Consider the following 56,663-nt stretch of genomic DNA (forward strand, 5'->3'; position numbering starts at 1 on the left):
CTGGTTTACCAGTCCGTTGAAGCAGCAACTCCGAGAAGTGATTCTCGGAAGCTCCCGTCTACAGCCCGTCAGGGCTTAGCGGGAGAGGATGTCACGTTTCGGCGTGATTTGGAGTAGCTATATCAAGCTGGGGCTGAAGATGGCGGCGGGATCAAACTGCTGCTTCAGCTTGCGCATTAGGGTCGCCGTCGGGCCGAAATCGTGGGCCAGAGCTGTCTTCAGGGCTGCCGGTGCCTCCAGCAGCAGGAGAAACCCGCCCACCGACTTGAGGTGGCGCTGTAACTGTAGCAGGGATCCCACCTCAGGCTGGGAGATCCAGGCTCGCCCCAATCCACAGCCGCGATGCAGTTGCACCTGAGCGTCGGGAAATAGAGACTGAAACTGCTCTAGAGTAGCCAGGCTCTGGCTAGGCAAGCAGCCGAACTTGGCCAACACCATCCCCGCACGGCGGGAGGGCAGAGGCGGGGCTTCAGGTCTTGCCTCTTGCCAGCTCAATCCTGCAGGAGCTAGCTGTTGCACCTGGGTCATCTGTTGGGCAATTACCCGCTCGGAGCCGTGGAAATGGAGGCAGAGCTGGGGCCCTTCTGCCTTCAGCCAGAGATCCACCCCCACCGGGCTGACCGGCGCCCTCAGCACCTGCCGAGCCAAGGCTTCCAAATCGGGCAGGGATCCTGTAGCCACCAAAGTTGCTTGGGCTGCCGGCAGGGGATAGAGCCGTAGGGTCGCCTGCGTCAGGATCCCCAAACTGCCCAGGGATCCGGCGAACAGTCTCGTCAAGTTATAGCCGGCCACATTCTTAACCACCCGCCCACCCGCTTTGGCCACCTCCCCATCGGCCCGTACCCAGGTGATGCCCAGCAGCAAATCGCCGATCCCACCGTAACGCCAGCGCAGCGAGCCCGTATCGGCCGTGGCGACGATGCCCCCCACTGTGGCCCAGTCAGGGTAAAGGGAATCCACCGGCCACCATTGCCCCCGCTCTGCCAAGATGGCTTGTAGCTCCGCTAGGGTCATACCGGCCTCCACTGTCGCCGTTAGGTCGGCAGCCGCATGGTCGATCAAGCGGCGCAGCCCACGGGTACTGAGGATGAGATCCACAGCCTCCAAGCGAGGAGCCCATCCCCACTTGCTCCCCTGCCCGAGCGGCAGCACCTTCCGCTCGCGGCACTCTTTTAGGAGCTGCGCCAATTCTGGAACCGTCGAGGGAGTTTGGATGGGAATAGGAGCGGCCTGGCCGGAGAGAAAATCTGTCAGCGGCGGAGAAAAAGCCATCGAGAAGAGCTAAGCCCAAAACGCCGGCAACATCTGATCCCCTAGCTATCGGGATCAACTTGCCCAATTTCAGTGTAGGGGGCAAACTCCTCACCTGGGCAGCACAGCCACAGATGGGTACTTGATGAGGCTTAGAATGCAGCCAGCTTCCCAAGTTCCCTCGCCGGGAGCGGAGGGCTGAGAGGGGTCGCGGCAGCACGGGCTGAACTCAAGTAATCTGGCAGCCGCTCAAAATCTGTCAAATCTGTCTCCAATGAAACCAACCCAAGCTCAACTCGATGACGCGAAGATACTTGAAAAAAACAGAGCAACAGGATGGCGATTGCCCCTTTTTAGATGAAGGAAAAACCTCGATAAACCGGAAGAGCCGCAACTTAGATCGACAATTCCTGTTAACAGCGAGCTAAGAGCTTAACTTGCTCCCCAAGTCTCGGCACCAGCAAATTAAACAGCAGATAGATGTAAAGATTTATATCAAAATTCGAAACTTCTTTGCGCGACGTGGTACTCTAACTTGTAAGTAAAGTTAAGCTTGGGTTAAAGCTATCAAATGCCTAAAGCTAAAACTGCCTGCAAGTAAGTCCGTAAGTAAGTATTTTGTCTGGTCTTGGCTAAAGTTTCCCTCTGCCATACTGTTTGCAAATTTTTCTGACTGCAATTTAAGGTTCGGTTATCCCCTGACACCGACATGGTGCAAGACTTGCGCTCTTCATCGGGATCCCTGGAACAGTGCTTTGGCCAGATGCCACTCTTGGTCGGGTTCGACAGCCCCCTTGCCGAGGTTCTCTCCCTGTTGGCGCAAAAGAATGGCTCCCGGCCCTACGCCTTGGTGGTGGATGCAGGCCGAGTGGTGGACATTTTGACGGCTGTGGATTTGACACTCCCACCCAGGGGATTCTTACGCAGCCCAAAATGGACTCGCAAAGGCGCTGTCAAGACGCCCCTAGACAGTCCTTTGAGGCATAACCTCAAAGTTCTGCTTACTTCGGACTTAAGTTCCTCCAGGTTAGTTATTGCCGCGCGGGTTTTGCACCGCAGTAGGTTGTTTTCCTGGAGAAGCTCTGTACTAACTATAACAAAGAAGCAACTAAAGTGGCTCAAGGGCTTTTCCGCCCCGTCCTCAAGTACGGGGCTACCAAGCTATCCTTTTGTGTTGCGGTGGGTGGCCAGCGACCGATCTTGGCAGGGATCCACCCTGGCTGAGGCGATGACCGCCCCTGTTGTAACCTTGGCCGCCGGCGACTACCGGGATCCGCTGGCGTTAAGGATCCCCCTTTTGTCTATTGGCCCCCGGAGGAGATGGAGAAGATCGCCACCGCCTTCGCCCAGGGGCTGGCTCAGGGTCGGCCCCCGCAGGGTTGGGAGCTGACCTTTATGCGTCGCAACGGCGAGCGGTTTCCGGTGCGGATTTTGGATGCCCCCTGGCAGGATGCCCAGGGGAAGGTAATCGGCATTGCCAGCGTACAGGATTTGACCCAGGAAAAAGAGTTGCAGAACCCACAACAAAAACGGCAGCACTCGCTGCACGATCAGCCAGATCTGTTTCAAAACCTCTTTGAGCAAGCCCCGGTGGGCATGGCAGTTACGGATGCGGCGGGGCAGATCGTCAAGGTGAACGAGAGCTTTTGCCAGCTCACCGGCTACACCGAGGCCGAGCTCTTGAGCATGAATTACGCCGACCTCACCCACCCTGAGGATCTGCGGCAGGAGGCAATCTATGTCGAAGAAATACGAGCGGGCCGCCGCCGGGGCTACCGCATGGAAAAACGCTACATCCGCAAAAGCGGCGAGATCCTCTGGGTTGACCTCTCGTCTTTTGTGGCGGAGACTCCCGACAAACAAATCTACGGCATTGCCTCCATTGTCGATATTACCGAGCGCAAGCGAGCCCAGGAGCAGGCTCAACTGCAACTCCACCAAGCCCGGCTGCTCAACCGCATCGCCCAAGGGATCCGGCAATCGTTGCAGGTGGAGTCCATCCTGGGTTTTGCCGTAGAAGAAGTCCGCCGTTTGTTGGATGTGGAGCGGGTGGTGATCTACCGCTTTTTCCCCAATTGGGTGGGCGAGATCGCCATGCAATCGGTCAGCCGGCCAGAGTTGAGCCTGCTGGGCCTGGTTATCGAAGATCAATGCTTTGTTAGCCAGTGGCACCAGGCCTATCAGCAGGGCCGCATTTCGGCCATTGAAGATATCGACACCGCCCCCATCCAGCCCTGCCACCGCGAGCTGCTGGCCGGTTTGGGGGTGCGGGCCAACTTGGTGGTGCCCATTTTGCAGGCGGCTGGCCCTGACGGCAAAGACAGCGAGCCGGCCCGCCTCTGGGGGCTGTTGATCGCCCACCAGTGCAGCGCCCCCAAACAATGGGATCCCTGGATGCCGGATTTTTTGCGACAAATTGCCGATCAACTGGGGCTGGCGCTGCAACAGGCGGAGCTGTTTGAGCAACTCCAAGCTGCCAACGCCGAGCTGCGCTACCAGGTGGAGGTGCGCAATGCCGAGCTGGCCCAGCGGGTGAGATACGAGCAACTGCTGCGGCTGATTGGCGACAAGGTGCGCTCCAGCCTGGACGAACAGGAGATCTTGGCCACCGTGGTGCGGGAGCTCACCCAGGCTTTCCAACTGGGCGCCTGCGGTGTGGCCCTCATCCATCCGGAGACCCAGACCTACACGCTGGCCTACGAAGCGGCGGGATCCCTGCCCCCCCTGGGCAAGGTCACTCTGCCCTTGGATCCCGTGCTTTTGCGCCAGCTCCGCCAAGGCCAGACCCTCTACCTCAGCACGGATCACCCGCTGCGGGGGCGCTGTACCCTGCTTGCCTGCCCCCTGGTTGTAGAAGAGCAAGAAAGGCAGCTTGTCTCAGGCACCGGCTCGTTGCTGGGCTTTCTCAAGTTAGTTCGCCTGCCCCAGGAGGGCTTTACCGAGGCCGAGATCCACTTTGCCGAGCAGGTGGCCACCCAGTGCAGCATCGCCATTCGCCAGGCCCGCCTCTACCAGGAAACCCAGGCTCAGCTCCAGCAACTGCAGCAGCTCAACGAGCTCAAAGAAGAGTTTCTCAGCATGGTCTCCCACGAGCTGCGCACGCCTCTGACCAGCATGAAAATGGCCCTGAAAATGCTGGAGGTGCGCGGCCTTTCCGAGGCGCAGATCCCCTATTTCAACATCCTCAAACAGGAGTGGCAAAAAGAGCTGGACTTGGTCAACGACCTGCTGGACTTGCAGCGGCTAGAGGCCGGCAGCCGCAGTCTGGAGATCGCCCGCTTCGAGGTGCGCGAGTGGCTGGAAAAGCTGTTGCCGCCCTTTGCCCTGCGCTTTCAAGAGCGCCAGCTCACCTTTATCTCCTACCCCCCCTCTGAACCCATCTTGTTCAACACCGATGTGGGGCTGCTCACCCGCATCTTGAGCGAGTTGCTGGCCAACGCCGCCAAGTACACCCCTGCCGGCCAGCAGGTTCATCTGGAAGTGGCGGTCGATTCGTCGGGTCTCCATTTGCAGGTCACCAACACCGGTGTCGAGATCCCAGCGGAGCACCTGCCGCGCATCTTCGAGAAGTTCCACCGCATCCCGCACCTGGACTACGCCCACCAGGGGGGCACCGGCTTGGGCCTGCCGCTGGTGAAAAAGGCGGTGGAGCTGTTGCAAGGGATCCTGCAAGTGGAAAGCGGCGAGAACCGCACCCTGTTCGCGGTCAGCCTGCCGGATTTGGGCAGTTCCGCCCTCACCCCCAGCCCCTCTCCCTCAGGGAGAGGGGAGCTAGATGACCCTGGGCAGCGTTGCCGGTCAAACAGCCGCCATGGCTAGCCGTTGGCTAAGGACTCCGTCCCGCCGACGCGAGCGGCAGGAGGGGGTTCTTTTGCCGGCGAAGGGGGAGAGGAGAGCAGTTGCTGCTCCACCAGGCGGGCAAACTCCCGCTCGAAGCTCACCAGGGCGCGGTTGGTTTTGCCTCCCAGGTAGAGCCCTGCTTCCGTCTCCAGGGCCCAAACTTGGCTGTAGCTGAAATAGCTCATCGCCACCCCCAGCATCAGCAGCCCAAAGCCGAGATAGACCAGCGGGATCCCTGGGTCGGATTTAATCTGCAGACCGGTGGCGCCGATAACCTCGTCTAGGTGCAGGGTAAGACGGTTGGGGAAGCGCTGGGGGGCAACTTCGTCCAGGGCCAGGCTCATGCCCTGGCGCAGGGATCCTATCCACTGGCCTTGGGTGTCGTAGAGCAGGGCCGTCCCCTGCAAATCGGGCAACAACAGCGTCAGGCCCTCGCTTAGGTCTGGCCGGGTGGGGACAAAAGCGCCCCAGAGCTTGCTGCCCGCTTGGGTGGGCACCGGCACCACCGGGATTTGAAAGGGAGGGCTGTTGTTGAGGCGGATGCGGATGCTGTCGATGCTCCAATCAGCCTGGTAGAGGGTCACCCCCCGGTAGGAGAGGGGATGGTTGACGGAAATGGTCTGGCGTTTGACCTCCTGGCCCCCATCCAAAATCGAGAGATCTGAGTAAAACTGCTTCACCCGGCCATCAGGAGCATAGTCAATCCAGAAGCGGTTGACCCGAATTTGCCAGGTGGGTAGATGAGCCAGATCCCCTGCCCCGGTTACCTGTTCAATGGCGGCGACGCTGCCGCTGGGGATCAGCGCTTGGGCCTTGAAGCCGGCAAGGCTGCCCCAGATGGCCCCCAGCAGGATCAGCAGCAGGCTGACGTGCACCAGGATAGGCCCAAACCGCCCAATCAGACCCTTGCGGGCGTAAAGTCGGGATCCGTCCTGAAACACCGCATAGCCCCGCTGGCGCAGCCGCTGCGGCAGCCCCTGCAGGGAGCGTTGGGGCAGATAGGTCCAAAAGGGCAGCCGCTGGAAGGAGTGGGGACGGGTGAGGTAGCTCCAGCGACGGGCCACCTTGAGCATCGGCCACTGGCGCGTCAAAGAACAGGCGGCCAGGCTGCTGCCAAAGAGGATCAACAGGGCCAGAAACCAAGAGGTGCGATAGACGTGATCCAGCCCCAGCTTGAGGATCAGCCGCCAGGTGAGAAAGCCAAACAGGGCCGGATGCTCGGGGTAGTGGGCCTGATAGAAGGCCACGGTTTCCTCTTGCTCGATGACCGTGCCAACCGCGCTCAAAAGGGCAATTGCCAAGAAAAGGCCGATGGCCAGACGCAGATCCGCCAGCAGCGGCAGCAGCTCATGGCGAAAGTACCGACGCAAGGGGGAAAGCCACCGCGACAGCGGCAGAGAGGGGATAACCATGGGAAGTTGTCAGCTCAAGATCTGAACTGCCCCCCAACTGGAGGGCAGCCCCATCTTAGCTTGCAGCAGGGATCCCTTAGGCCCAAGCGGAGAGGATCGTCACGGTGCCAAAGCCCACCAACACCACGCCACTGGCATAGGTAAACCAGATCGACCAGCGCCGCAGGGCCAACAGTTGCTTCATCGAGCCGGCGAACACCCCCGCCAACAGCAGCGGCGAGACCAGCCCCAGCGCATAGGCCAGCAGCAGCCCGCCCCCCACCCAGGGCTGCCCTGTGGTGGAGACCCAGCCGAGCAGGGCCACCAAAACCGGCGTGCTGCAGGGAGAAGCTACCAGGCCAAAGGTGGATCCCAGCAACACCGACCGGCCTAGCCCAGGCCACTGGCCAGGGATCTCCAACCGGTTAAACCAATCGGGGAAGCGCAAGGGGACAACTTCCAGCAGGTTCAGGCCCATGAGGATGGCGATCCCTCCCGCCACTAGGGATCCAAAGGCAGCGGTTTGTCCATAAACCCGGCCTAGCAAAGCTGCTCCCAAGCCCAGCCCGCTGAGCGTCAAAGCCACGCCAGCCGCAAAGCCTAGCGATTGCACCCAAACCTGCCAGCGCACTTCTCCGGCAGCGGCGGGGGTAGTGGGAGCGTAGCCGCCGATGTAGCCGATGGTTACCGGCAACAGGGAGAGCATACAGGGAGAAAGGCTGGTGACCAGACCTGCCAGACCCACCAGCAGCAGGCTCAGCGGAGAAAGGTGCTGCAGTTGGCCTTGGACAAGTTGCGTTGCCCATTGTTCCAGGTGGTAAAGCCAAAGCTGAAGGGTATCGGCCATAGCAGAAGCCATCGAGTCCAACCCTAAGCTAGCTCGAGGAATCCAAGCCAGAACAGATTGGCGCCAACTGGGAGCTTCAGTCCAGAAAAGTTGGGGAGCTACTTGGACTGTTGGTAGGTGGCAATGCTGCTGGCGATCACTGCCTCGGTTTCGGCTAGGCCTTTCCAGCCCAAGATCTGGGTTTCTTTCTTCTCCAGGCGCTTGTAGGTGGCGAAAAACTCGGCAATCTCGTCCAGGCGGTGCTGGGCAATATCTTCCAGCCTGGTTACGGAAGCATAGCGAGGGTCCTTAGCGGGCACGCACAACAACTTCTCATCCGGCTCCCCCGCATCGATCATCTGCAGCATGCCCAGCGGGCGCACCGCAATCACACACCCTGGAAAGGTGGGCTGATCCATGATCACCAGGCCATCCAAAGGATCCCCGTCCCCTGCCAGCGTATTGGGCACAAAGCCGTAGTCGTAGGGGTACTGCACCGAAGAGTAGAGCACCCGGTCTAGGGCCATTACGCCCATGTCTTTGTCAAACTCGTACTTGTTCTTGCTCCCGCCCGGAATCTCAATCAGGAGGTTAAGTAGGCCTGGCTTTGGTTGGGCAGGGATCCGCGACAGGTCGATCACAGCAATTACCCTCGGAATAGGTGAAACGGCCAGAGGGCATTATAAATCGAAGCGTTCCTTCAGCAGCGGCATCCCAACCCCAACTAGGGGTGACCAGCAAGTCGGGAGGCACAAGCCCCGGACTTTAGTCCTGGAGATAAGTCTCCCCATCTCGACATCCTGCAGGCTGGAGTCGACTGCCCACGCTTTCGATGTCCCTGCCGTCGCCCAGGAGTCGGGGTGATGGCGCCCCCGGCCTCCCTTTCATCCCCCCGTATAGGGTGGGAAAAAGGGGGCGCGGTGGCAGCGGCGCCAGCCCGTCCGCGTAGCTTGCGACAAGCGAGAAAGAATCCTCGTCCTCTCGGGCTGAGGAGAACATCAAGCTTGCATCCCCCCGCCCAACTCCTCGGGCAAGATTCGAACTTGCGACCAATCGGTTAACAGCCGACCGCTCTACCGCTGAGCTACCGAGGATCGAAGTATTTTCCATCGTAGGAAAAAAAAGGCCATCAAGCAACTCCCGCGGAGGAAGAAATTCTTGGCTCTGTCCAGGCCATGGTTCAAGCGGCTGTAAAGCTGCTGCCCACCGGCGCGCCAAGGCAAGCTGGGGAATGGCGTCAACCTCAGTTGTGAAAGGGGATGGCCAACAGAGGCAGGAGAGCCAGCCCCAGCCAGGCCCAACCCTGCAGGGAAAGGTGGGAGGCGACCGGGCCTGACTCCTCTTGCTGCAATAGGGCATCGATGCGCTCTTGCAGCCGTCCCCCCGCACCGGATCCCATTTCTAGGGCAAAGCCAACCCAAGCCGCTGCCGGTTGCTGCGCCATGCCATAGCCCACCACCTGCACCAGAGCCTCTCCCAGCACCAAGGGATCCACCCGTTGGGCCGCCCAGCGATCTGCCCGCAGCTCCCGCAGGGTGAGCAATTCCTGCCAGAGGACCTCTGTATTCGGCAGCCAGCCGCTGAGATGGCGCAGCCAGCCCACCGCAAACATCCACAAGGTATCGCCGTAGTGGCGGTGGGCCTCTTCGTGGGCCAGCACCGCCCGCAGGTGTTCTTCATCCAGCTGCTCCAGCAGGCCGCGACTGACCACCAATTGCGGCTTCCATACCCCCACTTGGGCAGCAAAAGGGATCTCCAAATTCAAGACATAGGCCGAAGAGCCATACAAATTGACTTGGGCCAGAGCCCGCAGGCGGGCGCGTCGGCAGACGCGCCAGTACTCCCAAGCCCAGCGCAGGGCCACGCCTGCAGCCAGCGCCAGCAACAGCAGCGCACAGCCGTAGCAGAACCAGCCTCCTGCCCCGGCCATTTGTCCCCACGGCCCCATCCAAGCCAAAGCAAGGGCAGTCATTAGCAAAAACAGCGGCGGCAGCAAGAAGTGGATCCAGGCCCACTGCCAGCGCTGGGCCCAGGAACCAGCTCGATCCAGCCGCACCTGGGCCCGCCACAGCCAACTCAGGGCCAAACCCAACAGCAACATGCCCAAGTGGCTCATTGGGGATCCCTCCTGGCCTCGCGGGCCGCCCGCAACCGCTCGGCAATCGCCTGCAACTGGGACACGCTGGCCTGATCCAGGCTATCGGCAAAGGCTGCCACGGTGTCTGGGTCGCCCACCGCCAAAAACTGCTGCAACTGGGCAAAGGCCCTGAGGCTGGCAGCTTCCTGGCGAGAAAGACGGGGCCGCCACAACATCGGCAGACTCCGCCCTTCTGCATCGGTGCGACGTTCACAGCTCACCCAGCCCTTCTGGCTTAGGCGCCGCAAAACGGTAGTTACAGAGGCATAGGCCAACTCTCGGTCGGGATCGGCCAAGATGCGCTCGTGGATTTGGCGGGTGCTGGCACTGCCCAGCTCCCAAAGGATATCGAGGATCTCGGATTCCAGAGGGCCTAGTGAGAGTTGCTTGGGACGATGCTTGGGCAACATAAACCCTGGCAGGGTAGGGATCCCTATCTAGATTGACATACTCTCATACTCTCCACAGCTATGGCTTGCTGGAGCACCGCGGCAGAATGGCTCAGGGAGCAGTCCGGAGAGCGCCGTCTTCCGAGAGGAAGCGGGAGCTGAGGAAAGGACGCAGCGCCTGGGGGATGCGAATCGAGCCGTCCGGCTGCTGGTGATTTTCCAACAGGGCGGCCAGAGCCCGTCCCACCGCTAAGCCGGAGCCGTTCAAGGTGTGGACGAAGTGGGTGCCCTTTTGCCCTGCTTCTTTGTAGCGCAGGTTAGCGCGGCGGGCCTGGAAATCCCAGCAGTTGGAGCAACTGGAGATCTCGCGGTAGCGGTTTTGGGAGGGGAACCACACCTCCAGATCGAAGCAGCGGGCTGCTGAAAAACCTAGATCGCCGGTACACAGCTCCACTACCCGGTAGGGCAGCTCCAGCATCTGCAAAATGGCCTCGGCATCTTGCACCAGCTTTTCGTGTTCTGCCTCCGACTGGGTGGGGTGGGTAACTTTGACCAGTTCCACCTTTTGAAACTGGTGCAGCCGGATCAGGCCCTTGGTGTCCCGGCCATAGCTGCCGGCCTCGCGGCGAAAGCAAGGTGTGTAGGCACAGAAATAGAGCGGCAGGCGCTCGGCTGGGATCACCTCCTCCCGGTACAGGTTGGTGAGGGGCACTTCCGCCGTCGGGATCAGCCAGAGGTCGTCGTCGGCACAGCGGAAGCTCTCAGCGGCAAACTTGGGCAGTTGCCCTGTCCCCTCCAGAGCAGCGCTGTTGACCAAAAAGGGAGGGATCACCTCGGTGTAGCCAGCGGCAATGTGGCGCTCCAGCATCATGGCGATCAAGGCCCGCTCCAGAGCCGCCCCTGCCCCTACCATAGCCACAAAACGGCTCTGGGCTACCTTGACGGCACGGCCAACCTCCAGGAGGCCCAGCTTTTCGGCAACCTCGTCGTGGGGAAGGACGGGGTGGGTGGGTTTTAGCTCATCGCCCCAGCGGCGCACCTCCACATTGTCGGCCTCATCCTGGCCAACCGGCACGCTGGGCAAGGGCAAGTTGGGCAAGGTGAGCAACCGGGCGCGCACCTCCTCCTCCAGCTCCCGCTCCCGCTGTTCCAGTTGGGCGATCTCGGCCTTGAGATCTGCCCCCTGCTGCCGCAGGGCCGCCACCTCCGCTCCCTGGGGATCCGCTCCCTGGCGGATGAGCTCGCCGACCTTCTTGCCGAGGCTGTTGCTTTCTGCCTGCAGAGAGCCGCGTCGGGCCTCCAAGCGGCGGCGCTCCCGATCCAACTGGAGAATGCCGTCCAGGTCGACACTGGCCCCGCGCTTGTCCAGGGCTTGGCGTACCTCTTCTGGGCGATCCCGCAGCAGCTTCAGATCCAGCACGAGACTTGCCTGTGAGACGACCTCTGGCTATTGCTTCAGCCAGCTAAACATGGCCCTTAGCTCTTTGCCCACCTTCTCGATGGGGTGCTCCGCCTCGCGGCGGCGCATTGCCGTAAAGCCGGGCTTGCCGGCCTGGTTTTCCAAGACAAACTCGCGGGCAAACTGGCCGCTTTGGATTTCTGACAGGATCCGCTTCATTTCAGCGCGGGTTTGCTCGGTAATAATGCGGGGGCCACGGGTGTAGTCGCCGTATTCTGCTGTGTTGGAGATGCTGTGGCGCATCTTTTCCAGGCCCCCCTCGACGATGAGATCCACGATTAGCTTAACCTCGTGCAGACACTCGAAGTAGGCCAGCTCCGGCTGGTAGCCTGCTTCCACCAGGGTCTCAAACCCCGCCTTGATCAAAGCCGTGAGGCCGCCGCAGAGCACCACCTGCTCGCCGAAGAGATCTGTTTCAGTTTCCTCGCGGAAACTGGTCTCCAAAATGCCGGCCCGCGTGCCGCCGATGGCCTTGGCATAGGCCATGGCCCGCTCCCGCGCCATCCCGGAGGCATCTTGATGGACGGCAAACAGACACGGCACCCCCTGGCCTTCCTGGTAGGTGCGCCGCACCAGGTGACCGGGGCCCTTGGGAGCGACCATGATGACATCCACGTCTGCGGGCGGCTGGATCTGCCCGAAGTGGATGTTGAAGCCGTGGGCAAATAGGAGCACCTTCCCCGGCTTTAGATGCGGGCGGATCTCGCTCTGGAAGACGGTCTTTTGCACTTCGTCCGGTAGCAGGATCATCACCCAGTCGGCGGCAGCCGCAGCATCTGCTACAGTCTTGACCGTCAACCCGTCCCGCTCCGCTTTGGGCCAAGAGGGGCTGCCGGGGTAGAGGCCGACGAGGACGTTGACACCGCTGTCGCGCAGGTTGAGGGCGTGGGCATGGCCCTGGCTGCCGTAGCCGATGATGGCGACGGTCTTGCCGTCCAGCAGATCCAGGTTGGCGTCAGTGTCGTAGTAGAGGCGGGCCATAGTCGGGCTGGGTAGTTTGGTGAGCTGGCGTTTGATTAGGATAGCAGGATCTGGGGGATCCCCAACAGCAGAACTAGAGGCCATGGTGCACCGTTTTTACCCACCGCAACCGCTTGGGCTGCACACACATACGAGCCGTGGTCACGATCATGACCGGCAGCCAGTGGAGCATGTACACCAAGCCCAGAGCCGTACGCCACCAGAGTTTTCGCCCGCGCAGCCCCTCCACCTGGCGCAGGCCGCGGTAGAAGGCCACCGTCACAGATCCCATGACCAGGGCGTTCAAGGGGAGCAGCACCGAGGAGTGGCCCGTCAACAGCACCCAGAGGGTATCGGGAACTAAGGCCATCGGCAGCAGGTACTGAGAGATGAAAAAGGCCCAGAGATCGACTGTCTTGGCCATGCCCAGGCGGCGGCTGAGGATCCCTGGCCAGTAGTCGAGGTAGCGCTGGTAGCCCCCCTCCGCCCAGCGGCAACGCTGGTGCCAAAGGCTTTTCCAAGAGGTGACTCCCTCTTCGACGATGGCCGGCTCCGTCAAAAAGGCAATATCCACCCCCGCCAGGTGCAACTTAAAAGTAAGATCCAGGTCGTCGGTGAGGCTGTTCTCGTTCCAGCCGCCGCACTTTTCCAGGACATCCCGTCGCACCAGTTGGCCGTTGCCTCGCAGCTCCCCAATCCCGCGGATGGCCACCCGCTGCTGCTGCAAGTAGGCATCGGAGGCCATCTCCGCCACCTGGCCCAGGGTCCAGAAGTTGACGTTGGGGTTGCTCAAGGCTTTGCGCACCTGAACGGCGCCGATTGTCCGTCTGCCGGGGCGGGGGGTCTGGCCGAACAGCGGCAGGGTGCGAGTCAGCAAATCCGGGGGCACAATGGCGTCGGCGTCGCAGACCAAGATAATCTCCCCCCGCGTCAGGGGCAGCACCTCGTTGAGGGCGCCAGACTTGCCGCCTCCTCGCCCTGGTGGCCGTCGGTAAACTCGCAGGTGAGGGATCCGCTTTTGGGCTTCCTGCAAGATGTCGGGGGTAGCATCGCTGCTGGCATCGTCAATGGCCCACAGCTCCAGGTGGCTGCTGGGGTAATCCAACTGGGTGAGGCTGTGCAGCAGCCGCGGCAGCACTGCGCTTTCGTTTTTGGCCGGGATCAACACCGCCACTCGCGGCAGAGGAGAACCCGCCAGCGCTAAGGGCTGAGCCCCGCCCACCTCAGGCAAAGGCAGGGAGGCCGTTTCGGCGGCGGCGGGATCCCAGGCCATTGTTCCAGGAGGGTAAAGCCTCAAGGGGGGCGGCAGAGCCGCCGGTTGCAGCCGGAACAGGCGGTTGATGTGGATGACCATGAAGGTGGCCAGGCCAACGGTAAACCAGCGGGCTACCGCTACCTGGTGCATCAGGCTGACCAGCCCCCACACCGTCGCCAGAACCAGGAAAGCTTTGAGACGGCGGCGCTGAGCCGAGGTGAGCAACCAATCGGGAAGATGTAGGTCCTCGAGGGGGGCAGGCTCTGACCAGACAAACTCAGACATGGCGAGCATCTCGTAGGTAACAACTTTGCCCGTACGCACCAGCCGTCCCAAGCTTGAGCCCAGCGGCTGTTAAGAGGCCGTTAATTATTGTCACCTATTGTGTTGCCACCGACTTGGGTTAAGACCAAAGGTCTTGATCTGCTACCCCACAGCAAGGGATCCCTGTCCTCCCAAAGGATATGAAGAGCTTATGGGTTGCCGCGAATTTCCTTGATCACCCCATCTTCCAGCAGGATCTCCACCTGCATTTTCTGGATCAGGTTGTCTCCCTTTTGCACGCGGAAGAAGCTCTCCACGCTGCCCTGGAGCACCTCTTGGTTCAGCTCCAGGTTGTTCAGTTGGTTGATCTGCTGAAGCAACTGGTTTTTTTGATCCAAGAGCTTGATCTTTTGCTCGTTCACGCGGCTTTTCACCGCTTCCACCTGTTGGAGCACCTGGGGGCTGTTGGGGTTAGGGCTTTGCTTCTCCAGCTCGGCAATGGCCCGCTTGCCCTGAAACTCCAGTTGCTGCATCTGAGCATCGGTGGCTTCGATCTGCCGCTCCAATTGCTCCTGCATTTCTTTCTTCCAAAGGGGGGTGACCACCACCTTGACAGGGATGGTGCGCTTGAGCAGTAACTGAGTGCCGTTGCCGACGTTGTTTTCTTCCATAAGACCTATCCAGGCAGACTACCAAGCAAATCAGGGGGCCCTGTGCTTACAGAGAATTGTCCTCTAGCAACCTTGGAGAAGGAGGCTTGACAGACCACAACTCTCCCCGCCGCGGCGGAGAATCCGTCTACTTATCCTACCGGCTGGGATCCCCGTAGTAAAGTCTGGATCGGGGGGAAATGGCAGTTTTGGTTAAGGATCTTGAAGGCCGCTGCCGTGCGGCGCCGCAAAGTCAGTTAGCGTGAAAGACGGTGTTCTCGGATTTTGCAGCAGCCATGAGCGAACTGGCCTCAACTCCCTGGCAACCCTCGGCAGGGGCTGCCCAGCCGGTGCGGATCGCCTCCCGCAAAAGTGAGCTGGCCTTGGCCCAGACCCACTGGGTGATGGAGCAGTTGCAGGCCCACCATCCGGGATTGCCGCTAGAGCTGCACACCCTTTCCACCCAGGGAGACATCATCCTGGATGTGGCGCTGGCCAAAATTGGCGATAAGGGCCTGTTTACCAAGGAGCTGGAGGTCAGCCTGCTCAACGGCAGCAGCGATCTAGCGGTGCACAGCCTTAAGGATCTGCCCACCCGTTTGCCGGAAGGCCTGGTCCTGGGGGCGATTACGCAGAGGGAGGATCCTTTGGACGCGCTGGTGCTGCGGGAAGAGCTGCGCGGCTACCAACTGGCCACCCTGCCAGCAGGAACGGTGATCGGCACTTCATCTTTGCGGCGATTGGCCCAACTGCGCCACGCCTTTCCCCACCTGCACTTCAAGGATGTGCGGGGCAACCTCAACACTCGCCTGGCCAAGCTGGATCGGGGGGAGTACGACGGCCTAATTTTGGCGGTGGCGGGGCTGAAGCGCCTGGGCCAAGAACAGCGGATCCACGAGGTGCTGGATCCCAGTGTGTCTCTGTACGCGGTTGGCCAGGGATCCCTGGGGCTCGAGTGCCGGCAGGGGGATGAGCGGATCCTGGAGCTCATCCGACCCTTAGCCGATGCGGAGGCGACAGCGCGCTGTTTGGCCGAGCGAGCTTTCCTGCGGGCCTTGGAGGGGGGGTGTCAGGTGCCCATCGGCGTCCACAGCCAAGTTCAGGGTGAAGAGCTGCACCTGACCGGCATGGTGGCCGACCTAGAGGGGCGACGGCTCATCCGCGATACCCAGACGGGATCCACCGCCGATCCGGAAGCGGTTGGGGTGGCCCTGGCGGAGAAGCTGAAGCAGCAGGGAGCCGACGAGATTTTGCAAGCCATTTTTGCCCAGGCCCGCCGTTAGGCTTTCCTACTTTTTCTGAGTAGGCTTTGAGAACTTCAGCTAGGGTCAGCTGAAGAAAAGGGGGAACAATGAAGTCCCCCCTACGTGAATTGCACTCAAATGGGAAATTCGCATTCGCAGCAGCAGTATCTAAGCTCTAGCTTAGCTCCCAAAACCGCCGTATCATCTTGAACTACTAAGGTCACTTGGTTGTTGGCAATCTCTGCCGGCGAGAGGGTTAGAGTTTTGGTGAAGGTTTGGCCAGGCGGAATTGGGGAAGTAGGCGGACTTGGGAAAGTATACAAAAACCCTGATTGGGTTGCTTGAGTTGGAGGTGGAGTCCCGCCGGTTGGAATCGCGCTGTTGAATAGGTAGTACTTGTCGTTCCCGGCATCAGGAGTTGTGTTACTTGTTGCCTGCAAGTTATTGCTATAGGTAAACGTAAGGGTGCCTCCCATCCGGCAGCCCGTTTTACAAGGGGGGCTCCATTGGAAGGTATGAGCAAAGACTTTATCGGGTCGGCGATCTCCCCAGTTGACTGTCCCGAAAGGGCCCTGGAGAGTTTCCCAAACTTTGGGTGGAACCTCCGATTGAAGGGGGGAAGCAGGGTTTGGCGGAGGAGCGCTGAGGGTTACTGAGCGCAACACCATGGGTCTCGAGCACGGAAGGCCAGGCAGAGGTTTTGGCGAAGGGGGGAAAGGAACCTGGCGGAATAGCTCATCTAGAGTTTCTGAGGATCCTACCGGAGCTATGGGAACTGGGGAGGGTATCGATCTAGGCACAGAAGGCATAGGCCGCCTAGCTGGCTCCGGGGCCTGAGCCACTAAAAGATGATCTTCAGCCAAGGCAACACCCGAAAGAGAACCACTCTCCCAAAGGGGCGTAAGTAGCAAAGCCAAAATGCCCAAACGCAGTCCTACTTTCATTTGTATTCTCCAAATCTTGATAGAGATGCCCAATTCCTTCTCAGCTCAAGCCAAAGCTGAGAATCTACTAGCAAAGACGTTGGGGAATACAAGCAGGTTCCTTAAACTTTGTAAATTCTTGTGAATTCCAGCTCAATTCCAGCTTTTTCCTTTGCTTGATCATGTAGCGGGGCTTGGCTTCCTAGAAGGGCAAGAATTAGAGACGGGAGAAAATCCGCCGCTCAAACTTCAGCCCCAGCCAGATCACGCCGATCCCACAGACCACCAGCACCGCCGATTTGGTCATCAGGTTGGTCTGGTACTCGAAAAAGCGGGTCAGCACCACCAAGGTCAGGCCCAATAGCCCCTGCCAGAAGCGGCTCCGCCGCCTCCGCTGCAGCCCTTCCCAGCAGAGCACCACCGACAATCCCACGAGCAAAAGGGTCACGATCCAGGGAGCAAAGAAGGCCAAGGCTACCTTTGCGGTTAGGTTCAAAGGCAGGGCGCTGCGGATCCCCAGCAAAAGCGCCAAGGCAACCAGAGAAATCAGAACAGCAGCATCCTTCAGCCAAGCAGAAACGGGCTGGGATCGCTTTGCCTGCCAGCCCTGCCACCAGCTCCAACCGGCCAGCAACAGCAATCCCACTGCCGACAAGCCCGCCCAGGGATCCCCAGCTTGGAACAAGGGCAGGGGTTTGGGATCCCAGTCCCAGGCGTCACGAAAGCTCCAAATGTAGAGCAAGAAGCCCAACCCCAGCAAAGCCAGCCCCTCCGCCGTCGGGATCAGATCCAAGCCCTGCTCCTGCTCGCCACCCTGGCCCTCTTCTCCGGTCCAGATCCGGCTTAGCCAGTGCCCATGGCGTTGGTGCCCGACTCCCAGCCCCCAGACGACGGCAAGGCCAAGCAGCAGCCAGAGGGTCCAGCTGTCCCAGCGCTCTGCCAACCTTTGTAGCGCCAGGCCGAAGTTCACCAGCGCCAAAGCCAAGATCCAGCGGGAGCGGCACCCATAGGCAAGAGGCAGCAACAGGCCCAGGGCCAGCCAGGGGTAGAGGGGATCCAGAGCCGAGCCGATCCCTCCTTCCCAGACGGCAGTCATTCCAGCCAGGGCAAACAAAAGACAGGCCAAGACGCCACTGGGGGTGTGGACCAAGCTGTAGGCCACGGCCAAGCTGCCCAGCCCCCAGCCCAAAAACAAGCCCGCCAGGGATCCCCCGATTTGAACCCACTGGGCCATCAGGCCAATGGCGGCCCCCAAAGACAGCTCGCCGGCCATCAACAAAGCGCTGCCTAAGCGCGGGGATCCCTGCTGCCAGAGCCGCAAGCCGGCCACCTGCAGCCCCACCATGAGGGCCAGGGATCCCAAGGCTCGGGCCGAGCGGGGAATGGCGTCCCAGTTGGCGGCCACGAAGGAGATCACCCCCAAGCCCACCAGCACGGCGCCCAACAGCAGCAGCAACAGGGCAAAGCGGCTGCCAGCTGTTCGCGGCAAGCTGTCCAGTTGGTAGTGCTCGCGCAGGCGATCCCGCTGCGCCGGCTGGATGAGCCCCTGCTCCACCCAGGTGTCCAACAGGTCGGCCAGTTGGCGGCGGAAGCGCTCGTCAGGGCCGGGGGGGCGGGGAGAAGTCATGGCACCCTCACCCCCTGCCCCTCTCCCGCGCTGCAGGAGAGGGGAGATTGGGATCAGTAGCCTGGAGCACTCGCTGCAGCACCTCTTGGTAGCCGGCTGCCGGATCGCCGAGATCAAAGCGAAAAAGGTCTTTATCCAGCACCCGCGGCTCGGTCCCTTGGAGATCCCACAGGCGGCAGGTGTCGGGGCTGATCTCGTCCGCCAGCCAAATCTGCCCTTCCTCGTCCAGGCCAAACTCCAGCTTAAAGTCCACCAGCTCCAGCCGGCAGCGCCGCCAGAAGTCGCCAAGGTGAGTGTTGACTGCCAAAGCCAGGGATCCCAGTTTCTCCACCTGCTCCGGCGTGGCCAGGTGCAACAGGCGGATGTGGTCGGGAGTGACCAGGGGATCTCCCAAGGCGTCGTTTTTGTAGTAGAACTCCACCAGGGGTGGCTCGATGGGCAGGCCTCGCTCCAGGCCCAGGCGCTTGCAGAGGCTGCCGGCAGCACGGTTGCGCACCACCACTTCTAAGGGCAGGATCCGCAGGGCGCGCACCTGCATCTCACGGGGGCCGGTCTGGCTCAAAAAGTGGTTGCGAATACCCTGCTGCGCCAGGTAGGCAAACACCCGGCTAGAGACGGTGCAGTTGACCTCCCCCTTGCCGGCGATAGATCCCCGCTTTTGGGCATTAAAAGCCGTGGCGTCGTCTTTGTACTGGCAGAGGTAAACCTGGGGATCGGCGGTGCGGTAGACCCGTTTGGCTTTGCCCTCGTAAAGGAGTTCTTGGGGCGTGGGCGAGGATGGCATAAGCAACCCCTAATATCCGGTCAGCCGTCCGCGGATCCCTTGCCAAAGGGTAATGGCCAGGATGCGCAGATCCAGCCACAGGGACCAGTTTTGCACATAGTAGAGATCATACTGGGTGCGGCGGGCGATGCTGGTGTCTCCCCGCAGGCCGTGGATCTGAGCCCAGCCGGTGAGGCCACTTTTGACCAAATGCCGATCCAGATACTTGGGGATCTCCTGGCTAAATTGCTCGACAAAGTAGGGCCGCTCCGGGCGGGGGCCCACCAAGCTCATTTCCCCCTTCAAAACGTTCCAAAGCTGGGGCAGCTCATCCAGGTTGGTGCGGCGCAAAAAGGCTCCTATCTTGGTTCGGCGCGGATCCCCGGGGCGCGTCCAGCGCGGCTGGCCGGGTGCTTCAGCATCCACCCGCATGGTGCGGAACTTGGCAATCCAAAAGCGACGCCCATCCAAGCTCACCCGCTCCTGCCAATACAGGATGGGGCCGGGGCTGCTGCAGGCCACCAGCACGGCGATGACCACAAACAGGGGGCTGAGCAACAGTAAGCCCAGGGAAGCTCCCAAGATGTCCATAGCTCGCTTGAGGAAACGGTTGTGGGCGTAGCGCAAAGGGGGGTGGCGCAGCGTCAGCAGCGGGATCCCGTCCAGAGAGTGGAACTGCAGGTTAACCGTTAAGAAGCCAAGAATATCTGGCACCAGGCGCACCTGCACCGACAGAGCCTGCAAAGTAAGAAGCAGGGGCGCGTTGGCCAGCTCCGGCTGCCCAAACCACACCTCTTGGATCTCAGGGTGAGCTTGCACATAGGCCACCAGATGAGCGGGATCCAGGCGCTCCAGCTTTTGCAGAGGCCCCGCTTCTGGCGCCGAGGGATCCCCGGCCACGGCCCAAGCCTTGATCTCAAACCCCAAAGCCGGGCAGCGCTCTAGCCGCTCCAGCACCTCGGCCAACAGCAAGCCGGATCCCACCCAGATCACCCGTCGCCGCCCCTGGCCGCGGGCATACAGCCAGCCCATGCCCAGCCGCAGCGCTAACCGCATCCCCGTCAGGCCGAGCAGGGCCAGCAGGCCGGCATAGCCCACTACCAAGCGCGACAGCGAGACAGAGCGCACGAAGAAGGCCCCTGCCAACACCAGGCCAAAGGTCACCCCCAGCCCCAGCAGCAAACTGGCCCATTCCTCAAAGCGGGATAGGCGCTTCGATTCGCCATATCCGCCCAAACCGGCCTGAACGCCCCAGTAGCTGAGAACGGTCAGCAATCCCAGGCCGGCATAAACATCCCACGGCAAAAGCTGGTGAGGGCGCAAGCTGCGCAGCCAGTAACCTGCCCCAAAGGCCAACCAAATACAAAGGCCATCCCCGAAGCAAGCTAGGGGCACCCACAGACGATGCGGATCCAAGCGAAGGGCGTAGCTGCGCAAAGGTTTCGTCTCCCTGGTGCGAAAGGACTCCGTCTCGCTAGCGCGATCGGCCAAGAGCTATCTCCTCCAAAAACGAAGACTGGGAACAATCTTATGAAAAGATTATCCCCTTGAGGCTGCAAGGACTCCGTCTCGCTAGCGCGATCGGCCAAGTTGACTCAAAAAACTGGTAATAACGGCGAGAAGTTGAGGATTAAGAGGCTCAGTTTCCCAGAGGAGCAATTTTCAAAGGGCTCCGTCCCGCTGCCGCAATAGGGCTGGCTACCGCCAACAACGACAGGCCAAAGGGCAACGAAAACTTGGGGATCAAATAGGCTTCCGCGGCAAAAATCTCTGCTAGAAGTTGATTGAGCCAAAGGGGCGGCATTTTCAAGTCTGGACTTTCCCGCAGGCGAAGTATTTTCTGGGCTAGGCGGATCCCTGCTGCCAGAGGGAAGAGAAAGCTGTTGAAAAAGGTAAAGGTATGAATTTGCAAGCCGGCGCTCTTGAGTAAGGAGAGAAGTTGTGCCGCTGTGTAGCGTCTCTTGTGGTGATTGAGCTCGTCATGGGCGCTCCACAGCCAGGGATAAGCCGGCACCGTGATCACCATGTAGCCAGATGGCTTTAACCTCTGGATGAGGGCTTCCAGAGCTGCTGTGTCTTCGTCTAAATGTTCCAGAACGTCCAGCAGAGCAATTAAATCAAATTGTTGAGAGCCAAAAGGGATCCGATGCGGCAATTCGCCTTCTTCCACAATCGCAATGCCACGAGCCCGGGCCAAAGGCAATGCTATTTCGCTTCTTTCCATGGCCCAGACTTGGCCAAACTGAGACAACATTTCCAGGTTGCCACCGCTGCCACATCCCGCTTCCAAGATACAAGCTGAGGGAGGAAGAGGGATCCCTGCAATAACCCGGCTGAGAATCTGTCGGCGGCCCACAAACCACCAATGTCGATCCTCTAGGCCTGCCATTTGTTCATAAGCTTTGGGATCCATAGTCGTCCCCAATGGTTGGGAACTTGTTAGGGAGAAAGCCTGGCCTTGCCCCAGCGGTTTTGGCGGTACCAGGCGGCCACATGGGGGCACCAAGCCTCGAAGTGGGGCCACATCAACTCGCACAGCTCGCGGATCTCCCGCTGGGCATCCTCCTTAGCCCGCAAATCCAGAAAGTGCATCAAGCTGCGGCAATTAAAAGACACTACAAAATGTTGGCGGATCCCGTAGCCGATGATGTTACGAGCATCCTCATAGGGCACCCCACACTCTTCGACCAGGCGATAATAGGCAATGGCCTGGCTGCGATACTGCTCAAGAATGATGTTTAGGGCCTCGGGAGAGATGGGCTTGAAGCCTTGGCGGGTTTTGGCTTTGCCTTCCTTGACGCTGGCGGGAACGTAAAATAGAGTTTCCAACTCTTGCAAAGCTAACTCTGCCCCGGTTTTGTCGGCAAAAGCAGAAGTTTCGTCCCAGCCCCCCGTATACGGGGGGCTGGGGGGCTGGTTGGGGGGGCCGGGCGGGGGGTTGGGGGGCGTTCTCCGGGGCCCAGACAAGAGTCTTTTGCCCAAATCGGCAATTTGCTGGCCTGTATATCGAAAAGATTGAACGTCGAAAGAAATTCCCACCCGATGAGTACGGGCCTGTTGCATGACAGCATGGGGAAAATAGCCTACCCCAAACGTGATCTGAGGGTGCTCCAGCGGCCCATAGTGGCCACGGTTGCCCTCCAGCAGATGCCGCACCACGGCCTCGCCATATTTTTCCGGGATCCGGCTCTCTGGGGTAACAAAATCAGGGCTGTGATCTTGGTGCATCGCCTGGTAGATCACCCGTTCGGGATCTGGGGTTTGGCTGAGCACCACCACTTGAAATAAGGCATCCACGGGCTGTGTCCCCAAAGCTAGAGACGACTGGCTAGTCTCACAGTATAGAGAGGATCAAGCCGCAAGCAGCCTTGCTATAGGAGCCTACGAGCCCGCGTTTCCTCTGCCAGCACCAAGTTTAGGCCCGGATTGCTGCGCATCAGCCCCGCCACGTAAAGGGTATAGACTTTCCCTGCCTCTAACTGGAGGTCAAACCGTTGCAAGGGAATGCTCCGGCCAGGAGACGACTGCCCACCTGGCGCGGGGGCTGAAGGAGCTATGGCCACCTGAATTTGGGTAAAGCCGGGTCGCATGGCTTGAAAGGTGGAAACTTGCCCGAAGGCCAACTGAGGTATCAGCACCCGCCCTTGCTCCCCCTGCCATTGCAGGGCCGGCGCATCAGGGGCAGCGTGAACAAACCGAACCAGGGCTTGGTCAAACAGCGAGTTGATGTTGTCTTCCAAAACTAAGGCCGTCACGCGATTGGGCTCGTCAGCAGCCACCACCGAGAACACTCCCCCGCCTCTGAGGTTGGCCACAGTTCTGGCCGCAACCGTTCGCGCTAGCGGAACGGAGTCCTTAAAACTCGCGGGCTGGCCAGGGCTGGTCGTCTCAGGGGTTGAAAACAAAACAATGTCGTACTCGCCCGCCGGCATACGCACGTACTCGCTCACCGAGCCATAGGCTACACCTTGAGCAGCCCTTACCCCCCCCACTTCCAAGTCGATCCGAGGGGCATTGGGGGCCACATGCACCAAGCGCACCTGGATCTCAGAAACTCCCGCGGATGCCGAAGGCATCGGGATGGCACAGCCGGACAAAAGCCCCGGCATTAAAGCCCCGCCCACCACGCAGAGGACTGCGCTCACCCACTGTCGCACCATGTTTACACTCACCCCTACTCCTCACACCCAGGGTTCATAAGGGAGATCGAGCGGAAGAGCCCTCTCGCTCCCCAAAAGTTCGGGTTAGCGCAAGGGATCCCATCCCCTGCCGCCAAGGAACCTGCTCTTGTCTTACCCCAGTTTTGCGCCTGATGCCATAGAGCCGGGCAGGATTTGCGGCCCCCCTAAATCAAAGGGATCCCGGCGGCCGGACCCAGAAGAGCTGGGCGAGAAGAGCGGCGGCTGAACAAGCGGAAATAGGTGCTGACGGCCAACTCTTTCAGCGGGAAAAGCAGGTAGGTGAGGGGGTTGATGGTAACGATGATGTTGCGGCAATCGCGCTTGGCCTGGGCCAGGATCTGGGCGGCCACCCAATCGCCTGACATGACTCCAATCGGGTTGAGCTGGCTCTTGAAGGGCCCGAGGATGAGCTTGCGCACCACACAGGGGGCATCGAGACGGCGTAGGGTAACCAGATCGCCCAGGGCCCGTTTGGAGAGCTCGTAGAGAGGGCTAAAAGCAGGGCTGACCTCGGCTTCGGAGGTGTTCACCCAAACCTCTTTGGTGGCCATTTCCCGATTGCCGCGCACCGTTTGGAAAAACAGCTCCATCAGGCGCCAAGCGGAGAAGGTGTTGACAGCATAGGACTGGTGGACCGACTCGGGATCCCGCTCCCCATGCACGTTGAGGCCGTGGTTGATCACCAAGATATCGACTCGTTCCAGGAGCCCGGCCAGGGATCCCTCCTGACCCACCTGCCAGTGGATGGTCTCCACCGGCTGGGGCTGGCCGTCCACTTCGATGGCGACCGAATCCGCATGGGAGCTGAGGGCGATGACTTTGGCCCCATGGCGGGAAAAGTGCTTCAAGAGGGCCCGGCCCAGAGTGCCAGAGGCACCGGTGACGGCCACGCGCTTGCCTTTAAAGGAGAGACTGGTGCCCATGATCCGATCCACTAAGGTCAGGGTGCCGCAAAAGTAGGCGTTGGTATCGTCGAAGTGGTGCCGCCAGTGGTAGGCGCGGTTGACATGCCACTGGGCAGGAGGAGCAGGGAAAGGCCCGGGTTGGTGGGTAATGTCCGTCTGCAGGGCCAGCCCCCAGCCGCGCAACATGCCGGCAACCAGAAAACTGGCCGAGTAGAGTACCCCCACCGCCGCCGCTAGGCCATACAGCCAGGATCCCTGTCCCAACAGCACCACCCAAGGGATCCCGGCCAGGATCATCGTCGCCGCTTCGGGGACATCGTGGTGCCACTGGGATTCTCGGTACAGCTTCGGGTCTACCACGCTGAGATCGGGGCGAAACAGGCGGTGGTGCAGAGTGTGCTTGGGCATCAGCCAGGGCCACTGGTGGGCCAGCCAATGGCGCCCATCCCGCACAACCTCGGCCCAAAGGACGGAAGCCAGGGCAACGACCCCAACCCCCAGCCACTGAGTTACGCTGCTAACATCCATAGGGCTTTGCCGGCAGTAGCCAAACCATCCTGGGCTCGCGGTCGCCTCTTGGCATCAATCTCAAAGCAGTTGGCGACCCTCAAAAATCATCGCAAAGATCCCTGAAAAGATCATCCCAGGCCGCAAGCAAGACGGCCAACGGCAGCTTTTGGGATCCCAGGAGCATGGTCTCAACCTCTTCTGCAAGCTTGTCTTCCCTCACCCCCAGCCCCTTTCCCAGCCCTCACCCCCAGCCCCTCTCCCAAAGGGAGAGGGGAGATAGAGATCAAGGGGCGGAGCTGGGAAGCTCGCGGATCTCAACCGTATCTCCCACTTGCAAACCTAAGGCCGCCGCCGTCCCGCCGCGGAACTCCAGCACGCCATCTACCAACTGGTCAGAGGGTGGCCCATAGACGGGGCAGGGTTGGGCGGGGCAACCGGGCACATCGGCAGCGATGTACACCACCTGGCCTTGGCGGAGAAAGATAATGTCCAGGTTGAGCAGGGTGTTAAACATCCAGAAGGCAGCCGGCTGGGGCGGGTCGAAGGGAAACCACATGCCGCGATCAGGCGGCAAATCGGTGCGAAACATCAGGCCCAGCCGCTGTTGCTCAGGGGTGCGGGCCACTTCCAGCTCAAAGCGCCGGCCAGCGATGGTGACTTCTGCTGCCACCGGCAGGTGCTGGGGCTCTCCTTTGGCCGAGGTCGCGTTGGCAACGGCTGCCGTCTCCTGGGCTTCTAAAGATGAGGATCCCCCAGCAGTACATCCCAGCAGCAGAGCCAGGCCTAAGGCAATCCCGCCCGCTGTGGCAACCCGGCGAGAGCGCCGCCCCTCCCTTGCCCGCAAACTCATCCCTTGTCTCCTGCCGAGCTAGCTGTGCAGGCTTGATCCTACCCTGCTCTTTAGGTTGAAGAGGGAGGGGATCCGTAGCCAGTTTGGCCGGGATCTCCTGCGGGCTTTGGCCTGTCGATCTCTCCTCAAGCGCAAAGAGCCATCCACCCCCAACCCGATACCATAGCCATAGAGTCTATCTATCGTTCCCCACCCGGCCAGGAGAGACCCCATGAAAGACCTTTTGAGCAGATCCTCGCTGAGCCGGAGCTCGCTTCTGGCTCTGTTTGGCCTATTGCTTTTGGGTCTCTGGCCCGCACAGGGGATGGGATCCCAGGAGGCCCCGGTGCGGATCCCGTTTGAGCCGACCGTGACCTATGGGGAAGGCTATGGAGAAGAGGCTGTGGCCCAACAAGCCCAAAGTCGCTTTGCGCTAAAGCTGTTTGATCGCCTGCTCCAGCAGCAGCCGCAAGAGAACCTCTTTTTCTCTCCTTTGAGCATTCACTTGGCTCTGAGCATGCTGTACAACGGCGCCGCTGGGGAAACGCAGGCGGCCATGGCCGAGGTGCTGGAGGCCCAAGACCTCTCCCTCCATGAGTTGAACTGGACCAATGCCCAGATGGCGCGCTGGCTGGTGGAGCGATCCCAAGCAGAAGGGCCGATCCAGGTGCAAATTGCCAACGGCCTTTGGGTCGATCAAACCCTCACCCTGCGGCCTCCCTTTTTGCAGGCGCTGGCCACCTATTACCAAGCAGTGGCCAATCGGGTGGAGCTGGGATCCCGCCAGACGGTGCAGGCGATTAACCGTTGGGTAGCCGAGCGCACCCAGGGCCAGATCGACCGCATCGTGGATCGCCTCAGCCGGGAAGACAGGCTGGTTTTGCTCAACGCCATTTACTTCAAGGGAGAGTGGACCCAACCCTTCGATCCGGCCCTGACAGAGCCCCAGCCCTTTACCCGCCCAGATGGCCGCCGTGTCCAAGTGCCGCTGATGGCCCAATCCGGTCGCTACGGCTACCGGGAGACCGAGCAGCTCCAGGTGGTGCGCCTGCCCTATGGGGAAGGGGAACTGGCTATGGTGATCCTGCTGCCCAAGCCAGGGGTGAGCCTGGAAGCCCTGCGACAGGAGCTCAGCCCAGAAACTTGGCAAGAATGGACGGGATCCCTGCCCACCCGCCCCGGCTCGCTGCGGCTCCCCAAGTTTAAGCTGGCCTACGAAACCGATCTGGTGCCGGCTTTGCAACAGTTGGGCCTGGGGATCGCCTTTTCCCCTCAGGCCGATTTCAGCCAGATGACCCCAGAGCCGACGCAGGTCAGTAGAGTCTTGCACAAGGCGGCCATCGAAGTAGATGAAAAGGGATCCGGGGCGGCAGCCGCCACCGGGGTCATCGTCTCCCGCACCGCCAGCGACCGGCAAGAGCCCTTCCAGTTCGTAGCAGATCGCCCCTTCTGGTTTGCCATTGTGGCCTCCGGAGCCAACCGGGAGGCGCAAACTGTGCTGTTTATGGGATCCGTAGTCAACCCCAAGTAGAGGGCTGTAGCTCTGCTGGAACCTCCGGCTTGGGCGCCCCCTCCTTTTCCACAAGCAACTGGGCACGGCTGGGACGGCCCCACAGCACCTGCTCCTGCTGGTAAACCACCATGCCGGGTGGGGATCCCTTGGGTTTGAAGACGCACTTAGGGCGGGTATACACCACCGGTACCTGGTCGCTGAAGCGACCGCGGCTAAAATACGCCGCCAGATCGGCAGCCGCCTGCAGATCTTCACTTTCGGCCACCGCGCCCGGAGGCAGGCGCAACAGCACGTGGCTACCGGGGATCTCTTGGGCGTGAAACCACCAATCTTGGTCTTGGGCCACGCGGAAGGTCAGCCGATCATTTTGCCAGTTGTTGCGCCCCACCCAGATGGAGAAGCCGCTGGGGCTAGTGAAGCGATAGGGGTTGAAGCTGGCTGGGGAGGCCCGCCTAGATCCCTCTAGCCGGCTGGGGCTCTCTAGGTAGCCTTGTTGAATCAGCTCGGTCTCAACTTCTCGAAGGGCGGCCAAGTCCTGGGGATCCCGATAGGTTCCCAGATGCTGCAGGGTCGCTTCCACCTGCTCCAGGTAGCGGATCTCTTGCGCTACAGCTTCTAGCAAGGGCTGGACGGCCTCCTGGGCTCGTTTTTGTTTGCGGTGCTTGCGGTAGTAGGCCTGGGCGTTGAGAACAGCGTTTTTCTCCGGATCCAGCGGGATCTTGACCATCTGGCCGCTAAAAAAGTCTGGCAGCTCCATCAAGCTCAGCCCTGGCCGCCAGAGGTGGAGATGGGCCATGAGCAGATCGGCAGCCTGCTTGGAGGCTTCCGCTTGGGCCGAGTCGGCCAGCATCCTCTCGAAGTGCTCTTGCCGCTGGCGGAGTTTTTTCAGCAGGGCAGCCAGCTTTTGCCCCAGGCGCTGCCGCTCTCGCTCAAAGCGTTCGCGGTTGAGCTGGGCTTGGTAGTAGGCTTCCAGGAGCTGATGCAAGTTGGGTGTAGAGGGATCCCCGCCAGAGCCCCTCCAGCCGAGAACAGTGTACCCCTGGGGGGTAAGGGCCGGCTTAAACTGAGCCGTTTCCAGGCGGGCCAGCCAGTCCTGCCACCAAAAAAACAGGGCCTGCCACTCCTGGGGCGAGAGTTGGTTGCTGGGGGTTTGGGGTGGGATCCCGGCCTGCAGGCACATGGCCTCTGCCAAATGCCGGCTCAGGCCGCGGTAGCAGCGCAGCAGCCGCTGAGCAATGGGGCCAGGGATTAGGGCAAGACGCTCTTGCCACTGGGAGAAGGGCTCGGCTCGCTGGGGGATGGGATCGCTTAGGGCAGGGGGAGCTTCGTAAAGTAGACCCGGCTGCACCGGCCGTACCCGCGACTGTCGCTCGCTGACCCCGTGGCCGCAGGCCAAGATCATGCCCCCCTCGTCCACCAAGATGGCGTTGCTGTACTTGCCCATCACTTCCAGATAAAGGTGGCGTTGAGGGGGATCCGCGGGGCGCGGGGCAAAGCGAAAGTCAATCACCCGCTCCCACTCGTCCAGCAGCGCCAGCTCCGTCAGCGCCAAACCCCGCAGGTGCCGTTGCAGGTGTTGGCTAAAGGGCAAGTCCTCTGCTTCCTTGGGGGGAGCCTGACAGAGGTGAACTCGGGCCGCCTGAGGATGCCAAGACAGTAGCAAGCAAGGACGCGCCTTGAGGGTGCGTAGGCCAATCACCACTGTCCAGAGATCCGTCTGCTGGATCCACTCCACGCGGGCAGGCAGCAAGGGATCCCCCCCGGCCTCAGCCCCTTTTAGATCTGCCAGCACAGCACGGAGGGTGGTCAGGTCAACCGGTTGCATCCCTGCTGCTCCTTGGGATCGGGCAACGCCTGGGGAACTGAACGAGGGCCTCCTTCCATTATCTGCCGCTCCCCTAGCTGGCGCTGGCAACAAAAAGACTCCGCCCAATCGACTTGAGCGGCAACCAAGGGGCTGCATTGGGGCAAGAGGCTTGGTACTTCCACCTTTGGGCTTTTTGGCCCAGGTGCCTTCAATTCTCAGGCAGAAACCCCGAGCTGCCTAGTCCTCGTCTCCATCGTCATATTCTTCATCATCGTACTCCTCCTCTTCCACTACCTCGTCCAGATCGAGCAGCACAGCATTGAGTTGGTCGAACAGGGCTGGCGAGTCCTCTGGGTTCAGTAGGTAGGGATCCCCCTCGTCAGGCAGGGCCACGTAGACCAGAACTGGGTCGAGGGGCGTAAAGATGCCGTATTTCTTGTCTTTGTAGAAGAAGGTAGCCAGCAGTTGGAATTCCTGGGCATCTTCCTCGCTTTCGCCCAGCTCGAACACATCTTCCTCTTCAACAGGGGGCAACTCTCCCTGCACCGTCAGGATGTCGAAGCCGTTTTGCTGCAGAGTCAAGTTCAACTCCTCCAAGACGGCCTGGATGGTGGGGATAGCAGCCTGGAGCTCCTCTGGATCCGGCTCATCCAGGATCCCTTCCATGTCCGCATCTCCGTTCACCGCTTGGCCGGGCTCTTCTTCCCCCTCCCAAACCAGAACTTTGATCACGGCGTCCACGGGCGTGGCCAGTGCATAGGCTTGTTCCTCAATGACCACCTGCCTCAGGATCTCGCATTTCAGAGGCTGGTTCTGCTCGTCGCGGAGCACTAAGGTTTCGCGGGATTCGGCCATGGAAAGCAACCCAGGGTAGGAAAATGAGGTCAACCAAAGCTTATTCTCCCATGTTCTGATCCCCCGCAGAACTCAGGGATCCTCGTCGGCACTGCCGGCTTCGGCCTGGGCCAGGGCTTCCAGAGCCAGCAGGATCTCCTCTTCTCGCTGGCTATAGGTCTCTTCATCGATCTCCCCCAGATCGAGCTGAATCTGGAGAGCGGTGAGTTCTTTCTGGAGGTTTTCTTTGCTGTCGAGTTGTGCCTCGGCCCGCTCGCGAATCTGCTCCGCCAACCACAGCAAGCTCTGGGCCGGCCACGTCAGCAATTGCCAAACCATCCCCGCGCCTCTCCCGTGATTTAGGTCAATCCTAACAAGCGGATCCCACCTCCGCCTAAAGCCCGATAACCGATGCTCAGACCCTCCCAAAGGTGGCGCCATAGACCCGAAACAGAGGGATCCCTGCCGCTGGACTCTGCTGCTGGTTGCCGTTGCTGATACATTTACGCTGAACACTGCTGAACATCACTGTTCAACTATGCAGCGATAGCATTCTGCTTGTTTCCATTCGCGTTAGCGGGACGGAGTCCAAACAGAATGGCGGTATCCCGCAAAGCTTTGAGTAGAATACCCAAAGCGCAGTTTCCGTGTCGTCTTACTACCAATTTTCTGCTTTGCTTTGGCTACCATGTTGGCAGACTCGAAAGTAAACAGAAAGATCAACTGGTAGTAATCCGTACTGAACATATTATACATTATTTTCAGTATAGTTGAGCTTATTATTGACTAGAGTCATGCTCCTGTTCCAGCAACTCCAGCAGGTGGGTGTTGTTGGCTGCCCTGGCTGCTTCTAGACGATGGGCCAGAGAGACAGCGATGTTCCGCCGATGGCGGGCCAGAAAGCTAGCTCCACTCGCTTCAGCAGTTGCGCTCATAGAAAATAGAAAAAGGCCGAGGCAGTTGAACGGGCTATGGAGGTGTTGAGACGAGTGGGGATCGCCGAGCAAGCCGAGAAGTATCCTGGTCAACTTTCGGGGAGGCAGCAGCAGCGGGTGGCGATTGCCCGCGCTTTGGCCATAAATCCGGCGGTGATGCTCTTCGATGAGCCCACCTCGGCCTTGGATCCGGAGATGGTCAAAGAGGTGCTGGACGTGATGCGGGAGCTGGCCCGCTCGGGCATGACCATGGTGTGTGTAACCCACGAGATGGGCTTTGCCCGCGAGGTGGCGGATCGGATTGTCTTCTTCGACCGCGGCAAGATCGTGGAAGAAAACACCCCCCAAGAGTTTTTCAGCAACCCCAAGGAAGAGCGTTCTCGCCTTTTCTTGTCGCAGATCCTTTCCCACTAAGGGGCTGCGCTTAGAGAGGCGCAAGCCGTGCCAGAAAGGCCCCCTCCGGCTCTTGGTAGAGAATTTGTCCCTGCCAGCCGTTGGCGTGGGCACAGCGCAGCAGGGTTTCCGGATCCACAAACAGCCAGGGAAAGGGATCCCCGCGCTGCCCGCCGTACTCGGCCACAAAGTTCACCACCCTGGCTTTTGCCTCGCCCGCTGTTCTGCAGTCTCTCCCCTTCTCCCGATCCTCGGCTTCAGAATTAGCTGAACTTTCTACCTGCGGCAGATCCGCCGCGTCGCCCTCTTCACTGAGATCGGCTAGATCGGTGGAATCCACAAGCAACTGGCCGGTGGGCTGAACCCAGTGGCGGGCCAAGCTTAAAAAGCGCTCCAACCCCGCCAGGGATCCCACCAGGCCGGCGCCGTTCATCAGCAGCAGCAGCGTATCGAAGGGCTCTTCCGGCCCCTCCCAGTGGAACAGGTCGGCGGCGATGCGGCAATGCACCCCCCGTTCGGCCATGATCTGCAACGCCACCGGCGAGCGATCCAGGGCGGCTACGGCAAACCCCTCCTCCTGCAACAGCAGGCTGTGGCGGCCCGTGCCGGCGCCAATGTCCAGCACCCGACCGCGGCAGAGCTCTAAGGCCAGGGCCTCCACCTCCGGCAGCTCTTGGGTGAAGAACACCTCCGGCGAGACCACCTGGGGCTCCTCTGCCAGCGGGATCCCCTCGGCGCTGTAGGCGTGCAAGAGCAGGGATCCCCTCGCCTGGCCCCGGTGCCAGTCCCACAGGGCTTGCTCGAGCGGATCCTGAGGCAAAGGGTTTTCGACAACCTCTATCATGGGAAGGGAAAGCTAGAGTCTTGCCCCAATGGCCATTGCCGCATTTCTTTACGCTGCCGCTTTGGTTCTTTTGCTGATCGCAGGAGTCGTTTGGGCCACCTCTCAGCCGGCTAACTTGGAGACCGAGCCACAGGCCGGCGCACCTCCAGAAGAGCCCCCGGCAACCCCATCTGTTCCTGTTTCCATTGTGGAGCAACTGGAGCGCCAATACCGCAACAGCCCTTCCTACCGTCCCGATCCTTAGCGTATGCTTCAAGAAAGTTCTTGAAGATCCTTGAAGAGGGGGGGTCCAAGAGCTTCCTGAAGGCGTGAGCGGTACCCCTGCTGTCCGGATTCTGCTGTTCTCTTCCTTGGGGCCCATGGCTGCGAAGTCTCCACCCCCTATCGTCTACATTGCCCTAGGGCTATTGCTCCTCTGGGGTGGTCATCGCGCCTGGCAGGCGGGCTACATCTGCTGGCCAGAAGGGATCCCTCTGCCAGGGTTGGGCGGTAGGGCCCAAGATCTGCTCTTAACCAGCGGCGAGCGCACCCTGTTTGCCGATAGCAGTCCCGCCGCCGTGGCTGCAGCAGAGCTGTTGCGCCAGGGCAATTTCGGCGCGGCGATCCCGCTCCTAGAGATGGGGCTACAGAACAACCGCAACGACCCGGAAGCTCGCATTTTCCTCAACAACGCCCGCGCCCAGCAGCAGGGCAACCCCTTGAGCATAGCCGTGGTGGTGCCCATCTCCAGCAACCCCAACCGCGCCAAGGAGACCCTGCGCGGCGTGGCCCAGGCCCAAGAGGAGCTATTTCAGCAAGGGGGTATTGCAGGGCGGCTGCTGCGGGTGGTGATTGCCGACGACGGGGATAACCCAGAGCGAGCGGCGGCAGTGGCCAAAGCCCTGGTGGGCCAGCCCGAGATCCTGGGGGTGATCGGCCACAACGCCAGCGATGCCACCCTGGCGGCGGCTGAGATCTATCAGTCTGCCGGCCTGGCCATGATCTCCTCCACCTCCACCAGCACCCGCATCAGCCTGCTGGGGAACGCCATCTTTCGCACCGTCCCCTCCGACCAGATTGCTGGCACGCAACTGGCCCGCTATGTCCTTAACAAACTGCGCCTGCAGAGGGTGGCCATCTTCTACAACCCCAACAGCGCCTACAGCACCAGCCTGCGCGACGCCTTTGCCGCTACCCTGACCAGCGAAGGGGGCGTTGTGCTGGCGACCTTCGACCTGTCGGCAGCCGATTTCAACCCCCAGGCCAGCCTGCAGACAGCTCTGGGGCAGGGATCTCAGGCGGCTTTCTTGGCGCCCACGGCTTCCGTGGCCGAAAAAGCGCTGGCCGTTGCCCGCGAGAACGCTGCCCTTGGCCAGCCCCTCGCCCTGGTGGGGGGGGATGTGCTGTTTAGTCTCACCACCCTCAAGGAAGGGGGGGCAGCAGTAGAGGGGCTGGTGGTGGCGGTGCCCTGGCATCCCGACGTGCCCCGCAACCGCGGCTTTGCCCAGAAGGCAGCCCAGATGTGGGGAGGGCAGGTGAGTTGGCGCACGGCACTGGCCTACGACGCCACCCGTGTTTTTCTCCAGGCTATTCGGCAGGGATCCCCCAGCCGCAGCGGCATTCTCACTGCCCTGGGCGACCCCAACTTCCGCTTGCCAGACGGCGCTTCCGGGGAGGTGCGCTTTTTGCCCTCCGGCGACCGCGATGCTCCCCATGTGCTGGTGCGCATTGAACGGGGCAACCGCTCCGGCACCGGCTACGATTTTGTGCCCCTCCCCTAGGGCAGGCGCTACAGTAGGGGGTGCTCTCCATCTCCTCAGCTTGGACAGATCCCATGCCCAGCCGGATCACCGCGTGTTTTCAGGCGCTGCGCAGCCGCGGCGAAGCCGCCCTCATCCCCTACCTCACCGCCGGGGATCCCAACTTGGAAACCACCTTTGCGGCCCTGCAAGTTTTGGAGGAGAACGGCGCCGACCTCATCGAGTTGGGGGTACCCTATTCGGATCCCCTGGCCGATGGGCCGGTGATCCAGGCAGCAGCCACCCGCGCCCTCAGCCGGGGCGTCACCTTGGGCGACATCTTGCAGGGCTTGCGGGGCCTCTCGCTGCGGGCTCCCCTCGTCCTGTTCACCTACTACAACCCCATCCACCAGCTCGGCATCCCCACCTTTGTGCGGCAACTGCGCCAGGCCGGCTGTGCCGGCTTGGTCGTCCCCGACCTGCCCCTGGAAGAGGCCGGATCCCTGCGGGAAGCAACGCAGGCGGAGGGGATCGACCTCATCCTGCTGGTGGCCCCCACCAGCCCCGCCGAGCGAATGCGCCGTATTGCCCAACAGTCCAGCGGCTTTATCTACCTGGTCAGCACCACCGGCGTCACCGGCGAACGGGCCACCCTGGAGCAGCGGATCCCGGCCTTGCTGCAGCAACTGCGCCAATACACCTCCCTGCCGATTGGGGTAGGCTTCGGCATCTCCACCCCCGACCAGGCCCGCCAGATTGCTCTCTGGGGAGCGGATGCGGCGATCGTGGGCAGTGCCTTTGTGCAACGGCTGGCCAAGGCCCCCACCCCCGCCCAAGGGCTGCAACAAATTGCCCACTTCTGCCGGGATCTCAAAGCTGCCCTGCAAGGCATAGGTACCCCGCAACATTGACTGCTGCAGTGTGTGGGCAAGAGGCTTGCCTTTATCTCAAAACAAGTGAAACGAATGTTTACATTTTTTTACTGCCCTCGCCGACCAGTTTCTGGCCTGCTGACCCAACAGAGCCAGAGGATTGGCGGCCAAGCAGACACTCTGGTGCCTGTTTATTTGTAAATCTTCACAAAACACTCATCCCTCCCACGCTATAAAATTGACCTGGATGCTCGGCTGTCTGAAAGTCGCAGAGGTTCTTGACCTGTCTCAAAATCTGGGGCTTCGGTGGGGGTAGTTTTGAGCAACCCGCTCCACAGGATCCCCGGTTTTTGGGCAAGGAGGATCCCGCAAACAACAGAGTTTGGGATCCCACTTTTGAGAGGTTCAGCCAGTCGCCCATCGCTTTTTGGAAAGACCAGAAGGAGATCCATCATGCAAGACGCCTTTACCCGGGTGATCGCTCAGGCAGATGCACGCGGTGCCTTTTTAAGTGATCAAGACTTCGACCGTCTGGCGGCTTTGGTGGCAGAAGGCAACAAACGCCTGGATGCTGTCAACCGCATGACCAGCAACGCCGCCCAAATCGTAACCAACGCGGCTCGTTCCCTGTTTGCCCAGGAGCCGGATCTGATCGCCCCTGGCGGTAATGCCTACACCAACCGTCGCATGGCCGCCTGCCTGCGGGACATGGAGATCATCTTGCGCTACATCACCTACGCCACCTTGGCGGGGGATAGCTCGGTGCTGGAAGATCGCTGCCTCAACGGCCTGCGGGAGACCTACATTGCGCTGGGGGTGCCCACCAGCTCCATGGCCAACGCCATTGCGGCCATGAAGAAGGAAGCCCTGGCCAAGATCATGGATCCGAACGGCATCACCCCTGGCGACTGCTCGGCGCTGCAAAGCGAGGTGGCCAGCTACTTCGACAAGGCGGCTGCCGCCATTGTTTAAGTTAAAAGCGGTCGTCCCTCTTTAAAGCTCCGTGAGATCGCCTAGATCCCTTTTTTCCGACAGGCAGACAGGCATTCCCAACTTGGAGGAGTGCCGGCTGCTCAACTAAGACTTTTGCTAACAGTCAACGCATTTAGGAGTTGCAAGGTGAAAACTGTCATTACCGAAGCGATTGCCGCTGCTGACAATCAAGGGCGTTTTCTCAATGCCAGCGAGCTGCAGGCCGTTAATGGTCGTTACCAGCGCGCTGCTGCCTCTCTGGAAGCGGCCCGTGTCTTGACCCAAAACCAACAAACGCTGGTGCGCGAAGCGGTGCAGGAAGTGTTCAAGCGCTTCCCCTACCTGACCCAGCCGGGCGAAATGGGTCACGGCGATGTGTTTCAGGCCAAGTGTGCCCGCGACATTGGCTACTACCTGCGCTTTATCACCTACTCGCTGGTTGCAGGCGGCACGGGCCCCCTCGATGAATACCTGGTGGCGGGCCTGCGGGAGGTGAACCGCTCCTTTAACCTCTCCCCGAGCTGGTACATTGTAGCTCTGCAGCACATGAAGAGCCGTGCTCTGGGCATGCTGAAGGGCCAAGCGGCGAACGAAGCAGCCATTTACTTCGACTACGCCATCAACGCCCTTAGCTAAGGGATGCCAGAGTAGAGATCCCGTTTTTGGGGGAGCGATCTCTTTCTTCGTCTTCCAATTGAGTGCCCCTACAGAGCAGGCAGCAGCCCAAGTGGAGCTGAGCTGGTCGTTTCCAGGTTTTCGGCGCCGCGGCTCTCTTCGAGCCAGCTAGGTTGTCTGCCTGCTTCCCAAGCTTTTGTGCCTGGGTACAGTTCTGCCTCTAGAGGTGGCTTTTGCGGCCTCTCTGGCGGTCAGGAGGTCTTCGTGCCCAGGTGCCGCACAAAGTTGAACTCGACTCGGGGGAAAACGATGTTTGGTCAAAGCACCAGCGGCCCTGAAACTTTGACGGAAGCCGGCAGCCGGGTTTACAAGGTTGAGTACACTGGCCTGCTCAACCCACCCGATGCTCTGGCCACCTCGGCTAAGGTGCGTCGCAGTACCATGAGCATCACAGTTCCTTACAGCCGGCTGTCCACGGAGATGCAGCGCATTCTGCGGATGGGCGGCAAAATCGTGCAGGTCACTGCTCTATCGGCGGCCCCTGCCCAGAGCAACGGCGCTGCTGAGTAAGGGATCCCTCTGCTCAACGGCAGTCATCGGCAAGGTGGCCTCGATTCCATGGACGGCTCTGCAAGGGTTCCCATGACATCCAACACGGCGGTGCTGCCCCAGCCGCTCACCTGGGAGCAGGCGATAGCGCGGCTGCAGGGGGATGACCCGCAAGATCGGTACTATGCCGCTTGGTACTTGGGCACGGTTCGGGATCCGCGGGGGGTAGAGCCACTGCTGTTGGCGTTGCGAGATGAGCGGGATCGCACCGCCTTGGGGGGCTACCCGCTACGGCGCAATGCGGCCAAAGCCCTTGGGCAAATTGGCGACGTGCGGGCCGTGCCCGGCCTGATCGAGGCCCTTGGCTGTAGCGATCTGCATGTGCGGGAAGAGGCTGCCTATGCCCTGGCCCAGTTGGGAGACCGGCGGGCGGTGGCTCCCTTGCTGGCCTTGCTGCAGTCGCGGGAGCAGGAGCAGCCCTGGGAAGCCTTCATCGAGGCGCTGGGCCAGCTCAACGCCACCGAGGCCGAGGCGGCGATTCGGCCTTTCTTAAGCCACCCCTCGGAGCGGGTGCGTTCGGCAGCCGCTTGGGTGCTCTATCGCTTTACACAAGCCGAGGAGCTGACCCAAGTTCTGGTGGCGCTGCTGGCCCACCCCAATTTCAGCCTGCGCCAGGCGGCCCTTTTCGATCTGGCAGAATCCGGCTGGGTGGCAGGGGCGCCGCTGTTGGCGACAGCCGATGTGGCGCTTAACCTGCGCATCAATGCTCTGAAGCGACTGTTCGACGTGGCGCTGCAGTTAGGGCGAGTGCCGCCGGATCGGGTGGCAGCAGCGATCATCCCGCAACTGGACAGGCTGTTCTAGACGTGAAAGGGCTTGGGGCTCTCCCCCCCTATTGGCTCGCTTGGATGTTTCGTTAGTTTTTTACTTACCTTGGCCTCTGGGTTGTCTATGTCCTCTTCCTCGGCTGCGCAAGTGCTTCCCGCTGCTGTGGCTCAACTGGCCGCTGAACTGGAACAGGCCACCTCAGCGGAAGAACTGTTGCGGGTGGTGAGAGCGCTGGGATCCTTGGGCCACGTGGAAGGGATCCCCCTGCTCATTCGCGCCTTTGGCTTCAACCGCCCTGCCGTGGGGGAGGCCGCGCTGGAAGAGGTGTTGCGCTTTGGGGAGGCGGCGGTAGGGCCTTTGCTGGCCAACATCGATGGCTTCGACTATGGGGCGCGCGCCTATTCGGTGCGGGCGTTGGCCCGTATCGGCCACGGCGATGCCTACCCCTTTTTGGCGGAAGCCATTGTGGCGGACTTCGCCCCCAGCGTGCGGCGAGCGGCGGCCCGTGGGCTGGGACAGGTAGCGGCACGGCGGCCCCTCTCCGATCAAGAGCGAGCCTTGCACCTGTTGCGGCAATGCCTGGGCGACGCCGACTGGGGAGTTCGCTATGCCGCCGTCGGATCCCTGACGGATTTGGCTCGGCTGGGAGAGGCGTCCCTGCGATCTGCCGTCGAGGCAGCCCTGCAAATGGCCTTGCAGGATGCGGATCCCTTGATTCCCCTACGCGCCCGCCTAAGCCAGCAGGAGCTGGCTGCTGATCCATAACCCCTGCCATTTTGTTGTTTCGTTTCCTCAGGAGCATAACCTATGACTCTTCCGCTGCTTGCCGATCGCCCCACCACGCAAAGCGTGCGGGTGGAGCGCTACTTTGTACCCAGCGACGAAACCCCGCCCGCCTATCGCCCCGACGACCCGACGGGCATCGAAAATGTCATCCGCGCCGCCTACCGGCAGATCTTCAGCGAACACCTGATGCTGGAGAGCTACCGGCAAAAAGCGCTGGAGTCCCAGCTGCGCAACGGGGCGATCTCGGTGAAGGAGTTTATCCGTGGCCTGGGCAAGTCGGAGGTGTACCGGGATCTGGTCATGGTTCCTAACGACAACTACCGCTTCGTCGAGATCACCTTCCAGCGCTTCCTGGGCCGGCCCACCTACAGCCAGCAGGAGCGCATCAAGTACTCCATCATCCTGGCCACCCGCGGTCTGAACGGCTTTATCGACGCCGTTGTCGACAGTGAGGAGTACAACGCCGCCTTCGGGGACGATGTGGTGCCTTACCAGCGCCGCCGCCTTTCCGAGAAGCCGACCAACTTGCTCAACCCCCGCTACGGGGCGCGGTGGCGGGATGTTTCCGGCGTGAAGCGCTCGACGCGGGAAGTGGTGCGCACCTACCGGATTACTCGGCCTCCCAAGCCCGGGGATCCGGAAAACTTCCTCAACATGGCCCGCATGCTCAATCCCAAGCCGGCAGCGCGGCAAAACATCAGCGTCTTCGATCTGAAGATCCCCGACATGACCACCAACCGCCGCTGAGGGTTGGGCCTCCTACCCACTGCGCCCTTGCCAAGCTCTCAAGCCGATCATCCGACGCCGTTCGGGTGGATCGGCTCTTCGGCTTGGTTGGGGCAAGATTCGTTATAATCTGGGTGATGCTTCTTAACACTTGGGTTACATGAACAATCCAGTTGTGCGGGCTTTTTTTGTCGGCAAGGCGGTGGCCGACGTGCTGCGAGAGCGCCTGGAGAGCACCCTTGCCGACCTTGCCGGGGAAGTGGGCAAGGTGTGGGCGGAGCTCCAAGAGGGCTGGCAGACCTTTGCCCAGGATGTCATGGCCCGGGCTGAGGCGGAAGCATCGCTAGCTGCCCAGGAAATGGCGGCACCCCCCTTCAAGGCAGAAGACCTGCAGGCAACCCTAGACGACCTGCGGGCAGAGGTGGCGCAGTTGCGCTCCGAATTGCAGAAGTATCGGAGTCGAAACGCTTGAACGCCAGCACACTCCCATCCCGAGCCGTTTTGGGATCCGAACCCGCCAAGCCCTATACCGCCTACCGTTGGGCCCGAGAAAACTACACCCGCTGGGGCCGCCTCATTGATATTTGGCGATTTGTGCTCACCTGGCTGTTTTACCTCTGGCTGGATCAGCAGGCGTGGAGCTACGGGGGGCAGCCCACAGCGGAGCGCAAAGCCAAACGCCGCCGCGCCAGGGCCATCTGGATCCGCGAGACGCTGCTCCACCTCGGTCCTACTTTTATCAAGGTGGGGCAGTTTTTCTCCACCCGGGCCGATCTCTTCCCCTCCGAGTACGTCGAGGAGCTGTCCAAGCTGCAGGATCGGGTGCCTGCTTTTGGCTACGAACAGGTGGCAGCCATCGTGCAGCAAGAGTTGGGCAAGCCCATTGAGCAGATCTACAGCTATTTCGATCCCACCCCCTTGGCGGCGGCCAGCTTGGGGCAGGTGCATCGGGCCAAGCTCAAGACCGGCGAAGAAGTGGTGGTCAAGGTGCAGCGTCCGGGCCTGACCCGCCTGTTCACGATCGATCTGGAGATCTGCCGCGGTATTGCCGAGTTCTTTCAGTACCACACCCGTTGGGGCGGGCCGGGCCGCGACTGGATCGGCATCTACGAAGAGTGTCGGCGCACCCTCTGGGAGGAAGTGGACTACCTCAACGAGGGCCGCAACGCCGACACCTTTCGCCGCAACTTTCGGGACATGCCACAAATTGCCGTCCCCAAAGTGTACTGGCGCTACACTTCCCCCCGCCTGCTGACGCTGGAATACCTGCCAGGGATCAAGATCAGCGACTACGAAGCCCTGAGCGCGGCGGGGCTGGATCGCAAGCTCTTGGCCCGCTTGGGGGCAGAGGCCTATTTGCGGCAACTGCTCAAAGACGGCTTTTTTCACGCCGATCCCCACCCTGGCAACATTGCCGTCAAGCCGGATGGCACGCTGATCTTCTACGACTTCGGCATGATGGGGCGCATTCGCCCTGGCATCAAGGAAAAGTTGGTGGCCATGCTGGCGGCTGTGGTGGCCAAAAATGCCGACCTGGTGGTGGCCTCGCTGGTGGAGCTGGGCGTGTTGGTGCCCACTGCCGATCTGGCGCCAGTACGCCGCTCGGTGCAGTACATGTTGGATCACTTCATGGACAAGCCCTTTTCCGACAGCTCCGACGAGATCTCGGTGATGGCCATCAGCGAAGACCTCTACGAGCTGGCCTACGATCAGCCGTTTCGCTTTCCCGCCACCTTTACCTTTGTGATGCGGGCCCTGACCACGTTGGAGGGGCTGGGGAAAAGCTTGGATCCGGAGTTCAATTTCCTGGAAGTGGCCAAGCCTTTCGCGGAGGAGCTGATGAACGGCAGCAAACCGGAGACGGAGACTCTGCTAGCCCAGGTCAGCCGCCAGGCGGCAGAGTTCACCAGCAGCAGCCTCAGCTTGCCCCGCCGTCTTGAAGCGACCTTGAGCAAGCTGGAACAGGGGGAGCTACGCCTGCGGGTGCGATCCAGCGAGGCAGAGCGTTTGCTGCGCAAGCTGAACAGCACCGGACGGGGAGTTATCTACGCGGTGTTGTTTGCAACTTTTTTTCTCAGCGCAACCCAGCTATTTTCGGCTGGGCATGCTACTTTAGCAATCGTCACCCTGGCTTTGGCCGTTCTCGCCGCTTTGGCGCTGGTCAGGGTACTCTTAAAGGCAAATGGATCAGAGCCACTGATGTGATGCGACGATATGCCTGCGCTACGGATCCAGGCAAGGTCCGCAGCAGCAATCAGGATGCCTACTACTGTGATCCAGAAGGACGTTACTTCATCGTTGCCGATGGCATGGGAGGGCACGCTGCCGGAGCAACAGCCAGCCTGTTGGCGGTCGAGGTCATTCGCGAGTGCCTTGAGCGGGGTTGGCAGACCGTGCCAGCGCCCAAGCTGCTCAGCGAGGCGATAGAAGCGGCCAACGAGGCCATTCTTAAAGACCAGCGAGAAAACCCGGAGCGGGCCGACATGGGCACCACCGTGGTGGTGGCTCTGGTGGATCCCAACAACAATTGCTGGAGCGCTCACATCGGCGACTCTCGCCTTTACCGCCTCCGCGGATCTGAGATGCAGCAGATGACGGAGGATCACACCTTGGTAGCTCGCTCGGTTCGCCAAGGGGAGTTGACCCAGGCGCAAGCCCGCATGCACCCCTGGCGCCACATTCTCGAGCGCTGCCTGGGCCGCCCCGATGCAGGGCCGCCTGCTGTTCAGCCGATTACAATGCGCCCTGGGGATCGCCTGCTGTTGTGTAGTGACGGGCTCACCGAAGAGCTAGATGACGAGGTCATCGCCGAGTACTGCCTGAAGGTGGAGGATTTGGATCAACTGGCCTGCCAGTTGGTCGAGGCGGCCAAAGAGCGGGGCGGTCGGGACAACATCACGGTGGTGATCGCCGAATACGCCTAGTTCGCGGCCAGCTAGAGACGGTATTGCCGGTACACTTCGCCGGCAGCCCGGTGCAGGAGCGAGTGGCGGTAGACAAGCTGAGCGAGGTCGTTGCCGTAGCCGCCGCCGATAACGCAGGCAACGGGGTAGCCTCGCTTTAAGCAGGTGTCCAGCACCTGCATATCGCGGCGGAAGAGCCCCTCGTCGCTGAGGGCCAGCTTGCCCAAGAGATCTTCGCGGTGGGGATCCACCCCCGCATCATAGAGCACCAGATCCGGGCGCACCTGAGCCAACAGATCGGGCAGGTAGTCGGCCAGGGTTTGCAGATAAGCTTCGTCTTCCAGGCCCACCGGCAGGGGCACGTCCAGGTCGCTGGCCTGCTTGGTGGCGGGGAAGTTGGCGGCGCAGTGCATGGAAAAGGTAAACACCCGCGGCTCGGAGCGGAAGATCCAGGCGGTGCCGTCGCCCTGGTGCACATCCAGGTCTACAATCAGAACCTTTTGCACCAGCCCCTGCTGCAGCAGGACTTGGGCGGCGATGGCCAGGTCGTTGAAAATACAGAAGCCGGAGCCGTAGGCGGGAAAGGCGTGGTGGGTGCCGCCGGCGGTGTTGCAGGCCAGGCCGTGGCGCAGGGCCAATTGGGCGGTCAGGACGGTGCCGCCCACCGCGCGACAGGTGCGCTGCACCAGCTCGGGACTCCAGGGCAGGCCGATGCGCCGCTGCAGTTTGGCCTCCAGGGATCCCTCGCAGTAGGCCCGCACGTACTCTGGCGTGTGCACCGATTCGATCCAAGCCAGGGGGGGGAGTTCCGGCTGATGCACTTGCTGAGGGCGGATCACCCCTTCCCGCAGCAGCAGCTCGTGCAGGAGGCGGAATTTGGGCATGGGAAAGCGATGGCCCGGCGGCAGGGGGGCGCTGTAGTCGGGGTGGTAAACGACGGGCAAAGACATTCCAAGCAACCGGATCGACGGGGGTGAGCATAGCCTATTGGGGCCCCAGTGCTTATGGTAGAGGTAGCCCACTCTGGCCGGATCCCTGCGGGGGCTCTGCGCTGTTCTCTCTACCGCCGCGATTCCCTATGTTTACTGCGTCGGATCCCTTTTTGGGTCGCCTCTTGGCCCAGCGCTATCGCCTGACCCATCTGCTGGGGCAAGGAGGCATGGGGCGGGTCTACTTGGCCCAGGATCTGCTTTTTGGCGGGGTGGAAGTGGCCGTTAAGCTGCTCTCCCAGCCGGCGATGGACGAGCAGGCCCGCCTGCGCTTTGAGCGGGAAGCCAAAGCCTGCGCCGCTTTGGGCCAGAAAAGCCTGCACATTGTCAAGGTAAGCGACTACGGCATCACTGCCGATGGGGTGCCTTTCTATGTGATGGAATACCTCAACGGCCAAACCCTCAAGGACATTCTGGCGACGGGATCTCTGCCGCTGGAGCGCTTTTTTCGGCTGGCCCGCCAAATTGGCCTGGGGCTCAAAGCAGCCCACGAAGGGATCCTCCTGGAAGGACAGCGGATCCAGGTGATCCACCGCGACCTCAAGCCGGCCAACGTGATCGTGCTGGCCGACGAAAGCTTGGGGGAGCTGGCGAAGCTGGTGGACTTTGGCATTGCCAAGCTGCTCAACACCCGCGAGTCGCTCAGCCTTACCCACGCCTACCTGGGGACGCTGGCCTACTCCTCCCCGGAGCAACTGGAAGGGTTGCCGCTGGATGCCCGCTCCGACATCTACAGCTTCGGGATCATGCTCTACCAGATGGTGTCCGGCCAGATGCCCCTCCAGCCTACCACCGAATCTTTCCCGGGCTGGTACCAGGCCCACCACAAGCAGCGTCCCCTGCCTTTGGAAGAGCTGGGACTGCCGTTGGCGCTGCCCGCCGGTTTGTCGGATCTGATCCTCAGTTGTTTGGCCAAAGATCCGGCCGCCCGTCCGCCCACGGTGGCCAATGTGTTGGCGGAGCTGGAGCGCATCCAAGCCAGAGCGCAGGGATCCCCCAGAGGAGCTTCCCAGGCTGTTGCCCTTCAATTTCCAGCGATCCCCTCTGGCCCGCTTTTTCCCTCGGCGCCCCCCCTGGCCACGGCCGGCACGCTGCGGCTTGCGCCCCCGACAATGGCCAGCGAGAACAGGGGATCCCTGCTCTGGGCCCGCCTGATCCCCTTCTTGGGGGGCAGTTTGCTGGGCTTGGCCTTGGTGAGTTGGGGGTTGGGACGGTTGCTGCAGCGCCCTGCGGCTCCGGTGCTCTCCGGCTCTCGCCCCTCGCCAGCTGCCACGGAGTTAGAGGATGAGCGCCCAGGAGCGGAGGCGCAGCCCGATACGGCCCCTGAAGTTCTCGTTCCGGATATCCTTGGCAGCAGTGCTGGGCAGGACGAGGGCGCAACCCGTCGGGATCCGGCACCGGAGCTAGAACCCTACAGCGGGCCGGTGTTGCGCGCCTTCCCTCTCCAGACTTCCCGCGAGGTGGTGCGGGCCGCCCTGGGATCCCCCAGCCAGCAGGGGCGAGGCGCTCGGCCCAACACCGTCTACGACCTGTACCGCTTGGGCAGCATGAACTTGAGCCTCACCTACGACGAATCCAGCCTGGCGCTGCAACAAATCGAGGCCACCGTCGCCGACGACGTGCCCGCCCCGCAGGCGGAAGGGCTGCTGGAAGACATGCTGCAGGCCCCCTTGCCCCCCCAGTTGCAGCGAGAACTGCAGGCGGTGCGGGAAAACCGTTCTGAGCGCGTCCAGTTCCGCGTCGGCCCCTGGTCTGGCGTGGTCGAGCGCACCCCCCAGGGCCACCTCTACATGGCCGTTTGGGATCCCCCGCCCACCGTCCCCGTTGCCCAGCCCCGCCCAGCCCCCAGAGCCACTCCAGCCGCCGCCGGCCCTCGTCCCGGCCAGACCCTGCAGGAGCTGCTGCGCCGCGCGCGCGAATTGCGGGGAGATTGAGCCATGTCTGCTTCTGAAGACAAGAATTCCCTACGGGGCACCGTCGCTCGCTTCTTCAAGACCCTGGCGAGGCCCTTTCCGGTCGGGCCTACGGCCCTCCTCAAGCCTGCCGAGCCCCCTCCCCCCAAACGCCCGGTGCGCCTGCAGATCACCTGCCCAGGAGAGCCTCCCCAGGTGTTTGTCCTGCAGGGATCCGACATTCTTGGTCGCAGCCAGACGGTGGCCACCATCCGCATCCCCGCCCCTGCGGTGAGCCATCTGCACGCCCGCATTCGCCCGCGTCCGGGCTGGCGTCTGCCTGGCTTGGGGTGGCGGATCCCTCTGCATCCCCTCCTCTACTGGCTGGGGTGGAACGCTGGTCGCTACCAACTGGAAGATCAAGACTCCACCAACGGCGTCTTTCGCCTCAAGCCCTTTGGCGGCGCCGAGCGGGTGCGGCGGGTGATCCTGCGCCACGGCCAGCGACTCAGCCTTGGCCCGCCCCGGGATCCGGAGAGCGTGGTTATTCAGGTGTTGGATCCACCGCCGCCGCAGGTGTACGGGGTGCGCGGCTGCCTGATCCTGATGGCGCTCTTGGGGCTGGGGGCGAGGCTTTGGATCGGCCATGAGTGGAGCAAGTTCTCAGTAGAACCGCCGCTGGCCGCCGATCGCAACCCCCTGATCGTCCTGGCCGGGGATCGGCAAACCGAGCTGCGCCGCCACCAGGGGGATCTCTACCGGGAGCTGCCCAACCTGGAAGCCTTTGGCCCGATTCTGCCCAAAGTGGTGGTGGCCGCCGAAGATCACCGCTTCTACTCCCACTTCGGGGTCGATCTGCTGGGCATTGCCCGCGCCTTTTGGGTCAACCTGCGCTCCGGGGAGGTGCAGCAGGGGGGCAGCTCCATCAGCCAACAACTGGCTCGCACCGTCTTGCGCGACTACACCGGCTCAGGCAACACCTTTGGCCGCAAGCTGCGGGAGGCCGTCGCCGCCCTCAAGCTGGAACGGCGCTACAGCAAAGACGAAATCCTCACCCTCTACCTCAACAACGTCTACCTGGGCAACGGCCTCTACGGCTTTGAGACCGCCGCCCAGTTCTACTTCGGGATCCCCAGCCGCCAGCTCAGCCTTTCCGAAGCCGCCACCCTGGCCGCCATTCTGCCCGCCCCCAACGCCTTCAACCCCGTCGCCAACTACGAGGCCGCCGTGCGGGGCCGGGATCGGGTGTTGGATCGCCTCAGCGAGCTCAAAGTTTTCCCGGAAGAGGAGATTCGGCGGGCCCGGCGCAGCCGCCTCACCCTCAACCCCAACCTGCGCTCCCAGACCTCGACAGTTGCCCCCTACTTCTACAGCACCGTCTTCCAGGAGCTGCGGCAGCTTTTGGGGCAAGATCTCTCGGCAGAGGGCAACTTCGTCATCGAGACGACGCTGCATTTGCCCTACCAGCGGCTGGCGGAGCAGGCCCTGGCCCAAACGGTGCGCGAGGTGGGATCCCGCCTGGGCTTCAACCAAGGCGCCTTGGTCAGCCTCGACAGCCGCAACGGCGAGATCCTAGCTCTCGTGGGCGGGATCGACTACACCGCCAGCCCCTTTAACCGTGCCACCCAAGCCCAACGGCAGCCCGGATCCACCTTCAAAGTCTTCGCCTATGCCGCTGCCCTCAGCCAGGGGATCCCGCTGTCGCAGGTGCTCTCCTGTGAGCCGCTTACTTGGGGCAACCTCACCTTTCAGGGCTGCCGCTCGGGAAGTGCCCCCATGGACTTGGCCCGCGGCCTGATCCTCTCCGAAAACGTGATCGCCCTGCGGCTGGCCCAACAGGTAGGGCTGGAGCGGGTGGTGGCCATGGCGCGGCAAATGGGCATCCAATCCCCCTTACAGCCCTATCCTTCCCTGGTTCTCGGCACGATGGAGGTGAACCTGCTGGAGCTGACCGCGGCCTTTGCCCCTTTGGCCAATCGCGGCCTTTGGTCTAGGCCCCACACCATCCGCCGCATCCTGGATAGCAGCGATTGCGCCAACCCCGACGACTTTCGCACCTGCCGCGAGATCTACCCCGGTCGCGAGGATCCCCGCTCGCAGCGGCTGGTTTTGTCGGAGAGCGTCGCCCAGCAGATGACCGCCGTATTGCAAGGGGTGATCCGCTCCGGCACCGGCACCGCCGCCCGCCTTGGGATCGGGGAGGCCGGCAAAACGGGCACCACCACCGCCAACAGGGATCTGCTCTTTGTCGGCTACACGCCCAATCCGCCTCTGGTAACCGGCATTTGGCTGGGCAACGACGACGCCAGCCCCACCCGCGGCAGCAGCAGCATCGCCGCCCAAACTTGGAGAAACTACATGAGCCAAGTCATTCAATAGGCGACCTTGGCAAACAAGTTCTAACAACTTGACAGAAAACCTCTCCCCCTTCTCCAGGGGGAAGTGCCCGGTGGGAGCGTTGCAAGCTGTCGCGAAACCGTCTGTCACATCTCCTCCCCCGAAGGAAACGGGCTTAGGGGCGGCAGGGCTGCGGCCCGGCAGCGTTGCGAAACGCTTGGGAGGTTTTTCAGTCGAGTGATAGCTACACTTAGCCGGCCAGAAAATGAACTGCAGCCAACTGGGCGATGGGATGATTTTAAGATGGGAGTGACTTGGTCATCACTGAATGAAAGCCTTGGGATCCCTGGCTTTGCCTGTTGGAGCGAAGCTGTATGACTGTCCCTCTGATTCAAAACCCTGAGGTTCTAGAAAGCCGCCTTAAGGAGATTCCTGCCGAACCTGGTGTCTATTTGATGCGGGATGCCACCGACCAGATTCTCTATGTGGGCAAATCCAAAAAGTTGCGATCTCGCGTGCGATCCTATTTTCGCTTTACCGGCGACCTGTCTCCTCGTATTCAGCGCATGGTAGTTCAGGTTTGCGAGATCGAGTTTATCGTCACTGATAACGAAAGCGAAGCTCTAGCCCTGGAAGACAATCTCATTAAAACCTATCAGCCGCCCTACAATGTTCTCCTCAAAGAGGATAAAAAATACCCCTATTTGTGCATTACGTGGTCAGAGCCTTACCCGCAGATTTACATTACCCGCCACCGCCGTCTCAACCAAAATCAAGATAAGTACTACGGGCCCTATACCGATGTGGGCCTGCTGCGTTACACCCTCGGTCTGGTAAAGCGCATTTTTCCCTTGCGCCAGCGCCCCAAGCCGCTTTACAAGGACCGCCCCTGTTTGAACTATGACATCGGGCGTTGCCCTGGTGTCTGTCAGGGCTTGATTAGCCCGGAAGCGTATCGCAAGACCGTTGCTCAAGTGGCGATGATCTTCCAAGGCCAGACGGACGAGCTTATCCGTGAGTTGAAGGAGAAAATGGCCCAGGCAGCGCAGCAAGAAAACTATGAGGCGGCGGCGCGCTATCGGGATCAAATCCGCGGCCTAGAGCAACTGGGCCAATCCCAGAAGGTCTCTTTGCCCAACTCTACCGCCAGCCGCGATGCCATAGCTTTGGCCATGAACGACTCGCGGGCTTGCATCCAGTTGTTTCAGGTGCGGGCGGGCAAGTTGGTGGGACGGCTAGGGTTTGTGGCCGAAAACCGCGGCGACGACCCGGCTCTTATTTTGCAGCGGGTTTTGCAGGAACATTACCAATATTGCGACCCGGTGGAAATTCCCTCCGAGATTTTGACCCAGTATGAGTTGCCGGATCGCGATTTTTTGGAATCTTGGCTGAGCCAGAAAAAGGGGCGCAAGGTCAGCCTCCTTGCCCCGCAGCGGCAGAGCAAAGCCGAGCTAATTGAACTGGTGGAGCGGAACGCCCAGCTAGAGCTAGCCCGCAGCCAGCGCCTGGCGGAGCGGGAGGCAGCAGCGCTGGAGCGCTTGGCGGAAGTTTTGGATCTGCCAGAGCCGCCCCGTCGCCTAGAAGCCTACGACATCTCCCACATCCAGGGATCCGATGCGGTGGGCAGCCAGGTGGTGTTTATCGATGGCCTGCCGGCCAAGCAACACTACCGCCGCTACAAGATTCGCAACCCCGAGGTGCGGCCTGGCCACTCCGACGACTTTGCCAGCCATGCCGAGGTGGCGCGGCGTCGCTTCAGCAAGATGACTTCCGAGGATCAGCCGGACTTGGTGCTCATCGACGGGGGCAAGGGGCAACTGGCAGCAGTGATGGCCGTCTTGGCAGAGCTGGGGCTGGATCACCTGCCGGTCTTTGCCCTGGCCAAGCGGGAAGAGGAGATCTTTCGGCCTGGGGATCCTGAGCCGCTGCGGCTGCCGCCCCAGGATCCGGCCCGCCTGCTGTTGCAGCGTCTGCGGGATGAGGCCCACCGCTTTGCCCTTGCCTACCATCGCCAGCAGCGGAAACTACGCCAACAGGCTTCGGTTCTGGAGGAGATCCCTGGTCTAGGCAAGCAGCGGCAAAAGCTGCTCATGGAGGCGTTTCGCTCCCTTGCCCGCATCCAGATGGCTACTGAGGAGCAGTTGGCCCAAGTACCTGGCATTGGCCCCAAGCTGGCCCGCCAGATCTACCGCTACTTCCATCCAGAAGCCGAAACAGAGTTGCCAGCAACAGCGGAGTAGCCGACCCGCCTGTGGGCAAGCCGAACGACCTGAGCTGGCCTATCATCGTGGAGTCCGCCATTCTCGACCAAGGGAGCTAAGTGAAGGTAGCGCTGTTGCAACTTAACTATACCGTTGGTGATCTTAGCGGCAATGCCGAGCGCATCCGTGCGTCGGTTGAGGCAGCAGCAGCCAAGGGGGCAGAGCTGGCGATTACTTCTGAACTGGCCTTGTTGGGGTACCCGCCCCGGGATCTGTTGCTCTACCCGGCCCTGATTGAGAGGGTAGGCCAGGTTTTGCAGCAGTTGGCGGCCCGGCTGCGGGAGAGCATTCCGGTGGTGGTGGGATCCGTGCAGCCCAACCCGCTGCCGGAGGGGCGACCCCTCTACAACGCCGCGGCCTGGCTGGAAGGGGGGCAGATCCGCCACTGGTTCCAGAAGTCGCTTTTGCCCACCTACGATGTCTTCGACGAAGACCGCTACTTTGAGCCGGGATCCCCGCCCCAGCCCATTGAGTACCGTAGCCGCCGAGTGGGCTTCACCATCTGTGAAGACATCTGGAACGACCGCGACTTTTGGCAACACCGCCGCTACCACCGGGATCCGGTGGAAGAGATGGCCCGCTGCGGCGCCGATGTGCTGATCAACCTGTCGGCCTCTCCCTTTAGCCTGGGCAAGCAAAAATTGCGGGTGCAGATGCTGGGATCCCTGGCCCGCAAGCACGCCCTGCCCATCCTCTATGTCAACCAGGTGGGGGGCAACGACGACCTCATTTTCGACGGGGCCAGTTGCGCCCTAGACTGCCGGGGCCGGGTGGTGGCCCAAGCCGCTGCCTTTGCGCCGGATCGGCTGATTGTGGATGTGGAGACGCTGATCCATCCCTTGGACGAGAGCCTGGAAGTCCAGGGATCCCGCTGGCCAGCGGAGCCGGAAGCGGAGCTCTACGAGGCGCTGGTCTTAGGCACCCGCGACTACGTCAGCAAATGCGGCTTTCGCGAGGTGTTGCTGGGCCTGTCGGGGGGGATTGACTCAGCGGTAACTGCCGTCATTGCCGCCGACGCCCTAGGGCCGGGGCGGGTGCTGGGGGTACTCATGCCCTCTCCCTATTCCAGCCCGGGCAGCCTGACGGACGCCTACCAACTGGCGCAGAACCTGGGGATCCCTACCCTGAAGCTGCCCATCCAGTCGATTATGGAGAGCTACCAGCACCTCCTGGCTGAGCCCTTCGCCGGCCTGCCCTCTGACATCACGGAAGAGAACCTGCAGTCGCGCATTCGCGGCACCTTGCTCATGGCCCTCTCCAACAAGTTTGGCCGGCTGCTCTTGACCACGGGCAACAAGTCGGAGCTGGCGGTAGGCTACTGCACCATCTACGGGGATATGTCCGGCGGCCTGGCCGTGATTTCCGATGTGCCCAAAACCTGGGTCTACCGCCTGGCCCGCTGGATCAACCGCCACCAGGAACGGATTCCCCTCCCCATCCTCACCAAGCCCCCCTCAGCAGAGCTGCGACCTGGCCAGAAAGATAGCGATAGCCTGCCTCCCTACGACTTGCTGGACGCTATCCTCCAGCGGCACATCGAACAGCACCAGTCGGCCGGTGAGCTGGTGGCCCAGGGGTTTGAACCTGACACGGTGCAGCAGGTGCTGCGGCTGGTGCAGAATGCTGAGTTCAAGCGCCACCAGGCTCCCCCTGGCCTGCGGGTTACCGATCGGGCCTTTGGCACCGGCTGGCGCATGCCCATTGCCAAACGCCAGGAAGGGATCAGTTGACCTTCACCCCCGGTCCCTCTCCCAGAGGGAGAGGAGGGTTGGGAGAGCGCAACCGGTTTCGCTTTTCCTGCAAGGATTGGGGTAGGGGTGCGGGTATGTTTTCTGTGAATGAGGGCCTGCCGGCCGGCAGACCCCAGAACAAAGCTTTTCCTCAACTCAACAAAAAACAGAGAGAGCAGGGCTTTCAAGCTTGCCTCTCTGCTCACAGGGATCCCAGAATCTCGCGTTTACCGCTTCGGGAGCGACTCCATAGCGCGGCAAGCTGAGTTTTCTAGATCAGGCCCAGCCAGGAGGCGACGCCTTGGCCCGTCACCGCTTCGATGACAATGGCCAACACAAAGCCGATCATGGCCGCGCGGCCGTTGAGACGCTCGGCATATTCGTTAAAGCCAAACTTGGGCTCAGACAAGTTGGGGTTGGACATGGAAACCTCCAGTTAGGGCTTGGGAAGGGCTACAAGAGGAGCACCTGCCCTTCAGTATAGTTTGCATTTCTTCACATCGCAACACCAGCCGCTTCCGACGGCAGCAGGGGAGTGGCAGCCTTGGGGGCTGGGCTTTGCCCTAACGCAGGGGCGGCACCAGCGTCCAGAAGATTCCCACCTGCAGGGAAGCCACAGGGATCCCCGTTACAAAAATTCGGAAATCGCAGCCTTCTCACGGACTAGGGTAATCTGAAGGGCAGGTCAATGGAGAGAACCTCTATGGCGATTCAGCGTGGTGCCAAAGTCCGGGTGTTGCGGAAAGAATCCTACTGGTATCGGGATGTGGGAACGGTTGCGGCGGTGGATACCAGCGGCATTCTCTACCCGGTGATCGTCCGCTTCGACAAGATCAACTACTACAACATCAACACCAACAACTTCCGCGAAGATGAGCTGGAAGTGGTGGAGGAGCCCAAGCCCAAAGCCAAAGCTTCCAGCTAAGGCTGCCCCTGCCAACTCAACCAAGCTCTTTGGCTTCCTCTTCCTGTGCCCGAGCTGCCGGAAGTTGAAACCGTCAGGCGGGATCTGCAGCGCCTCACCCTGGGTCTGTGCATCCTGGCGGTGGAGGTGCTTCTCCCTCGCACCGTGGCCTACCCCGGCAAAGACGAGTTTGCGCAGGGGCTGGCAGGCAGCTGTTTGACCCAGTGGCAGCGGCGAGGCAAATATCTTCTGGGATCCCTGGACTCTGGAGCGGTTCTGGGCGTGCATCTGCGCATGACCGGGCAACTGCTCTGGGTTCAGGGATCCGCGCCTTTGCCAGCCCATACCCGGGTTCGACTGTGCCTGGAGCAGGGGTGGGAGCTGCGCTTTGTTGATCTGCGCACCTTTGGCCAGATGTGGCTGGTGCCCGCCGGGGTGGAGCCGGAGACGGTGATCCCTGCCCTGCAGAGCTTGGGGCCGGAGCCGCTTTCGCCGGCCTTTTCCGAGGCCTATTTCCAAGCTGCCTTGCAGAAGAGCCGCCGCCCCATCAAAGCCGCCTTGCTGGATCAGTCGCTGGTGGCGGGGGTGGGCAACATCTACGCCGACGAGGCCCTGTTTCTGAGCGGCATCCACCCCTCAACACCCGCCGCGCAGCTTTCCGACGCTGCCAAGAGCCGCCTGCGAGAAAGCCTGATCCAGGTGTTACGGGCCGGGCTGGAGCAGCGGGGCACCACCCTGCGGGATTACCGGGATCTGCGTGGGCTCAACGGCAACTACCAGGGGCAGGCGTGGGTGTACGGTCGAGAAGGGGATCCCTGTCGCCTCTGTGGCACCCCCATTCAGCGGAGTAAGCTCTCGGGCCGCTCGGCCCACTTTTGCCCCCGCTGCCAGCCGCCTCCAGGCCGGGTTGAGACTTGATGGCGTATCTCCCGCCAACGGCTATAGTTCTAGGTTGATCTCCAGCTCCCCTCTCCCTCTGGGAGAGGGGCCGGGGGTGAGGGTCAGCCAGGAGGGATCCCCGTGAAAAAAATGGCATGGTCCCAGTGCTGGGTCGGTCTCCTCGGCGGGGTGGTCGGGATCGCGGCACTTCCTGTTTTTGCCCAACTGGAGCTGGATGCCCAACTGGGCCGATCCCAGGTTGTTGCCCCCAGCAAAGATTGCCCCGCCTGCGATCTGACGGGAGCCGAGCTGCCGGGAGTGGATTTGAGCGGCGCCAACCTGAAAGAAGCCATCCTCAGGCAGGCCAACCTGCAAGCTGCCGACCTCTCTCAGGCGATCCTCAACTTGGCCGATTTGCGCGGCGCCAACTTGCGCGGCTCGGATCAGGGCGGGGCCTTTCTGTGGGAAGCCGATCTCAGCCAGACCAACCTGCAGCAGACCAATCTCACCGGCGCCAACCTGCAGGTGGCCAACCTCAGCGGCGCCGACTTGCGCGGGGCCGTCCTCGTCGGTGCCGACCTCACAGGAGCCAACCTGCGCCAGGCCGATCTGCGCGGGGCCGACCTGCGCGGCGCTTTTTTGGAAGCAGCCGATCTGACAGGCGCCCTCTACAACGCCCAAACCCAACTGGATCCCACCCTGAACCCCGGCGCCCGCGGCATGGTCTTTGTGAAAAACTAGCTCCCCTGTCCCTGAGGGAGAGGGGCTGGGGGTGAGGGCTAGCTCCCTCTTTTGGGCAGATTAAGCTTAGCCCTCTCATAGGCCGGGATCCCCTGCCATGAGTTCCCCTGTCCGGGTTCTGATTGCCGACGACCATCCCCTGTTTCGGCTGGGGCTAAAGTTTGCCCTGCAAGCGCAAGGATTTGAGGTGGTGGCCGAAGCCGAGACGGGATCCCAGGCCGTTGAGTACTGCCGCCGTTGCCCCGTCGAGGTGGCCCTTTTGGATGTGCGCATGCCGGATGGAGACGGGATCCTGGCCTGCCAGCAGATTGTCGAGCTGGGCCTGCCGGTGGTGGTGGTGATGATGACCACCTTTCAGGAGCCGGGTCTGATTGAGGCAGCCCGCCGCGCCGGGGCCAAAGGCTACCTTTCCAAAGAGACTGACCCGGCGGAATTGGCCCGCGTCATCCGTCAGATTTTGTCCAACCCCGAACGAGACTGGCTGCCTGCCCGACAGGAGCTGCCCAAGCTCACCCCCCGCGAGCTGTGTGTGCTGCAACTGATGAAAGAGGGCTTGGCCAACAAACAGATTGCCCGCCGCCTCGGCCTCAGCATCGAAACCGTGAAAGAATATGCCAGCGCCGCCTACCGCAAGCTGGACGCCAATGACCGCGTCACCGCCCTGCTCAAGGCGCAACAACTGGGGATTTTGTAAAAGGATTCTGAGAATTTCTTAAAAATCTTGAACTTGAAAAGGGCAAGCCAGCACCTCCCCCCAGAGGTGGGGATGTTTGAAACTTCGGATCCCTTGCATACTGTTGCTATCCTGGCGTTCCCCCAGAGGCTACTTCTTTTTCCCCGTTATCCGAGATACGGCCATGTCTGCTCCTTCCCCGCTGTTGCTCAAACTTGCCCTGCGCCTGCTCAGCTCTCTGAAGATCCCGGTGGATCGGCGCAGGATCCGCGAGCGCGGCTTTGTGCTGCCGGTCGCCATCTTAATTGTGCTGGTGTTGAGCTTGGTCACGGTGGGCCTGCTGACCCGCTCCACCCAGCGCAACATCCAAACCCAGGTGGAACGGGCGGGGCAGACGGTTAGCCGGCAACTGAACGCCGCCATCGACCGGGCACGGGCCAAGATCGACTACCTGATACGCGATCCCCGCCTGCCCGCAAGCAACCCCACCGATGCCCAATTGGTTGAGGCTTTGATTAACGATGGGGCGGGAGAGCTGATCCCGCGGGATGAGAACGATCCCTACATCCTCCCCGATGAAACCCAGTTCGTAATTACAACCAACATCGAGGTAGAGGATCCCAACAACCCCGGGCAAACCCTGCCCGTGCCGGTGCGGGCGCCGGCCTGGTGGTTTTTGGTGGACACCGACAACAACGGCGTCAACGACTCCGTAACTGCCTACACCATTCTCAACACCCGTCGGGCCGGCGGCAGGGACTTTGAGGACAGCCGGCTAACGGATACGGAGCGGGCGCGGCGCCTGATGATCCGCAGTGGCCCCCTGCAGGGCTCGGCCTTGGCTGGCTGCAACGATAACCCCCTTCAGCAGACGATCAACCCCAACGTGGGAGACTGGTTCCAGGTGGGATCGGCGCTGTACAAGCCTTTCCAGGTCTTCGCGGTCACCTTGCCCATTCAAGGGGCCGACTCCACCACCCGCGCCATCTCGGCTTTGCAATTCCAGCAGGATCGCAAGCGCGATCTGCTCAACAAGTGGGGGGCCTTCAGCCGCGGCGACCTAGAGTTTTTCTTCACTCCCGGCTACAACTGGAACGGCGCCATCTACGCCGGCGGCAGCCTCTTTTTCCGCTATGCCCCCAACAACTTGTTCCGGGCTTTCCTGATCAGCTCGCAGGAATCCTGCTTCTACATGCCTGCAGATAACTCGGAGATTACGGCCTTCGGGGAGCTGGTGGCAGGAGCCATTGGCTACGCCGGCCAGCAGGTGAGCGATACTCTGATTTTCGATGTTCACTCTGGCGAGCAAAACAAAGCGCCAGAGGTGCTGGCTCGGTTGAACAACCAAAATTTTGACTCGGTGCAGAACCAGGTAGAGCCAGAAAATGTGGCGCTGGATCCGCTGGAGCTCCACCTTTTCGGTCGCATTCGCACCCGGGGATCCTATGCCCAAGATGCATCGGGATGGGCGGCTTCTCCCCTCAACGCCAAGAACCCTCGCAGCCCTGGGCGGATCAAGGCCGGTGGTTTTCAGGCTGGTGCCGACCAGGTCTGCCCTCCCTATGTAGACGATGTCTATCGGGCTGACAACCGCTTTGGCCCCAAAGCCAGCTACGACCGTCCGCCTGTAACTCCTGACCCGCAGAGGGGCTGCGACGTGGACACCTTTGCTCAGAGGTTTGGTGTCGGTGCCGGTAGCCCGATTCCTCCTAATGCCAGGAACAACCAGAATGAGTCTTTGACCGAGGACAACCCACCCCCAGGCGCCCTTTCCGAGGTGGGCTTGGATGGCTACTGGGAGCGGCGGGCCCGTGTGGAGGGCTTGCGGGTAATTGTTGGGCAGCGGCTAGAACTAACCCGCACCGATTCTTTGCCTTTGCCTCTGGTGCCGCCTGGGGATTCCAACGATCCCACCAAGCTGCAGGCCATTTTCATCAGCAACGAGGCGCGGCAACGGCTAACCCTGCGAGATAACCCAGCGGCGGTGCAGGCTACAGCCGTTTACCACTACAGCCACCGAGATGGGCGCTTTCCCATTGCCTGCCTGGCCACGGTGGCTCACCCCGGCACTCCCTGGAGCTTGCAGCGGGCTTCCACCTTCCCTACCGGCGACCAGCGCACCCAACTGGGCATCAACTTCTTTACCGGCGAGGGCACCAACGTTTGGGAATATGACCCAACCCCGATGCAGGCTCGGCTAGCTCGGGGCACCCCCTTGTGGACGGCCCTCACCAACCTGGCCAATTTTGCCGGCGATCCCGATGGGGCCTACCCACCCAGGCAAGAATCGGGCCGCATTCATCCGGATCCGTTCATCACCGCCTTTGGCAACTTCTCCGAGCTGCGGCGGGTGATCGAGACAGTTAACCGAGGCACCCCTGTCGACCAGCTCAGTCTAGCCGACCAAACCACGCTGCAGACGGCAGGCTGCATGCTGGGCATGCTGGCCGATAACATTCTGCGCATTCGGGAAGCCGCCACCCGCAGCAATCCTGATCCCACAGCTCAAATCCTTTGGAACGACATCCAAGCCAGCCGAGCTGGGAACCGAGAGGCGG

Annotated in this window: 49 protein-coding genes, 1 tRNA gene and 2 pseudogenes (1 of these 52 running past the window's edge); 26 read left to right on the top strand and 26 right to left on the bottom strand. The window is 61.4% G+C overall.

All coding sequences use genetic code 11. The features are described from left to right. Positions 1 to 117: 117 nt before the first annotated feature. Positions 118 to 1,272: an FAD-binding oxidoreductase gene (locus ACVW0R_RS04775; protein ID WP_099884325.1), complete on the bottom strand. Its 1,155-nt coding sequence runs from the start codon at positions 1,270 to 1,272 to the stop codon at positions 118 to 120. 1,290 nt (positions 1,273 to 2,562) lie between these two features. On the opposite strand from ACVW0R_RS04775, the pseudogene ACVW0R_RS04780 reads away from it, so the two are divergent. Beyond that, positions 2,563 to 2,757, top strand: a pseudogene (locus ACVW0R_RS04780) (PAS domain-containing protein); the annotation flags it as partial. 3 nt (positions 2,758 to 2,760) lie between these two features. Further along, on the top strand, positions 2,761 to 5,070 hold the full coding sequence (locus tag ACVW0R_RS04785; RefSeq protein WP_457501760.1) for a GAF domain-containing protein: 2,310 nt from the start codon (positions 2,761 to 2,763) through the stop codon (positions 5,068 to 5,070). On the opposite strand, the gene ACVW0R_RS04790 is transcribed toward ACVW0R_RS04785, so the two are convergent. From ACVW0R_RS04790 to ACVW0R_RS04835, 10 genes are all read right to left on the bottom strand, one after another. Continuing rightward, positions 5,067 to 6,503: a cytochrome c biogenesis protein gene (locus ACVW0R_RS04790; RefSeq protein ID WP_011429167.1), complete on the bottom strand. Its 1,437-nt coding sequence runs from the start codon at positions 6,501 to 6,503 to the stop codon at positions 5,067 to 5,069. The two genes, ACVW0R_RS04785 and ACVW0R_RS04790, sit on opposite strands and share 4 nt — an antisense overlap. Before the next feature lie 76 nt (positions 6,504 to 6,579). After that, positions 6,580 to 7,329, bottom strand: a complete 750-nt coding sequence (locus ACVW0R_RS04795) for a cytochrome c biogenesis protein CcdA (RefSeq protein ID WP_011429166.1) — start codon at positions 7,327 to 7,329, stop codon at positions 6,580 to 6,582. Positions 7,330 to 7,427: 98 nt separating this feature from the next. Beyond that, positions 7,428 to 7,946, bottom strand: a complete 519-nt coding sequence (locus ACVW0R_RS04800) for an inorganic diphosphatase (RefSeq protein ID WP_041438773.1) — start codon at positions 7,944 to 7,946, stop codon at positions 7,428 to 7,430. 384 nt (positions 7,947 to 8,330) lie between these two features. After that, a tRNA-Asn gene (locus tag ACVW0R_RS04805) sits at positions 8,331 to 8,402 on the bottom strand. A 149-nt stretch (positions 8,403 to 8,551) separates the two neighbouring features. Further along, on the bottom strand, positions 8,552 to 9,424 hold the full coding sequence (locus ACVW0R_RS04810; RefSeq protein ID WP_099812561.1) for a M56 family metallopeptidase: 873 nt from the start codon (positions 9,422 to 9,424) through the stop codon (positions 8,552 to 8,554). Beyond that, positions 9,421 to 9,855 carry a BlaI/MecI/CopY family transcriptional regulator gene (locus ACVW0R_RS04815; RefSeq protein WP_011429163.1) on the bottom strand — a complete coding sequence of 145 codons (435 nt, stop codon included), beginning with the start codon at positions 9,853 to 9,855 and terminating at the stop codon, positions 9,421 to 9,423. Before ACVW0R_RS04815 ends, ACVW0R_RS04810 begins: the two co-directional genes overlap by 4 nt. Before the next feature lie 91 nt (positions 9,856 to 9,946). Further along, positions 9,947 to 11,254, bottom strand: a complete 1,308-nt coding sequence (gene serS, locus ACVW0R_RS04820) for a serine--tRNA ligase (protein ID WP_414347049.1) — start codon at positions 11,252 to 11,254, stop codon at positions 9,947 to 9,949. A 27-nt stretch (positions 11,255 to 11,281) separates the two neighbouring features. Continuing rightward, positions 11,282 to 12,274 (bottom strand): ketol-acid reductoisomerase, encoded by a 993-nt coding sequence (gene ilvC, locus ACVW0R_RS04825; RefSeq protein WP_099813279.1) that lies wholly within the window; start codon positions 12,272 to 12,274, stop codon positions 11,282 to 11,284. A 73-nt stretch (positions 12,275 to 12,347) separates the two neighbouring features. Further along, on the bottom strand, positions 12,348 to 13,793 hold the full coding sequence (locus ACVW0R_RS04830) for a glycosyltransferase (protein ID WP_011429160.1): 1,446 nt from the start codon (positions 13,791 to 13,793) through the stop codon (positions 12,348 to 12,350). Between the two features lie 188 nt (positions 13,794 to 13,981). Next, complete coding sequence (locus ACVW0R_RS04835) at positions 13,982 to 14,443, bottom strand: YlqD family protein (RefSeq protein WP_011429159.1); 462 nt, start codon at positions 14,441 to 14,443, stop codon at positions 13,982 to 13,984. Between the two features lie 275 nt (positions 14,444 to 14,718). Here ACVW0R_RS04835 and hemC point away from each other — a divergent pair, with 275 nt between their 5' ends. Further along, a complete protein-coding gene (gene hemC, locus ACVW0R_RS04840; RefSeq protein WP_457501734.1) occupies positions 14,719 to 15,705 on the top strand; it encodes a hydroxymethylbilane synthase in 987 nt (328 codons plus the stop codon). A gap of 1,101 nt (positions 15,706 to 16,806) precedes the next feature. On the opposite strand, the gene ACVW0R_RS04845 is transcribed toward hemC, so the two are convergent. From ACVW0R_RS04845 to ACVW0R_RS04880, 8 genes are all read right to left on the bottom strand, one after another. Next, positions 16,807 to 18,216, bottom strand: a complete 1,410-nt coding sequence (locus ACVW0R_RS04845) for a DUF2157 domain-containing protein (protein ID WP_457501735.1) — start codon at positions 18,214 to 18,216, stop codon at positions 16,807 to 16,809. A gap of 7 nt (positions 18,217 to 18,223) precedes the next feature. Beyond that, positions 18,224 to 19,000: a phosphoribosylaminoimidazolesuccinocarboxamide synthase gene (gene purC / locus ACVW0R_RS04850; protein WP_457501736.1), complete on the bottom strand. Its 777-nt coding sequence runs from the start codon at positions 18,998 to 19,000 to the stop codon at positions 18,224 to 18,226. A 9-nt stretch (positions 19,001 to 19,009) separates the two neighbouring features. Continuing rightward, positions 19,010 to 20,470 (bottom strand): sugar transferase, encoded by a 1,461-nt coding sequence (locus tag ACVW0R_RS04855; protein WP_457501737.1) that lies wholly within the window; start codon positions 20,468 to 20,470, stop codon positions 19,010 to 19,012. Between the two features lie 148 nt (positions 20,471 to 20,618). Beyond that, entirely contained in the window at positions 20,619 to 21,392 is a 774-nt protein-coding gene (locus ACVW0R_RS04860; RefSeq protein ID WP_049749699.1) for a class I SAM-dependent methyltransferase, read from the bottom strand. A 26-nt stretch (positions 21,393 to 21,418) separates the two neighbouring features. Next, a complete protein-coding gene (locus tag ACVW0R_RS04865) occupies positions 21,419 to 22,276 on the bottom strand; it encodes an FAD-dependent thymidylate synthase (RefSeq protein ID WP_011429152.1) in 858 nt (285 codons plus the stop codon). A 74-nt stretch (positions 22,277 to 22,350) separates the two neighbouring features. Next, complete coding sequence (locus ACVW0R_RS04870; RefSeq protein WP_228375396.1) at positions 22,351 to 23,151, bottom strand: DUF4397 domain-containing protein; 801 nt, start codon at positions 23,149 to 23,151, stop codon at positions 22,351 to 22,353. 173 nt (positions 23,152 to 23,324) lie between these two features. Beyond that, positions 23,325 to 24,593, bottom strand: coding sequence for a bifunctional sterol desaturase/short chain dehydrogenase (locus tag ACVW0R_RS04875; protein WP_414346372.1), 1,269 nt, complete (start codon positions 24,591 to 24,593; stop codon positions 23,325 to 23,327). Between the two features lie 265 nt (positions 24,594 to 24,858). Then, the gene (locus ACVW0R_RS04880; RefSeq protein WP_099812568.1) at positions 24,859 to 25,425 is read right to left on the bottom strand and encodes a DUF192 domain-containing protein; all 567 of its coding nucleotides are present in this window, start codon (positions 25,423 to 25,425) and stop codon (positions 24,859 to 24,861) included. A gap of 211 nt (positions 25,426 to 25,636) precedes the next feature. Here ACVW0R_RS04880 and ACVW0R_RS04885 point away from each other — a divergent pair, with 211 nt between their 5' ends. Further along, positions 25,637 to 26,935, top strand: a complete 1,299-nt coding sequence (locus ACVW0R_RS04885) for a serpin family protein (protein WP_099835676.1) — start codon at positions 25,637 to 25,639, stop codon at positions 26,933 to 26,935. Here the strand turns inward: ACVW0R_RS04885 and ACVW0R_RS04890 are convergent. The 4 genes from ACVW0R_RS04890 to ACVW0R_RS04905 all read right to left on the bottom strand — a co-directional run bounded on the left by ACVW0R_RS04890 (position 26,922) and on the right by ACVW0R_RS04905 (position 30,493). Beyond that, positions 26,922 to 28,742, bottom strand: a complete 1,821-nt coding sequence (locus ACVW0R_RS04890) for an Rqc2 family fibronectin-binding protein (RefSeq protein WP_457501738.1) — start codon at positions 28,740 to 28,742, stop codon at positions 26,922 to 26,924. The genes ACVW0R_RS04885 and ACVW0R_RS04890 overlap by 14 nt on opposite strands. A 219-nt stretch (positions 28,743 to 28,961) precedes the next feature. Continuing rightward, positions 28,962 to 29,579 (bottom strand): DUF3727 domain-containing protein, encoded by a 618-nt coding sequence (locus ACVW0R_RS04895; RefSeq protein ID WP_457501739.1) that lies wholly within the window; start codon positions 29,577 to 29,579, stop codon positions 28,962 to 28,964. Positions 29,580 to 29,651: 72 nt separating this feature from the next. Continuing rightward, positions 29,652 to 29,897: a gas vesicle protein GvpG gene (locus ACVW0R_RS04900; protein ID WP_011429145.1), complete on the bottom strand. Its 246-nt coding sequence runs from the start codon at positions 29,895 to 29,897 to the stop codon at positions 29,652 to 29,654. 440 nt (positions 29,898 to 30,337) lie between these two features. Next, positions 30,338 to 30,493, bottom strand: a complete 156-nt coding sequence (locus tag ACVW0R_RS04905; protein WP_168173320.1) for a hypothetical protein — start codon at positions 30,491 to 30,493, stop codon at positions 30,338 to 30,340. Between the two features lie 12 nt (positions 30,494 to 30,505). On the opposite strand from ACVW0R_RS04905, the pseudogene ACVW0R_RS04910 reads away from it, so the two are divergent. Then, positions 30,506 to 30,907, top strand: a pseudogene (locus ACVW0R_RS04910) (amino acid ABC transporter ATP-binding protein); the annotation flags it as partial. 10 nt (positions 30,908 to 30,917) lie between these two features. Here ACVW0R_RS04910 and ACVW0R_RS04915 read toward each other — a convergent pair. Then, a complete protein-coding gene (locus ACVW0R_RS04915; protein ID WP_011429142.1) occupies positions 30,918 to 31,730 on the bottom strand; it encodes a class I SAM-dependent methyltransferase in 813 nt (270 codons plus the stop codon). A 28-nt stretch (positions 31,731 to 31,758) separates the two neighbouring features. Between ACVW0R_RS04915 and ACVW0R_RS04920 the strand changes: the two genes are divergently transcribed. From ACVW0R_RS04920 to ACVW0R_RS04975, 12 genes are all read left to right on the top strand, one after another. Continuing rightward, on the top strand, positions 31,759 to 31,974 hold the full coding sequence (locus ACVW0R_RS04920; RefSeq protein ID WP_011429140.1) for a hypothetical protein: 216 nt from the start codon (positions 31,759 to 31,761) through the stop codon (positions 31,972 to 31,974). A gap of 115 nt (positions 31,975 to 32,089) precedes the next feature. Next, complete coding sequence (locus ACVW0R_RS04925; protein ID WP_457501740.1) at positions 32,090 to 33,490, top strand: ABC transporter substrate-binding protein; 1,401 nt, start codon at positions 32,090 to 32,092, stop codon at positions 33,488 to 33,490. A 53-nt stretch (positions 33,491 to 33,543) separates the two neighbouring features. After that, positions 33,544 to 34,359: a tryptophan synthase subunit alpha gene (gene trpA, locus ACVW0R_RS04930; protein WP_011429138.1), complete on the top strand. Its 816-nt coding sequence runs from the start codon at positions 33,544 to 33,546 to the stop codon at positions 34,357 to 34,359. A gap of 414 nt (positions 34,360 to 34,773) precedes the next feature. After that, positions 34,774 to 35,292, top strand: a complete 519-nt coding sequence (locus ACVW0R_RS04935; RefSeq protein ID WP_011429136.1) for a phycocyanin subunit beta — start codon at positions 34,774 to 34,776, stop codon at positions 35,290 to 35,292. Positions 35,293 to 35,439: 147 nt separating this feature from the next. Continuing rightward, positions 35,440 to 35,928, top strand: coding sequence for a globin family protein (locus ACVW0R_RS04940; RefSeq protein WP_011429135.1), 489 nt, complete (start codon positions 35,440 to 35,442; stop codon positions 35,926 to 35,928). Positions 35,929 to 36,216: 288 nt separating this feature from the next. Next, positions 36,217 to 36,477, top strand: coding sequence for a phycobilisome linker polypeptide (locus ACVW0R_RS04945; protein WP_011429133.1), 261 nt, complete (start codon positions 36,217 to 36,219; stop codon positions 36,475 to 36,477). 72 nt (positions 36,478 to 36,549) lie between these two features. After that, positions 36,550 to 37,320 carry a HEAT repeat domain-containing protein gene (locus ACVW0R_RS04950; RefSeq protein ID WP_228375394.1) on the top strand — a complete coding sequence of 257 codons (771 nt, stop codon included), beginning with the start codon at positions 36,550 to 36,552 and terminating at the stop codon, positions 37,318 to 37,320. Positions 37,321 to 37,407: 87 nt separating this feature from the next. Next, complete coding sequence (locus ACVW0R_RS04955) at positions 37,408 to 38,049, top strand: HEAT repeat domain-containing protein (RefSeq protein ID WP_099812571.1); 642 nt, start codon at positions 37,408 to 37,410, stop codon at positions 38,047 to 38,049. Positions 38,050 to 38,091: 42 nt separating this feature from the next. After that, the gene (locus ACVW0R_RS04960; protein WP_011429130.1) at positions 38,092 to 38,817 is read left to right on the top strand and encodes a phycobilisome rod-core linker polypeptide; all 726 of its coding nucleotides are present in this window, start codon (positions 38,092 to 38,094) and stop codon (positions 38,815 to 38,817) included. A 139-nt stretch (positions 38,818 to 38,956) separates the two neighbouring features. Continuing rightward, a complete protein-coding gene (locus ACVW0R_RS04965) occupies positions 38,957 to 39,268 on the top strand; it encodes a DUF6825 family protein (RefSeq protein ID WP_011429129.1) in 312 nt (103 codons plus the stop codon). Between the two features lie 29 nt (positions 39,269 to 39,297). Then, positions 39,298 to 41,001 carry an ABC1 kinase family protein gene (locus tag ACVW0R_RS04970; protein WP_457501741.1) on the top strand — a complete coding sequence of 568 codons (1,704 nt, stop codon included), beginning with the start codon at positions 39,298 to 39,300 and terminating at the stop codon, positions 40,999 to 41,001. After that, positions 41,001 to 41,720, top strand: a complete 720-nt coding sequence (locus tag ACVW0R_RS04975; protein ID WP_011429127.1) for a Stp1/IreP family PP2C-type Ser/Thr phosphatase — start codon at positions 41,001 to 41,003, stop codon at positions 41,718 to 41,720. Before ACVW0R_RS04970 ends, ACVW0R_RS04975 begins: the two co-directional genes overlap by 1 nt. Before the next feature lie 11 nt (positions 41,721 to 41,731). Here the strand turns inward: ACVW0R_RS04975 and ACVW0R_RS04980 are convergent, their stop codons facing one another. Continuing rightward, a complete protein-coding gene (locus tag ACVW0R_RS04980) occupies positions 41,732 to 42,649 on the bottom strand; it encodes a histone deacetylase family protein (protein ID WP_011429126.1) in 918 nt (305 codons plus the stop codon). Between the two features lie 128 nt (positions 42,650 to 42,777). On the opposite strand from ACVW0R_RS04980, the gene ACVW0R_RS04985 reads away from it, so the two are divergent. The 4 genes from ACVW0R_RS04985 to ACVW0R_RS05000 all read left to right on the top strand — a co-directional run bounded on the left by ACVW0R_RS04985 (position 42,778) and on the right by ACVW0R_RS05000 (position 50,908). Then, positions 42,778 to 44,622: a serine/threonine-protein kinase gene (locus tag ACVW0R_RS04985; RefSeq protein WP_011429124.1), complete on the top strand. Its 1,845-nt coding sequence runs from the start codon at positions 42,778 to 42,780 to the stop codon at positions 44,620 to 44,622. A gap of 3 nt (positions 44,623 to 44,625) precedes the next feature. Next, a complete protein-coding gene (locus ACVW0R_RS04990; protein ID WP_011429123.1) occupies positions 44,626 to 46,959 on the top strand; it encodes a transglycosylase domain-containing protein in 2,334 nt (777 codons plus the stop codon). A 332-nt stretch (positions 46,960 to 47,291) separates the two neighbouring features. Continuing rightward, a complete protein-coding gene (gene uvrC, locus ACVW0R_RS04995; RefSeq protein WP_457501742.1) occupies positions 47,292 to 49,157 on the top strand; it encodes an excinuclease ABC subunit UvrC in 1,866 nt (621 codons plus the stop codon). A gap of 80 nt (positions 49,158 to 49,237) precedes the next feature. After that, positions 49,238 to 50,908 carry an NAD+ synthase gene (locus tag ACVW0R_RS05000; RefSeq protein ID WP_457501743.1) on the top strand — a complete coding sequence of 557 codons (1,671 nt, stop codon included), beginning with the start codon at positions 49,238 to 49,240 and terminating at the stop codon, positions 50,906 to 50,908. A 271-nt stretch (positions 50,909 to 51,179) separates the two neighbouring features. Here the strand turns inward: ACVW0R_RS05000 and ACVW0R_RS05005 are convergent, their stop codons facing one another. Next, complete coding sequence (locus ACVW0R_RS05005; RefSeq protein ID WP_011429120.1) at positions 51,180 to 51,332, bottom strand: chlorophyll a/b-binding protein; 153 nt, start codon at positions 51,330 to 51,332, stop codon at positions 51,180 to 51,182. 279 nt (positions 51,333 to 51,611) lie between these two features. Here ACVW0R_RS05005 and ACVW0R_RS05010 point away from each other — a divergent pair, with 279 nt between their 5' ends. The 5 genes from ACVW0R_RS05010 to hpsA all read left to right on the top strand — a co-directional run. After that, the gene (locus ACVW0R_RS05010) at positions 51,612 to 51,833 is read left to right on the top strand and encodes a photosystem I reaction center subunit IV (protein WP_011429119.1); all 222 of its coding nucleotides are present in this window, start codon (positions 51,612 to 51,614) and stop codon (positions 51,831 to 51,833) included. 45 nt (positions 51,834 to 51,878) lie between these two features. Then, positions 51,879 to 52,730: a DNA-formamidopyrimidine glycosylase gene (locus tag ACVW0R_RS05015; RefSeq protein ID WP_457501744.1), complete on the top strand. Its 852-nt coding sequence runs from the start codon at positions 51,879 to 51,881 to the stop codon at positions 52,728 to 52,730. 111 nt (positions 52,731 to 52,841) lie between these two features. After that, a complete protein-coding gene (locus ACVW0R_RS05020; RefSeq protein WP_011429117.1) occupies positions 52,842 to 53,432 on the top strand; it encodes a pentapeptide repeat-containing protein in 591 nt (196 codons plus the stop codon). Between the two features lie 97 nt (positions 53,433 to 53,529). Next, the gene (locus tag ACVW0R_RS05025; RefSeq protein ID WP_414389042.1) at positions 53,530 to 54,126 is read left to right on the top strand and encodes a response regulator; all 597 of its coding nucleotides are present in this window, start codon (positions 53,530 to 53,532) and stop codon (positions 54,124 to 54,126) included. Between the two features lie 163 nt (positions 54,127 to 54,289). Beyond that, positions 54,290 to 56,663, top strand: partial view of a hormogonium polysaccharide biosynthesis protein HpsA gene (gene hpsA, locus ACVW0R_RS05030; protein ID WP_457501745.1) — the 5' portion only. 4,982 nt of this gene lie beyond the right edge of the window; the window shows 2,374 of its 7,356 coding nt (coding positions 1-2,374); its start codon is at positions 54,290 to 54,292; the stop codon falls past the right edge of the window.

The organism is Thermostichus sp. MS-CIW-15 (assembly GCF_054060575.1).

What these genes read in the sequence shown, in the direction of transcription:
- ACVW0R_RS05010 (WP_011429119.1), top strand. Translation starts at nt 51,612, where the DNA reads ATGGCGATTCAGCGTGGTGCCAAAGTCCGGGTGTTGCGGAAAGAATCC.
- ACVW0R_RS04915 (WP_011429142.1), bottom strand. Translation starts at nt 31,730, where the DNA reads ATGATAGAGGTTGTCGAAAACCCTTTGCCTCAGGATCCGCTCGAGCAA.
- ACVW0R_RS04920 (WP_011429140.1), top strand. Translation starts at nt 31,759, where the DNA reads ATGGCCATTGCCGCATTTCTTTACGCTGCCGCTTTGGTTCTTTTGCTG.
- ACVW0R_RS04900 (WP_011429145.1), bottom strand. Translation starts at nt 29,897, where the DNA reads ATGGTTTGGCAATTGCTGACGTGGCCGGCCCAGAGCTTGCTGTGGTTG.
- hemC (WP_457501734.1), top strand. Translation starts at nt 14,719, where the DNA reads ATGAGCGAACTGGCCTCAACTCCCTGGCAACCCTCGGCAGGGGCTGCC.
- ACVW0R_RS04975 (WP_011429127.1), top strand. Translation starts at nt 41,001, where the DNA reads ATGCGACGATATGCCTGCGCTACGGATCCAGGCAAGGTCCGCAGCAGC.
- ACVW0R_RS04860 (WP_049749699.1), bottom strand. Translation starts at nt 21,392, where the DNA reads ATGGATCCCAAAGCTTATGAACAAATGGCAGGCCTAGAGGATCGACAT.
- ACVW0R_RS04945 (WP_011429133.1), top strand. Translation starts at nt 36,217, where the DNA reads ATGTTTGGTCAAAGCACCAGCGGCCCTGAAACTTTGACGGAAGCCGGC.
- ACVW0R_RS04950 (WP_228375394.1), top strand. Translation starts at nt 36,550, where the DNA reads ATGACATCCAACACGGCGGTGCTGCCCCAGCCGCTCACCTGGGAGCAG.
- ACVW0R_RS04845 (WP_457501735.1), bottom strand. Translation starts at nt 18,216, where the DNA reads ATGACTTCTCCCCGCCCCCCCGGCCCTGACGAGCGCTTCCGCCGCCAA.
- ACVW0R_RS04905 (WP_168173320.1), bottom strand. Translation starts at nt 30,493, where the DNA reads ATGAGCGCAACTGCTGAAGCGAGTGGAGCTAGCTTTCTGGCCCGCCAT.
- ACVW0R_RS04960 (WP_011429130.1), top strand. Translation starts at nt 38,092, where the DNA reads ATGACTCTTCCGCTGCTTGCCGATCGCCCCACCACGCAAAGCGTGCGG.
- ACVW0R_RS04795 (WP_011429166.1), bottom strand. Translation starts at nt 7,329, where the DNA reads ATGGCCGATACCCTTCAGCTTTGGCTTTACCACCTGGAACAATGGGCA.
- ACVW0R_RS05020 (WP_011429117.1), top strand. Translation starts at nt 52,842, where the DNA reads ATGGCATGGTCCCAGTGCTGGGTCGGTCTCCTCGGCGGGGTGGTCGGG.
- ACVW0R_RS04985 (WP_011429124.1), top strand. Translation starts at nt 42,778, where the DNA reads ATGTTTACTGCGTCGGATCCCTTTTTGGGTCGCCTCTTGGCCCAGCGC.
- ACVW0R_RS04955 (WP_099812571.1), top strand. Translation starts at nt 37,408, where the DNA reads ATGTCCTCTTCCTCGGCTGCGCAAGTGCTTCCCGCTGCTGTGGCTCAA.
- ACVW0R_RS04875 (WP_414346372.1), bottom strand. Translation starts at nt 24,593, where the DNA reads ATGGATGTTAGCAGCGTAACTCAGTGGCTGGGGGTTGGGGTCGTTGCC.
- ACVW0R_RS04885 (WP_099835676.1), top strand. Translation starts at nt 25,637, where the DNA reads ATGAAAGACCTTTTGAGCAGATCCTCGCTGAGCCGGAGCTCGCTTCTG.
- ACVW0R_RS04835 (WP_011429159.1), bottom strand. Translation starts at nt 14,443, where the DNA reads ATGGAAGAAAACAACGTCGGCAACGGCACTCAGTTACTGCTCAAGCGC.
- ACVW0R_RS04890 (WP_457501738.1), bottom strand. Translation starts at nt 28,742, where the DNA reads ATGCAACCGGTTGACCTGACCACCCTCCGTGCTGTGCTGGCAGATCTA.
- ACVW0R_RS04815 (WP_011429163.1), bottom strand. Translation starts at nt 9,855, where the DNA reads ATGTTGCCCAAGCATCGTCCCAAGCAACTCTCACTAGGCCCTCTGGAA.
- ACVW0R_RS04810 (WP_099812561.1), bottom strand. Translation starts at nt 9,424, where the DNA reads ATGAGCCACTTGGGCATGTTGCTGTTGGGTTTGGCCCTGAGTTGGCTG.
- ACVW0R_RS04830 (WP_011429160.1), bottom strand. Translation starts at nt 13,793, where the DNA reads ATGTCTGAGTTTGTCTGGTCAGAGCCTGCCCCCCTCGAGGACCTACAT.
- ACVW0R_RS04935 (WP_011429136.1), top strand. Translation starts at nt 34,774, where the DNA reads ATGCAAGACGCCTTTACCCGGGTGATCGCTCAGGCAGATGCACGCGGT.
- ACVW0R_RS04895 (WP_457501739.1), bottom strand. Translation starts at nt 29,579, where the DNA reads ATGGCCGAATCCCGCGAAACCTTAGTGCTCCGCGACGAGCAGAACCAG.
- ACVW0R_RS05025 (WP_414389042.1), top strand. Translation starts at nt 53,530, where the DNA reads ATGAGTTCCCCTGTCCGGGTTCTGATTGCCGACGACCATCCCCTGTTT.
- ACVW0R_RS04990 (WP_011429123.1), top strand. Translation starts at nt 44,626, where the DNA reads ATGTCTGCTTCTGAAGACAAGAATTCCCTACGGGGCACCGTCGCTCGC.
- ACVW0R_RS04775 (WP_099884325.1), bottom strand. Translation starts at nt 1,272, where the DNA reads ATGGCTTTTTCTCCGCCGCTGACAGATTTTCTCTCCGGCCAGGCCGCT.
- ACVW0R_RS04980 (WP_011429126.1), bottom strand. Translation starts at nt 42,649, where the DNA reads ATGTCTTTGCCCGTCGTTTACCACCCCGACTACAGCGCCCCCCTGCCG.
- purC (WP_457501736.1), bottom strand. Translation starts at nt 19,000, where the DNA reads ATGCCATCCTCGCCCACGCCCCAAGAACTCCTTTACGAGGGCAAAGCC.
- ilvC (WP_099813279.1), bottom strand. Translation starts at nt 12,274, where the DNA reads ATGGCCCGCCTCTACTACGACACTGACGCCAACCTGGATCTGCTGGAC.
- ACVW0R_RS05005 (WP_011429120.1), bottom strand. Translation starts at nt 51,332, where the DNA reads ATGTCCAACCCCAACTTGTCTGAGCCCAAGTTTGGCTTTAACGAATAT.
- ACVW0R_RS04880 (WP_099812568.1), bottom strand. Translation starts at nt 25,425, where the DNA reads ATGAGTTTGCGGGCAAGGGAGGGGCGGCGCTCTCGCCGGGTTGCCACA.
- uvrC (WP_457501742.1), top strand. Translation starts at nt 47,292, where the DNA reads ATGACTGTCCCTCTGATTCAAAACCCTGAGGTTCTAGAAAGCCGCCTT.
- trpA (WP_011429138.1), top strand. Translation starts at nt 33,544, where the DNA reads ATGCCCAGCCGGATCACCGCGTGTTTTCAGGCGCTGCGCAGCCGCGGC.
- ACVW0R_RS04965 (WP_011429129.1), top strand. Translation starts at nt 38,957, where the DNA reads ATGAACAATCCAGTTGTGCGGGCTTTTTTTGTCGGCAAGGCGGTGGCC.
- ACVW0R_RS04925 (WP_457501740.1), top strand. Translation starts at nt 32,090, where the DNA reads ATGGCTGCGAAGTCTCCACCCCCTATCGTCTACATTGCCCTAGGGCTA.
- ACVW0R_RS04790 (WP_011429167.1), bottom strand. Translation starts at nt 6,503, where the DNA reads ATGGTTATCCCCTCTCTGCCGCTGTCGCGGTGGCTTTCCCCCTTGCGT.